We start from the raw sequence: 42947 nt of genomic DNA on the forward strand, positions 1-42947 counted from the left end.
AGTTTCCTATAGAAAACCCTATATTAAAATCCTTCAAATGTTCCTTTAACCAATATCTTTCCGTTTTCTTTCAATTTCTTACCTTTTGCAAACATTGTTACTATATTCAAATTTTCTTTATCAAGCAAGAGAATATCTGCATCTTTTCCACTTTCAATTCTACCTTTATGGCTAAGCTTCAACACCTGAGCCACATTAGATGTTACTACCTTTAGTGCCTTCTCTAAGGGTACTCCTTCTTTTAACACTGAATCCTTAAATTCTCTATATAAAGATGAAAGTGAACATATTCCAAGTCCTATCATTTCCCTTTTCTCATTAAACCTAGGCATACTTCCATTTCCATCAGAGGAGAATGTAATTTTATTCTCTGGTACTCCCGACTCTAGCATTCTCTTCAATCCACTACTTGCCTTAACTTCAGTATCTTCTAAGAAATTAGGATCTGATGCAGTGGTTAAATCTACATATCCACCTTTACTTGCATACTCAATTGCTTTTAAAAAGAGTTTCTCATTTCTATTTACATGTGTAGGTAATAGCTGTGTTGCTGGAATTTCTGAGCCTTCTACTAATCTAAATAAGTATTCCATCATTCTAGCTCCATCACCTAGATGCACATTTACTATTCCTGCTTTTCCTGAAAGCAATCCTCCTACTCTAGCTTCTGCTACCACATTTAAAAATTCTTCATATGTAGGTTGGGAGCTTCTATTATCTGAAAGTGCTATTTCTCCAACTCCTATTACCTTGTGTAAAAGCATAATATCACCTTTCACACTTTCAGTTAAGGTTCTAACAGGAATTTCATAAGAACCTGTATAACAATAGGTAGTTATTCCTTCTTCCTCTAATGCATAACATTTTGCAATTAATCCTCTCATATCTCTGCATATTCCATCGGTTCCTATACAACCTACTACTGTTGTAGTTCCAGATTTCACAAACTCACTTAATGGTATTTCTGGAGTTCTAGTTCTAAACCCACCTTCTCCTCCTGCACCCATTATATGAACATGAGAGTCTATAAATCCAGGGATAACTATCATATTTGTACCGTCAACCACATTAATATCTAAAAACTTATCTGGTATATCTATTTCATCATATATTCCTTCTATCTTATCATTTGTCAGCATAAGTATTTTTTTCCCTATATATTCAGGCGCATATATCTCTGCATTTTTTATAATAGTAATCATTCCACCACTTCCTAATTAAATATAATAAGACTGTGGGAACTTTATTAAAGGTTCTCCTACTCTCCTAGTATTCCTTTAATATTAGAATTGTAATACATTGAATTTTTATATGTACTTTTAATTACATTAGCATATTTTACACTCTCATCTTTATTTATGTCTTTATTTAATAGGGCCAATCTATAATTAACCTCTGCAGCATATTCGCCTTTCTCATTTTCTTTAAGATAGTCTTTATATGCACTAATAGCTTTATCAGCTTCCTTATTGCTTTCATAAGATGTAGCTATTAAATATGAAATATGTTCTCTAAGGTAGTTTCCTTCGCTTACTTCATAAGCTTTATTATACTCACTAATAGCATTTACATAATCTTTGTTCTTAAAAAAGCCATTAGCTTTATCATAAAAATATTTAATGCCCTCTTTATCTAATAAATCTTTGCTTTCTAAGTATAGTTTTCTTTGATTAGAATCTAGACTATCAATTTTTACATCACGAATAAATACAAGCATAGAATCATAATCTTTTTTATCTATGTATGGTTGTAATAAACTCCAATCTTTTGTAACTACTTCTTCTTTACTCTGGTTTTCTTTCTTTTCAGCAGTATCTTCTTTTGCTTCAATTACTGCATTGTTCTTTGGAGGTTCTTTTTTAGTAAATAGATTTTGAATTGGTGTTCTCAAAAACATTACCATAACTACTAATAAGCATATGGAACCTAAAACTGAAATTAGTTTTATAGGTAGGTGTTTTTTCGCTCCAGTAAATAGAGCGATTTCTTGTTCTATTTCCTTTATATATTTATTCTTTTTATCTTTTTCCTTTAGCCTCATTAAATAGAATTGTGCTTTTTCCCATTCTCCTAATTTAATGTAAGCTTTAGACCTAAGAACATTAACGTTAATAAAATTAAAATCAGTAGTGGCACATTCATCTAATAACTCAAGAGCCTCAACTATTTTAACATCATTATAAAGAGCAAGAGCTTTTCTATACATCTCTTCTTTACCTGAGTCCAACTCTAATCCGTGTAAATATTTTTTTGCAATCTCATCATTATTAAAATCCTTGCATATCCTCCAAGTTGCTTTAGCCCCTTGATAATCTCCCTGAATATATAATAAAAGCCCTTTCAAATTAATCAAAGATGAATTTGATAAGCCTAATGACATTCCTTTTTCACAAATATTTAGAGCTTTTTCCAATTCGCCATTTGAGTAATAATACATTGCCTTATTATGCAATTTATTTCCTTGGTTCTTCATATTGTATCCACCTTTTAATATAGTATAAAAAAATTATACCATAAATTCTGTTTGTAGCTATCTATTTATACCATCCTAACTAGCATTACTAAAAAAAGGGAAGTTCATTCAAGAACTTCCCCTAACTATTAAAACTTTCTATTCTAAGTATATTATCTACACTTTCTAATGCCTGTAGCTCTTTTATCTGTTCAAGTGCATTCATTAAATCACCTTCATTTGTATGATGTGTCACTATAACCAATGTTGCATTATCTTTTTCGCGGCCTCTTTGTATTATTGACTTCATACTTACGTCATGATTTCCAAATATTGTAGTTATTTCTCCTAACACACCTGGTTTATCAGTAACAGTGATTCTTAGATAATATCTACGATTTATTTTGGATATAGGCTTTATTTCCCTTTTCCATAAATTATTTTTAACTGCAGAATAATTTTCTAGGTTTCCTTCATTTCTAAGTATTGAAAGAATATCGCCTACCACAGCAGAACCAGTAGGTAAATCCCCTGCTCCTCTTCCATAAAGCATTAATTCTCCAACTGCATTTCCTTTCACAAATATAGCGTTAAAAGAATCATATACGTTGGCTAAAGGATGAGTCTTTGGAATCAATGTAGGATGAACTCTTAATTCTAATTCATTTCCCTCGTCCTTTGCTATAGCTAATAATTTAATAACAAAACCTAGTTCTCTTGCAAAATTAATATCTGTAGAATTAATCTTTGTTATACCTTCTCTATATACTTGGTCAAAATTTACTTTTGCTCCAAAAGCTAATGAAGATAATATTCCTAATTTATATGCAGCATCATATCCTTCAACATCCGAAGTTGGATCAGCTTCAGCATAACCTTTTTCTTGAGCTTCCTTTAGAGCTGTTTCAAAATCTAAATTATCTAGCTCCATTTTTGATAATATGTAATTTGTAGTACCATTTACAATTCCATATAATTGCTCTATTTTATTTGCTGCAAGACTTTCATTAACCCCTTGAATAATTGGAATACCACCTGCAACTGAAGCTTCATAATAGAACATCACTCCAAATCTATCTGCTGCTTCAAAAAGTTCATCCCCTTCTGTAGCTAATACCATTTTATTTGCAGTAACTACATGTTTCTTCTGTTTCATTGCTTCCAACATATATTCTTTTGCAGGATTCACTCCACCCATAAGTTCAACAATAATTTTTATTTCATCATTTTGAATTATATCTTCATAATTAGTAGTAAGAAGACTTTCTGGAATATCTACTCCTCTTGCTTTGTTTTTATCCCTAACTAATATTTTTGCTATTTCAACATCATAGCCTGAACGTTTTCTTATTTCTTCGCCATTCTCATTTATTATTTTCCATACTCCTCTACCAACGTTCCCTAAACCCAATAAGGCTATTTTAATTTTTTTCATTTAAAGCCCCCTCCTTATCATATTTAAATCCCCAATTATCTTGCTTCAATTTATCATATTCTTATTATATATTTATTAAGTTAAAAATTCTATAAAAATTTTATGTTTTTATTAACTATTAACTATTATTTCATTCAATTCCTTTATCATTCGTTAATTCAATTTAAAGTAAAAAAAAGAGAGGTGAATTTCACCTCTCAAAATGCATTTTGGTTTAGAGCGTTTTGTTATCTCTCTATATTCTATTGCTCCATTATTATCTTCTTAGCGTTAAGTATAGATGATGCACTCATTGAGAATTCATCTAATCCATATTCTACAAGTGTTGGTATAGCTGTTTCGTCTCCAGCCATTTCTCCACACATTCCAACCCATTTTCCATGCTTATGAGCTCCATCAATTGTCATCTTTATTAATCTTAATACTGCTGGATGCATTGGGTTATATAAATATGATACTTTTTCACTCATTCTATCAGCTGCTAAAGTATATTGAATCAAGTCGTTAGTTCCAATTGAGAAGAAGTCTACATGCTTAGCTAATTCATCTGCATACACAGCTGCTGCTGGTATTTCAACCATGATTCCCCATTGAATTTCTTCTGAGTACTCTTTTCCTTCTGCTCTTAATTCTGCTTTACATTCTTCAACTACTTCTTTAGCTTGATTAAATTCTTCAAGTCCAGAAATCATTGGGAACATTACAGCTAGCTTTCCGTGAATAGATGCTCTTAATAATGCTCTTAATTGAACCTTGAATAATTCTTTTCTATCTAAACAAAGTCTTATTGCTCTATATCCTAAGAATGGATTCATTTCTTGTGGTAATGGTAGATATGGTAGAGTTTTATCTCCTCCAATATCTAATGTTCTTATTACAACTTGCTTTCCTTCCATCTTTTGAAGAACATATCTGTATGAATCATATTGTTCATCTTCAGTTGGTGCACTATCTCTATCCATGTATAAGAACTCTGTTCTGAATAATCCAACACCGTCTCCACCATTAGCTAATACTTGGTTTACATCTTCTGGTTTACCGATATTTCCACATACTTCAACTCTCTTACCAGCCTTAGTAACGGTTTTAACATCTATTAATTTCTTTAATTCCTCTTGTTCTTTAATGAATGATTCTCTTTTTGCTTTATATTCATTAACAACTTCTTCTGATGGATTTATTATAACTTCACCTTTGATACCATCAACTATAACAAAATCTCCATTTTGTACTGTAGCTGTTATATTTCCTAATCCAACAACAGCAGGAATTTCTAATGTTCTCGCCATAATAGCTGAGTGAGAAGTTCTTCCACCAATGTTAGTTAAGAATGCAATAACCTTAGTTCTATCTAGTTGAGCTGTATCTGAAGGAGTTAAATCGTGAGCAATTACTATTGTATTTTCTTCAGTAATTGAGAATGCATCTCCGCCTTTACCAGCTAAGTTTAATATAATTCTCTTAGAAACGTCTTTAATGTCTGCTGCTCTTTCTCTCATATATTCATCATCCATAGATTCGAATATCATTACGAAAGTGTTTGTAACTCCCTCAACAGCTTTCATAGCGTTTATCTTAGTGTTTTCTATTTCCATTTCCATTTGACCAGTAAATTCTGGATCATCAAGAAGTGTGATATGAGCTTCAAAAACTTCTGCTTTTTCAGCACCCATCTCTTTAACTGCTTTTTCTTTTATTTTTTGTAATTGTCCTTTAGATGCTTCTAACGCATTATGTAGCTTTTGTTTTTCTTCAACTATATCATTCACCTTTTGGTCAGTTATTACTATCTCTTCATGTTCTTGAATAAATGCTTTTCCTATTGCGTAGCCTTTTGAAGCTGCAATTCCTTTTATCATTAATTGAATCCTCCTTATTTAAATAAGCCTAAACTTATAATTAGTTCTTAAACAAAATATTCAATATAATATAAAGCAAGAGTCATGCCAACTTGCTTATTTTAACTCAATCGGATATATTATATCACAAAAAATAAAAATATAGCAAATGAAAAGGTTTTTTTAAATGAATTTAATTTTAACATTTCCATACTATGTTAAAATGCCTAATCTTGTATTTACCTAATATTATTATATGCTGTATTTTCTATAATATTATTGATAAAATATATCAACTTATTTCTAAATCATTGATATATTCGGTATTTATGATACAATATAATTGTTGATACTTTTTATCAACCTTATTTTTTTTGATACTTTTTATCAAGGAGAGGATTTTATGTACACTAGAAACATAGCTATTCTAGATCCAAATGGACTTCATACAAGAGTTGCTGCAATGCTAGTAAATGAAGTAGATAAGTTACAATCGAAATATTCCGTTAATCTATATATTAAAAAACCTCAAAAGACTGACTGGTTAGCATTTTCTATGTTGGCCTTGCTTTCCCTTAGAGTTAGATGCAATGAAACTATAATAATTGGTTCTAAAAATGATGATGAAGCTTCAAAAAAAGCTATAGACATTTTATATTCATTTATAATGAGTAAGATCAATTTAGAATCTCAGTTAATGGAACAAATCGACGTTTTCATTGAGGAAAGTAAAATTGCTAATGAACAAATACTTGACTCCTTACCTATTGGGATTGTTGTCATTGATATAAATTCAAATATTACTTACATTAATGATTATGCTCTAAAGATATTTGGAATTGAACATTCTAGTGCCATTGGTAAACCTATTGAAGACTCAGTTGAAAATACTAAACTTCCTTCAGTTATTGCCTCTCCACAAAAGCAATTTGGACAAATTCAACATATAAATGGAAGAATAATAACTGTAAATAGAAGTCCAATTATAAGTAAATCTAAACTTATAGGAGCCTGTGGAGTTTTTCAAGATGTATCAGATATTGTTGGTATGAAGGAATTAAACGAAAAATTTCTTAAAATAATGGAAATTTCCCATGATCTAATCTGCTTCGTTGATGAAAATGGAATAATAACCTACATTAATCCTGCTTACATCAATCATTTAGGCAGTATATCCGAGAACATAGGAAAAAGTATATTTGAAGTTTCTCCAAAAGGGTTAAGAGTTAAGGCTTTTGAAAAAAAAGAGCGTATTGAAAATATAGTTAGAACAAAAAATGGTGTAGATATAATCTCAACTATAACTCCACTATTTATAGATGGTGACTTTAAAGGAATTCTTTCAACTTCAAAAGTTGTTTCTGAGATAAAGGAGCTCGCAAGTAAACTTGAAAGATCTCAAGAACAAGTGGAATATTATAGAGAAGAATTAAAGAAACACACTTTAAGTTCTAATGGTTTTTCACAAATTATTGGAATAAGTTCTTCCCTTAAGGAAGTTATTTATGTATCTAAAAAAGCTGCTGAAAGTACGTCAACAGTGCTAGTAAGAGGAGAAAGTGGAACTGGTAAAGAATTAATCGCAAATGCCATTCATCATAATTCTACCAGAAAAGATAAACCTTTTATTAAAGTTAATTGTGCTGCTATCCCAGAGAATCTTTTAGAAAGTGAACTTTTCGGTTATGAAAAAGGTGCATTTACTGGTGCAACAAAATCAAAGCCAGGAAAATTTTCAATCGCTGATGGAGGTACTATATTTTTAGATGAAATTGGTGATATGCCGTTATCAATGCAGGTAAAACTATTAAGAGTATTGCAGGAAAGAGAAATAGAGAGTTTAGGAGGTATAACTCCTCAAAAAATAGATGTTAGGGTTATTACTGCTACTAATAGAAACTTAGAAGAAATGATACAAAGTGGAACTTTTAGAGAAGATTTATACTATAGATTAAATGTTTTATCTGTACAACTTCCTCCTCTAAGGGATAGAAAAGAAGATATTCCTGCTTTAGTTGAGTATTTTATTCTGAAAATCAATGACAAACTCTCTAAAAATATAAAAGGAATTGATAAGACAGCTTTGTCAGAGCTAATAAATTACTCCTGGCCAGGTAATATTAGAGAACTAGAAAATATAATTGAAAGAGCAATAAATCTTTGTGAAGATGAATTTATTTCTTCAAAGGATTTACCTTATCATTTTAGGGTAACATCATCAAAAAAAGCTTCTATCCTTCCGCTAGATGATGAGATACTTCCTTTTGAAGAATATGAAAAAATAATTATTCAAAAGGCTATGGAGAAATACGGAAGCTATAATAAGGCTGGTAAAGCTTTAGGACTTACCCATAGAACTATATCACTGAAGTGTAAAAAATATGGAATAGAATAATATTTGACCTAAGAAGAAGCAATATTCTTTTATTAACTTTTTCTTAGGTCCTTATATTTTATATTTATTTTTCACTTAAGCTTATATCATCTACTATTCTTTCTGCAAGTTTTCTATACATATTACTCATATTTATAAATGAGCTTAATAGTAACATTTTACTTATATACTCATCTTCTTTTGGGTCAACATCCCCAGCTGATTTATCAACAGCACTTATAAAATTATTCACATCCTCGTTATATCTTTCTAAGTATTCTGTGTATAATTTTCTTAGAGGGAATTCTTCTCCTTCACTTAAGGATTTAACAATTGGATTCATAATTTTTTTAATATCATTTATTGATAGACTTCCTTTAAATTGATAAATTAATGATAAGAGAATTAAATGTTCCTTTGAATATTTTTTGTTTTTTATGGGCATTATTAATTTATCCTTAGCATAGTTGTTTATCATAGTTTTCGTTAAAACCTTCTCTTCTTCATTTCGAAGAGTTTCTATATATTTAGCTTCAAATAGTTGTATAACTTGATCCATATATAAATCTATTTCTGGTATTTCATCTAAGTTTATTGCATTTTCTAATGATAGCTTATCTATTAAGCTTTTAATATTTTCAACTTTCATGTACTCACCTTCTATCGTATAGTTATAATTACTATGTATTAAACTATATATATCATAAATTAAATTTGAAATCTACAATTTATGTAAAATAAAAACTAAAAAAAGTAAATTTTTTATAATTTCCACTTGACACATGACCACAATGCTATCATAATGTAATTAATACATCACGTAGTTTTAAAAACTACTTATCAGAACAAGGAGGCTTCACAATGGAAAAGTACTTTAGAGAACCAATCAACGGATTTACTCATCTTTTTGGTGCCGTGGCATCACTTATAGGATTAATATTCATGCTTATAAAAGTTTCTATTAATGGTGCTTCGGCTTTATCTATTACAGCAATCGCTATTTTTGGTGCTAGCATGATTCTATTATACTCAGCTTCAGCAACATATCATATGGTAAAAGCTTCTGACAAGGTTATTAGTTTTTTAAGGAAATTAGATCACTCTATGATATTTGTACTTATTGCAGGTTCTTATACTCCTTTTTGTCTTATAGCTTTAAATGGAGTTCAAGGTTGGGTGCTTTTTTCAATAATAATGTCTATAGCAGTTATTGGAATAATATTTAAAATGATTTGGTTTAATTGTCCTAGATGGTTATCCACTCTAATTTATATTCTTATGGGCTGGATAGCAGTCTTTGCAATAGTTCCACTTTATTCTGCTATCTCATTAAATGGTGTTCTATTACTTGTCTTAGGCGGTGTTCTCTATACCGTTGGAGGTTTAATATATGCAATAAAACCTAAGATACTTACATTTAAATACTTAGGTTTTCATGAAATATTCCACATATTCATTTTATTAGGTACATTAGCTCACTTCTTTTGTATTTTTAAATATGTAATTTAATATACTTATTTATAAAGGAGATTCTTATAATTATTAAGATTCTCCTAAATTTATGTCTTTTTTCTTATTAAACATTAGTAGCGCTTGAAATAATATTACCCATACTATTAAAGTTGATATGCAAGTATACTTAAATAGAATTATAGAAACTAAATATTGCAACACAATAATAAAAATTCCTACTCTTCTATTTCTATTAATTAGTTCAATCTTTGTTAACATCATTTTAGGATTAACTATAGGTGCTTGATTCCATATGCAAAATATTGATACTCCTCCAAGTAGAACCACTGAAGTAAAATTCAATCTAATATTATTTTCCAAATAAATTATACTTCCTATAGTGACCAGAGTAGATATAAAGCATTTTACTTGATTATCTTCATGGTATCCGCCTATAAAAGGCTTACTTAAAGACATTAACCCAATCGCTAATAACCCCTGTACCGGGTAACCAATAGTACAAAATACAATTATAGTTCCAATAAACTTTGCAACTTCAAATATAATAACTCGCAAAGCATACTCAACTTCCTGCTCTTGCTCCTCATTATATTCATTTGATTTTGCAATTATTTTAGAGAATGCTTTTATAAATCTTCTCAATATTCTCCCTCCAAAAACTTATTCAACATCTTTTGTAAGGTATTTTAATTGAAAATTCTGTCCAACTCTTAGTACTTCTTAGAGCTAATTCTCCTCCTGCTTTATTAATAACATCTCTGACAATACTTAAGCCATATCCTCGCTCTCCATCTATATCACTCTTCGTACTAAATCCAGCTTTAAATATCTTTTCCCTATTTTCTTTAGGAATTTCAGGACCATTATTTTCTATGTTTACTATAATTCCATCGTAACTATTATAGCTGTTATACTTTATCGTTGCATTTTGTATATTTACAAGAACATCAATAGCATTGTTTACAATGTTTGATAATAACTTTAAAAGTTCACTGTCTGATATAGTTAAATTATCATATTCTGCATTATCAAAGGCAACTATATTTATACCTTTTGAAAGTGCATTATTTAATATCGATGTGACCATAGGGTTAGCTTGTACATTAAGATTTATTACTGAAGATGTATTTTGATATCTTTCTACTATTCCTTTTAATAATTCTCCCATTCTATCATATCTTCCAAGCTGATATAATCCATATAGACTGCTTATTTCACTGCCATAATCGTGCTTAATCTTTTTAAGTTCTATAATTTTATCATTTAACTCTGTATTTAGAAGTTCAACTTCCCTTGTATTACTATTGATTTTAGCAAAATAAATTAAGGAAAAAATAAATGCAATTAACGATATAAAATATAATAGAAACTTAAAAGTGATTCCCATACTTTCTACTGTCCACTCAATGCGAAGAGTATCAATAAAAATAAAAGCATAGTCTATAAGTAAAATAACTATTATGGAAATCTTATAAGCTTTTAATGAGATTACAACTTCAAATAAATTCTTTCTATATTTATAAATAAATATATAAGAAATAAATGCTGGTATATATATAAATATAATTGTTTCAATATCCTGTGGTATTCCAAGATTTAATTTTGTAAAGAAGTGTTGATAAAAGGTAATTAAAAAATATGATAACGTTGTGATTATGGCATAGGCTAACCCAAATCCCCAAAATGCATCACTTACCTTTTTTCTATAGAATATGACTATTAACGCTAAAACTAAAGTTACCATAATAAAATTTGCTAGCGGAATATTCATTGGAACATATGTAAATATATTAATGATTGCAAATATTAAAGCTACAAGCAAACAGGATTTATTTCTTGTATTCTTATTTTCTTTTTCAGCAATATTATTAGATATCCACACAAAAAGAATTGATTGGCAGAAACTATTAAATATATCAAAAACTTTATACAACATTTTGAATTCCCCCAGTATATTGTTAGGGGCTGAAAAGCCCCCTTTTTTTTATCTTTTGTCTTTCATTGATTCAGGCATTTCTTCTACTGCCATACTACTCATTGATGCTGGTCCAAATACTACGATAAGAGCTGCTACTGCAAGGCAAGCTTTTCCAATACCTTTTAGAAATTTTTCCATACAAATCACCTCTTATAAATTTATGTAACTTTATCCACTCTTATTATACAATATTTTTCAAAAAAATCTAAATATTTTCTTCGATATATAAATTTTGACTTTTTCCTCCAAAAAAAAATAGAATCAACTAGAAAAATGTCATATTTTATCTCCTAATTGATTCTATTTTTTTAATTTTTATTATAACTCTCCACTCTATAGATCATCTACCAAAGTTCCTGCTTTTGCATATGCCGTTGACTTCGCTTCAAAAAAGTCTGTTTTTACTTTATTTGCGTCCGCATAGAAATCTACCCATTCGGCTGGATTTTCATTATATCCATCATATAATGGTTTAAATCCTAATGCTGTAACTCTTAAATTTCCTAGATATTTTATATAATCTTCTATTAAACTCTTATTTAACCCAGAAATATTGTCTCCAATTACATAATGGCCCCAAGCTATTTCATTTTCGACTCCTGCTCTTACCATGTCTCTTAGTTCTTCGACCATCTCATCATTAAATAATTGAGGCTCCTCCTTCTGAAGTTCTCTAATTATGCTTCTAAATAGCCATAAATGAGTGTTTTCATCTCTATTTATATATCTTATTTCTTGAGCTGATCCTGGCATTTTACCATTTCTCTCTAAGTTATAAAAGAACATAAATCCAGAGTAAAAATATACTCCCTCCAAAACATAGTTAGCCATTATTGTCTTTAAAAAATTATAATGTGTTGGATTTTCAACAAAATTATTGTATAAATCCCCTATAAATTTATTTCTTTCTAATAATATTTTATCATCTTTCCATTGATATAATATTTCATTTCTTTTCTCTGGAGAGCAGATAGAATCTAGCATATATGAATAACTTTGTGAATGCACAGCCTCTTGAAATGCCTGTATAGTTAAGCATAGATTAACTTCAGATGCTGTAATATAATTATTTATATTTCCTAAATTTGCTGTTTGTATTGAATCCAGAAATATTAAAAATGAAAGAATTTTATCATAAGCAGTTCTTTCTTCAGGTTTTAATTTTTGATAGTCCTTAAGATCTTGTGCAAGATTAATTTCCTCTGGAATCCAAAAATTATTCATCGCCTGTCTGTACCAATCTGATGCCCAATTATATTTCATATTATTAAAATCATTTAAATTAGTTGTATTACCATTTATCATTTTCTTTTTTGATACTTCTGTATCGCCATTTTCATTAAACAACGGCTTTTTTGTTATTAACTTATTCATAATTTCCTCCTAAGCTGAACAGCTTTCACAATCTTCAACTGTTAATGATTTAGAACGTACATAATAAATACTTTTAACTCCGCTTTTGCAGGCTTCTATATAAAGATTCATAATTTGCCTCATAGTATAATTAGTGGTTATATATAAATTAAAAGACTGTCCTTGATCTATATGTCTTTGTCTTACTCCATTCATTTTAACACTCCATGCCTGATCTATATTATATGCAGAAATATAGTACCAATAATTATCCATAGATAAATTAGGGGCTGTTTTAGGGGTTATGCTTCCTTTCTTCTCCTCAAGCCAGAATCTAGACATTACTGGATCTACACCTTCAGATGTACCAGCAATAGTTGCTGTTGAACCATTTGGTGCAACAGATATCAAATATCCATTTCTCATTCCATTATGCTTAACTTCTTCTTTAAGTTCATTCCATCTTTGTGAAGTATACTCTCTTAGCTTAAAATAATCTCCATTATCCCAATCCGAACCTTCAAAATATGGATAAGAACCTTTCTCTTTTGATATTTTCACACTTGCTTTGATTGCATAATAATTGATATTTTCATATACCTTATCTGCAAAATCTCCATGATCATCTGATGTCCACCCTATTTTATTATTTGCAAGCATATGATGATATCCTGAGGTTCCAAGACCTATTGCTCTGTATCTTTTATTTGTTACTTCTGCAAAAGGAACTGAATAATAATTTAAATCAATAACATTGTCCATGGCTCTTATTTGAGTTTCGACAACATACTCAAGTTCTTTTTCATTTAATACATCAATGTTTCCTAAAACTAATGAGGATAAGTTGCATACTACAAAATCTCCTGATTTAGTTTTTTCAACAATTATTTTATCTCCATTTTCATCGACAATTTCCTCTTGAAGTATTTCCATTGCACTCATGTTTTGCATTATTTCTGTGCATAAGTTAGATGAATATATGATTCCTTTGTGCTTATTAGGATTCATTTCATTTACTGTATCTCTGAAAAATGCGAAAGGAGTTCCTGTTTCAGCTGCACTTTTAATAATAAGCCTAATAATATCCTTAACACTCATTACCCTTTTCTCTATTCTCTCATCTTCTACACATTCATAATATCTTTTTTCCCATTCTTCACCATAGAAATCTTCTAGTGAATAACCTTTTGCACTTCTTATCTCATGGGGACACATCATATACCAGTTAGCATCTATATCCTCTTCTGCAAGCTTCCAAAATAGATTTGGATAGCATAACCCTGGGAATACATCATGAGCCTTCTTTCTATCATCTCCATTATTAGTCTTTATCTGTAAGAATTCTGGAATATCTTTATGCCATGCATCTAACCAAACTGCAACACTTCCATTTCTAACTCCAAGCTGATCTACAGCAATAGCTGTGTCATTAAATAGTTTTACCCAAGGTATAACACCACCAGAGGCTCCTTTAAAACCTCTAATTGGTGATCCTAAGGATCTTATCTTCCCAATGTATATCCCCATTCCGCCACCAAATTTTGAGACTTTTGCAAAGTTATCTAATGATTTATATATTCCCTTTAAAGAATCATCCACGGTATCTATAAAGCATGAACTTAATTGATAAAACGGTTTTCTTGCATTAGACATAGTAGGTGTCGCCATAGTTGCCTTCAATGAACTTAAAACATCATAAATTCTTTTAGCCCAATACAATCTATTTTCCTTCTTTTCTGGAATTGCTAAATGCATAGCTATTCCCATAAACATCTGTTGTGGTAATTCTAAGGTTTTTCTATTGAAATCTTGTATTAGGTATCTTTTGGCAAGTAAGCTTATCCCTCCATATGTAAATATAAGGTCTCTTTCTGGCTTCAATTCTTTCTCTAAGATTTCAATTTCCTCTTTTGTATAATTCTCTAAGATATACTTTCCATATAATCCTTCATTAGTAAGCAACTCTATAAATTCATATAGGTTTTTATATGGATCTTCTGTTTCTCCTAATGATCTGTTTTCTTTGATTTCATCGTACAACATATATGTAAACAACCTTGCAGCACCTTTTTCCCATTTTGGCTCTTCTGCTGAGGTTAATTCTAAAAGCACTTGCATAGTTGCTTTAATCCTTTGTTTATCATCCATTTTAGGAGTAATTATCCTCCCTAATGCTTTTGACAGTCTTTCCTCATTATAAACTTCTTTTTCACCACTTATGGCTTCTAATGCTATTTTTGTTAAGTTTAATAAATCCTCCATGATATCCCCTCCACTAGATATTGTATACCAATGTTTCCGCCCTTAGTATTTCATACAATATATTGTCTATATAATTATAGTTGCTTAATTTTAAATTGTAAATTTTGATAACATATATTTAAGTCAAATAAACCACATTATCTCTTATTATCTTTTGTTTTCCATATAATTTCTTATCAATATTGTTTCTCCCTTAAAACACAATCTTTATTAATATACATTCTCCAAGGAGTCCTGTCAATTGAAACTTCTCTTAAAAATATAAGGATGGACTAGTTAAACTAGTCCATCCTTATATAAATTTATTTTTTCAACATAACATAGACTTTAAACATATCACCTTCAACTTCTAGCCTTAAATCTCCATTATGTATTTCTAGAATATTCTTAACTATAGCCAAGCCTAGACCCGAACCTTCAATATCTGATGTTCTAGAAGAGTCTGCTCTTACAAACCTCTCCATCATCCTCTCAGGTTTAAAGTTCATTTCATAGGAAGATATATTTTTAAAACTAATGGTTACCCAACTTCCATCATCAAAGATATCAATATATATTCTTGTATCTTCCAAAGAGTACTTTAGGGCATTGGTAATTATATTATCAAAAACTCTTACCATTTTATCTGGGTCCACATCCATAACAATACTTTCATTATAAGTTACAACTTTTGTAGTAAGTCCTCTTTCTTTTAACTTCTCTTGATATTCTCCTAATATCATGTGTATTAGTTGAACAATATCAACTTTAGCCTTATTTAACTTAATCTTACCAGAAGATAATTTAGACATTTCAAACAAATCATCTATTAATATTTTTAATCGTTGAGACTTCGCACCAAGTATCTTTAAATATTCATCTTTCTCTTCTTTTGTTATATCTTCTCGACCTAGTATGTTTACATAATTAATAATTGACGTTAATGGGGTTTTTAAATCGTGAGAAACATTTGAAATTAATTCTGTTTTCAATCTCTCATTTTTCACTCTCTCTTCAGCTACTTGTCTATATCCCTCCTGCATATGCTTTATACCTTGTACAATCTCATGAATTTCACTTTTACTTTTATATTTTAATTCAGCATCCATATTGCCCTTATCATACTCTCTTACCATATCTAACAATTCATATATAAATACATAATTTCTTAAAATACTAAATATTAAATATGTTGATAATATTAAAATACAAACTAAATTAACAAGAGATAATGTTGTGTTTATAATTTGCATATCCAGATTTAAGTGTAATAGACTTCCAAGATAAATCATTATTCTTTGAATATCTTTCCCCCAAAAGGGCATCACAATAAATTTAATTACGATTAATCCACTTATCAAAATTAAAACTTTATTATTTAGATTTTTTATTACCCTTTTTGGCACTTCCTTTAAATAGTAAGCACATTCTCCAAGTTTACTATTTCTTATTTCATTGATTACTTGAATATAACCCTTTGTCTTAAATAAGAACTCATACTTAATTAATATTACTATTATTAAGGATAAATTTAAAATGAAGGCCAAGAAGAGAATTCTATTTTTAACAATAGAGTTATCATAAGCAGAGCCTCTAACAAAATAGTATTCATTTATGCCTCTCATATTTTTCTTTTTTTCTGGTGTTACTGAAAAGTTTTGACTTTTTGTTATTTCATTAAAATCTTTATCATTATCAATTTTATAATAAACTATTCCTTCCTTATCAGCTAACTCTTCAAATAGTTCATCTGCATCAGCACCTCCAACTATTTGATCTGAAACCCATCCTCTGTTAGTTATATAATAAGGAATCCCTTTATCATCTTTTAAGTCTTTATCTATATATATATATCCTATATAGTAACTATCATCAATTGTGTCCTGATTATATTTTCTCGCATCTACTAGCGCTTGATTTCCTTGATTTAAAATATTATATTGCCCTTGTATATTTGATATAAGCTGCAAACTATCATTCACTAATCTTCTTTCTTTATATTTTTCACTATTTATTATAGTATCATAGGTAAATATTCCTCTTGAGGCCTCCATAATAAAAGTAGTTATTATATTAAAGGTAAGTATTATCATAGTGGAGCAAATAACAACATCAATAATTGAAAACTTACACTTCCACTTATAATATTTATTTTTCAATCTTATACCCAATACCCCACACCACCTTCAAGTATTCAGGTTCCTTTGGATTTATTTCTATTTTTTCTCTAATTCTTCTTACATGAACTGTAACAGTATTTTCACTATTATAGAAAGGCTCGTCCCATACTCTTTCATAAATTTCTTGGATTGAGAAAATTCTACCTGGGTTAGAAACCAAAAGTAACAGTATTTTATATTCTGTTGCAGTTACTTTTATTTCTTTTCCCCTTACAGATATAGTTTTCCTTTCCTTATCTATTACTAAGTCTCTTATTGATACAATTTCCCCTTGCACTTCTCTCTCTCTATTTTTCGCCATTATAGGGTTATCATATCTCCTCAATTGAGATTTAACTCTAGCTACTAGTTCTAAATGATTAAATGGCTTAGTAACATAGTCATCAGCTCCTAAATTGAGTCCTAAGACCTTATCTGAATCTTCTCCTTTTGCTGATAACATTATAATAGGGACATTACTTGTCTCTCTAATCTTCATGCATGTTCTAATTCCATCTAATTTAGGCATCATTATATCTAATATAATCAGATGTGGTTTCTCATTTTCAAAAATCTCCAGGGCATCTTCTCCGTCTTTTGCCTTTAAAACTTTAAAATTTTCTCCCCTTAGATATATCTCAATTGCTTCTCTTATTTCTCTTTCATCGTCAGCAACTAATATTTTATAAATTTCCATAATTCTCACCCCATCTTCCATTTTAATAAATATGTCATAAGAAGTTTATATAAATTTATTAAAATTTTCTTAAAATTTTACATTTATTTATAAATTTATTATATCAGATAATTGTGTTTTACTTTAATTATTGTTGTTAAATTCCATTATTGATTTATAATATATATGAAATCTATTACTTAAGAGGAGAAAGTCATGGAATTTATTAGAGACAAAAAAAACTTATGCTTAGATATTTTATTGATTTTTATAGGATGCTTAATTGCATCTCTAGGTGTCAATATTTTCTTAGCTAATGCTAAACTTTTAAGTGGAGGTGCAACTGGTTTAGCCCTAATAATACAATACTTTACTGGTTTTAAGGCTGGTTATTCTGTTTTCCTTCTAAATCTGCCACTATTTGTGATTAGTTACTTTAAATTAAGCAAACAATTTACTCTTTATTCTGCTATAGGAATGATTTCTTTAACTATTTCTCTATTGTTAACTGAAAGAATTCATTTACATATTAATATTGATGATTTACTCGTTTATTGTATATATGGTGGAGCATTATGTGGAATAGGATATAGTATAGTTTTTCTTAGAAATGGTTCAACTGGAGGAACTGACATAATTACAATGCTCATTAGAAAGAAATATTCAAACTTTGATATTGGAACTGTTGGTTTTTCTATCAATGTTTTAATAGTTATTCTAGGCGCTATATTTTTCGGATTACCAAGAGCTTTATACACTCTTATATCTATATATCTGCAAAATATTATCTTAGATAAAGTATTAAAAGGATTCGGAACCAAAAAACTTTTAATGATTCTTACTGAAAAAGAAGAGGATGTCATTAAATTTATTATGACTAACCTGCATAGAGGCGTTACATCTTTAAATGCTGAAGGCGAATATACTCATCACAAAAAGAAAATGATATATTGCATAGTTACTCTTCCCCAATTGGTATATTTAAAATCACAAATTACTTCCATTGATCCTAAGTCATTTATAACCATAATTGATGTTTCTGAAGTAAGAGGAAGAGGCTTTAAAAATTTATAAAAATATATGTAAGAAAAGACCACATTTATGGAGGCTTATTAAGTTCATAAAGTGGTCTTTATTTTTTATTTACTATTTAATGTACTTAGATATTCCTTTTGTCCAATCTCGTATAAGTTATTTCCGTTAGCATCTATAACAACTACTAGTGGCATATCCTTAACTGTTAGCTTTCTAATAGCCTCTGCTCCCAAATCCTCATATGCGATTAATTCTGATGTCTTAATACATTTAGCAGTAAGCGCAGCTGCACCGCCAATTGCCCCAAAATAAATAGCTTTATTCTTTATCATAGACTGGATAACATCTGCATCCCTTGCCCCCTTACCAATCATTCCTCTCAAACCTAGGTCTAAAAGCTTAGGAGCATACGAATCCATTCTATAGCTTGTAGTTGGTCCTGCAGACCCTATCACTTGTCCTGGCTTAGGTGGAGTTGGTCCTACATAGTATATAACTTGGTCCCTTAATTCAATTGGTAGCTCCTTACCCTCTTCTATGAGTTCAACTAATCTCTTATGTGCAGCATCTCTAGCTGTATATATATCTCCTGATAATAAAACAATATCCCCTGCATTAAGAGTCATAGCTTTTTCCTCAGTTAATGGTGCATTAATCTTAATTTCCATACATATCACTCCTATAATATAACTTCTGCGTGTCTTGTAGCGTGACAGCTTATATTAACAGCAACTGGCAATCCTGCAATATGAGTTGGAAACACCTCGATATTTACTCCTAACGCAGTTGTCTTACCTCCAAATCCCTGTGGACCTATACCTAATTCATTTATTTTCTTAAGCATTTCCTCTTCTAATTCTCTATAGAATTCATCTTCATTTCTTTGTTCAATACTCCTAAGTAATGCCCTTTTAGAAATTTCTGCAGCTTTTTCAAATGTTCCTCCTATTCCAACACCTACTATTATAGGAGGACATGGATTGGGTCCAGCAAGTCTTACTGTTTCAATAATAAAATCCTTAACCCCTTGAACACCATCAGAAGGTTTTAGCATTTTGATTCTACTCATATTCTCTGACCCAAAACCTTTTGGAGCAATAATTATTTTAATTTTATCCCCTGGAACTATTTCTAAATGTATTACTGCTGGAGTATTATCTCCTGTATTCACTCTATTTATAGGGTCTTTTACAACTGACTTTCTTAAATATCCCTCTTCATAGCCTTTTCTTACTCCTTCATTTATGGCATCATAAAAGTTTCCACCAATTACATGCACGTCTTGTCCAAGTTCAACAAATATTACAGCCATACCAGTATCTTGGCACATAGGCATGTTTTCTTTTTCCGCTATATCTGAATTAAGTATTATCTTTTCTAGCATTTCTTTTGCAATTGGAAAAGTTTCTTCTTCTTTTGACTTATTTAATCTATTTCTTATATCTTTACTAAGATAATGATTAGAATCTATACATATTTTCTTAACAGCGTTAACTATTTCTATTACATCTATTTCTCTCATTCCTATACCTCCTGATAAAATTCCCTTAAAATAAAATACATTATGGAATATTCCCATTCTTTCTTAATTATAATTTAATAAGCAATTTCTTGAAAGGATTAATTATGAATAATAATCATAATAAAATAATTTCGGCCTTTGGCTACATATTCATATTATTATTTTTAGCTTTTTTGTTTTATAAATATTATGCAGCAATATTTATTAATGGAGAAAATAATAGGTCTAATCCACCAAATAATTCTATAAATGTTTCTCCTATCACTGGAGAAGTAGTTCAAAATGTGACTACTAATGCCCCATTATTACAAGTAACTTATGAATTTAATGATATCTCAAAGCTTTATAAAATTACGTCTGCTGATATAGTAATAGAAGAATTTCCTTCTGACTCTGGCTCTTTAATTTATAAAGGTATATTTTACAATAAAAATATATCGTTAAATGAATCTATTAGTACTATTTCCTCTATTTCTACGAGTTCTTTACCAACAATTAAGTTTTTAGACCCGCTTGAACTAGATAAAAATCTCTTTTCCAATAAAATTGACACAATTTTTATTTCTTATACGCCAGAATTAAATACTAGTTTTATTTATAAAAATGGTGAGTATTTTCATTATTCTACAAATGTTCAAGACGTTAATAGATTTTCAAATACTCCTATTACCTTTAAAAATGTTCTTGTAGAATTTGGGGAAAAATCCGAAGACACTCACGATGGAATGTTATTTTCTGGCGGAAAACTTCAGAAGCTAAAGATATCTGGAACAAAAATCACCATGATAAATAGCTCTAAAGAACTACCATTTTCCTTGTTAAGAGGTAATACCATTTGGGTTAAATGTCCAAATTCCTCTAAAATAATAACTGCAGATTCACATATTGAAAGTTAAAAAGACCTATTTCAACATAGGTCTTTATATTTCCCAGGAAATTTGTATTTCTATTGTTTATAATATTCATTAATTCCATCTTTTAAAGCATCTGAAATCTTCTCTTGATATTTTTCATCTTTTAACAGTTCTTCTTCTTTTGAATTCGATAAAAATCCACACTCTACTAAAACATTAGGTCCAGGATAATTATCTCTTAAAATTCTATATTGCTCTTTAGCATCCTTTGGAACTCTATTATTATTTTTATCAAGAGTATTTTTTAGTGATTCTTGTAGTATAAGTGCTAATTTTTTACTTTCCTCATTTGAAGCATGCCATACTTGTGCACCGCTAACTCCACTCTTTGGAAACATGTTTTGATGAATACTTATGAATATGTCACAATTTGTTTCTTTCTTCATTGCACATCTTTTCTTTAAATCTTCTACTTTCTTCTTACCTTTTGTTTCTTCACTATATAACCCCTTATCATCTTCTCTAGTTAAGAAAACTTTATATCCCTCTTTCTCTAATCTCTCTTTAAGCTTAATACTTATATTCAAATTGATATTCTTTTCACTTGTTCCGTTTTTTGATTTTGCTCCTCCGTCAATTCCCCCATGTCCTGGGTCAATTAAAATCACAGTTTCATTTTTCTTCTTAGCATCCACTTTTTCTAGGTTAATATTAGTAAAAAATATGCTTATGATTATTAAGAATGTAGATATTATTCTTTTCATCTTTTAACCTCCAAACTATAATTTAAGCTTATTTTTCTCTTTTTTAATTAACTATATTCTCTGAAAAATATAGAAAAAAAGAGAGTCTTTCGACTCTCTTCGTATGTTGAAAATATTATCTCTTTGAGAATTGTGGAGCTCTTCTTGCTTTCTTAAGACCGTATTTCTTTCTTTCCTTCATTCTTGGGTCTCTTGTTAAGAAGCCAGCTTTCTTTAATTCTGGTTTAAGTGCTTCATCAGCTTTTAATAAAGCTCTTGATATACCGTGTCTTATAGCTCCTGCTTGACCTGTAAGTCCACCACCATGTACATTTACTAAAACGTCAAATCTTTCTTTAGTTCCAGTTAAAACTAGTGGTTGGTTAACTACAACTCTTAAAGTTTCTAAACCAAAATAGTTTTCTATTTCTCTCTTATTTATTATAACTTTACCTTCACCAGGTACAAGTCTAACTCTTGCAACAGATTTCTTTCTTCTTCCAGTTCCTAAATATTGAACTTTTGCCATTTTTTATTCCTCCTCCCGAGCCTGTATTAGTACTTTAATTCTAGTACTTCTGGTTTTTGAGCTGCATTATCATGTTCTGCACCTCTGTAAACCTTAAGTTTCTTTAACATTTGTCTTCCTAATACTCCCTTTGGAAGCATTCTTCTTACTGCTTCTTCGAAAGCAAATTCAGGTTTTTTATCTAAAACTTCTCTGTAAGGAGTTTCTTTTAATCCACCTGGATATAAACTGTGCTTTCTCATAAACTTTTGATCTAATTTCTTTCCTGTTAAAACTACCTTTTCTGCATTGATAATTATAACAAAATCTCCACAATCAACATTTGGTGTGAATGTTGGCTTGTTTTTTCCTCTTAATATAGTAGCAACTTGGCTAGCAACTCTTCCTAGTGGCTTTCCAGCTGCATCAACTACATACCATTTTCTTTCAACCTCTTGTGGTTTAGCGATGTATGATTTCATCATTTTCCCTCCCTGAACACTTTTTAAGTTTCTATTTCCATCTTTATGTCAAGATCCGGGGCTTCTGGATCTTATCCACAAACTATCTTAACAACAAATATCATTATAATACACGCTTACGGGCGTGTCAACAAATTTACAACTTTTATTTGAAATTTTTAATAAAAAACTTTTTCAAGTGATAGTCCCATTGCTGGCATACACTTTCCTGCTTTATTTCTATCACCTTCATCGATTATGTCCTTTATATATTCTGGTTTTATTTTTTCTTCTCCAACTTGAAGAAGGGTTCCTACTATTATTCTAACCATATTATATAAAAAACCATCACCAGAAACATATATTTTTATTTCATCATAGTTTTTTTCTATTTTAATATCCCAGATAGTCCGTACAGTCGTCTTTACAGAACTTCCTGATGTTTTAAATGCTTTAAAATCATGGGTACCTACAAAAAACTTACATGCTTTCTGCATCTTTTCAACATTTAATTTCTCTTTAACTATGCAAGAATAATTTCTTCCTATTGCCTTAGGTGTTCTTCTATTTATAATTGTATAACAATAAGTTTTCCCTTTAGCTTGATATCTTGGGTGAAAATCTTCTAGGACTTCCTCAGATTCTAAAATAACTATATCCTCAGGCAGCTTTTGGTTTATAGCTTCCCTAAATTTTTCGCTTGGGATTTTACTATTTGTTTTAAAAGATGCAACAAATCCCTTAGCATGAACCCCTGAATCAGTTCTGCTACACCCAATTAACTCCACTTCTTCATTAACAAGCTTTTTAATAGCCTCTTCTATTGTTCCACATACAGTTCTTCCGCTTTTTTGTTTTTGCCATCCATAGAAGTCTGTACCATCATACTCAATTAAAAGCTTTATATTTCTCATATAATGTCACCTAAAACTTGAATCTTACATAAAAACTAAAGGCTATTAATATAGCTATTATAAAGAATGCTACAGCATCTCTACTTTCATATTTTAATTGCTTCATTCTTGTTCTTCCATTCCCACCTCTATAGCATCTAGCTTCCATTGCATTTGCAAGTTCATCAGCTCTTCTAAATGAGCTAATAAATAATGGTACCAATAATGGAATTAAACTTTTAGCCTTTGCAAATATATTTCCTCCATCAAAATCAGCACCCCTTGCCTTTTGTGCTTTCATTATTTTGTCTGTCTCATCTATAAGAGTAGGAATAAATCTTAACGCAATTGTCATCATCATAGCTATTTCATGAGAGCTAATCCCCACTACCTTTAATGGTTTCAATAATCTCTCTAATGCGTCTGTTAACTCAATAGGTGATGTAGTTAATGTTAGTATAGATGTACCTATAATTAGGGATATGAGCCTTAAGGTCATAAATACTGCCACTTGTATTCCCTCTTCATATATATTCAAGAACTTCCATCCCCATATTAAAGTGTCTGATGTACCTTTTATCATAAATACATTAAGAAGCGCCGTAATAACTATTAATGTTATAACTGGTCTAAGCCCTTTAAAATAAAAACTTGGTGATATCTTTGAATTAACAATAGCTGCTGCAATAAATGCAACTATTAGAATATATCCTACAAATTTATTTATTATAAATAATGATGCAATAAATAATACAGATATTAATATTTTAGTTCTAGGATCAAGTTTATGTATGAATGAGTCCCCTGGTACATATTGTCCTATAGTTATATCTTTAATCATATTCTACTCGCTCCTTTCACTAATCTCTTTTTAATATCTTTAATAAGGCTTCTTTTGCTTGACTAATTGTAAATATATCATCTCCAAGTTCAAAACCCTTACTCTTTAATTCTTTAACTAAATATGTAACTTGTGGTACAGCTAATCCTACATTCTCTAATGTATCAATTTCCTTAAAAACATTCTTAGGAGATCCATCAAGAATTATTTCTCCACCATTCATTACAATTACTCTTTCAGCAACTTTTGCGACGTCTTCCATGCTATGTGAAACAAGAATAATCGTCATACCATATTCATCATGTAACTTTACTATTTGCTCTAATATTTCATCTCTACCCTTTGGATCTAAACCTGCTGTAGGTTCGTCAAGAATTAGCACCTTAGGTTCCATTGCTACAACCCCTGCTATAGCAACTCTTCTTTTCTGCCCTCCACTTAGTTCAAATGGCGACTTTTCCTTATATATTTCATAGTCTAGACCAACCATTTCCATAGCTCTTCTAACCCTGTGAGATATTTCTTCCTCACTTAGTCCCAAATTACTTGGACCAAAAGCAATATCTTTCGCAATTGTTTCCTCAAACAATTGATACTCTGGATATTGAAACACTAACCCTACCTTTTTTCTTATATCTGTAAGCTTTGCACCTTTTTCAGTTATATTTTTATCATCTATAACTATTTCACCAGAAGTTGCTTGTAACAATCCATTTAAATGCTGAATTAATGTAGATTTACCTGACCCCGTATGTCCAATTAATGCTACAAATTCTCCTTGATTTATTTCTAATGAAACATTATTTAATGCAATTTTCTCAAAAGGACTTTTAGGCATATATATATGAGTTAAATTACTTACTTTAATTGACATAATGCATTCACCATCTCATCCACATTTAATATTTCTGTACCTATTTCTATCCCTGATTTTTGTAATTCAAATGCTAATTCAGTCACTTGTGGTACATCCAAGCCAATCTCTTTCATTTCTTTTACTTTTGAAAATACCTCTCTAGGTTTTCCTTGTAATACAATATTTCCTTGTTCCATTACAACTACTCTATCACCTTCAACTGCTTCATCCATGTAATGAGTAATTAAAATAATAGTTATTCCTAGATTTTTATTTATCTCTTTTATGGTTCTAATTACTTCTTTTCTTCCTGAAGGGTCTAACATAGCTGTTGGCTCATCAAGTATAATACATTCTGGTTGCATAGCAAGTATACCTGCTATTGCAATTCTTTGTTTTTGGCCACCTGATAATAGATGTGGTGCATGCCTTCTATATTCATACATACCAACCTTATTAAGGCTTTCATCTACTCTTCTTCTAATCTCACTTGGTTCAACTCCAAGATTTTCTGGTCCAAATGCAACATCCTCTTCTACAATAGTAGCTACCATTTGATTATCAGGATTTTGGAATACCATTCCTGCTGTTTTTCTTACATCCCATATATTTTGTTCATTTTTAGTATCCAGACCATTTACATATACAGTTCCGTCTGAAGGTATTAGCAACGCGTTTATGTGCTTTGCTATAGTTGATTTTCCTGAACCATTATGTCCTAAAACTACTAAAAATTCACCTTTTTTAACCTCTAAATCTACACCTTTTAAGGCATAATACTCTTCTCCATTTTCATGAGAGAGATATTTAAAACTAAGATTTTCGCATTTTACAATATTTTTTTCCATCATGACTCTCCCTTTCTTTAATAACTATTATAAAAGATACAGTTAAATAATTCTATAGCTTTACCAATTCCTTATATATTTTATAACAGTTACTAGATTAATCTTTTGTATAGTAAAATGGGGACTAAGTTATCACTTAATCCCCTTTATATTATACTAATTCAAGTATAACTAATTCAGCACCGTCTCCTCTTCTTGGACCAACTTTGAACATTCTAGTGTATCCACCTTTACGTTCAGCGTATTTAGGAGCGATTTCTTCAAATAATTTCTTAACTACATCTTCTTCAGTTACGAAAGATAAAACTTGTCTTCTAGCGTGAAGATCTCCTCTTTTTGCTAGAGTAATCATATTTTCAGCAAGGCTTCTTGCTTCTTTCGCTCTAGTGTCAGTAGTTTCAATTTTGCCATGCTTTAAGAAGCTTGTAACAAGGTTTCTTAACATAGCTCTTCTTTGGTCTGTTGGACGACCTAATTTACGATAACCTGGCATGACTATACCTCCTTACTCATCGCTTAGTCTTAATCCTAAGCCTAGTTCCTTAAGTTTTCTTTCAACCTCTTCAAGTGATTTTTTACCTAAGTTTCTTACTTTCATCATATCATCCATGGATCTTTGTGCAAGTTCTTGAACAGTGTTTATACCTGCTCTCTTTAAACAGTTATATGATCTAACAGAAAGGTCTAGTTCCTCGATAGTCATCTCAAGAACCTTTTCCTTCTTATCTTCTTCTTTTTCAATCATTATTTCCATATCACTAGTATTATCAGTTAATGACATGAAAAGTTTGAAGTGTTCTATCAGTATTTTAGCTGATAGACTTATAGCTTCATCAATTTTAATTGTACCATTAGTCCAAATTTCTAATGTTAACTTATCATAATCTGTAATTTGACCTACTCTTGTATTTTCAACAGTAAAGTTTACTCTTTTAACAGGAGTATAAATTGAATCTACAGCAATAGCACTTAGTGGTAATGAGTCAGATTTGTTTTTGTTTTGTGTAACATATCCTCTACCTCTATTAACAGTAAGTTCCATATAAAGTCTGCCTTCATCATCTAAAGTAGCAATATGTAAATCCTTATTTACTACCTCAACATCTCCGTCAGTTTTAATGTCTCCTGCTGTTACTACTCCTGGACCTTTGGCATCTATATATATAACCTTTGGACCTTCTCCACTCATTCTTAGTGCAAGACCTTTAATGTTAAGAATTAATTCAGTAACATCTTCTTTAACACCAGTAACTGTAGAGAATTCGTGTAGTACTCCATCAATCTTCACAGATGTAGTTGCAACTCCTGGTAAAGATGATAAAAGAATTCTTCTAAGTGCATTACCTAGTGTAATTCCATATCCTCTTTCTAATGGTTCAACTACGAACTTACCATAAGTTCCATCTTCACTTTGTTCAATACATTCAATAATTGGCTTTTCTATTTCTAACATGCGCAAAACCCTCCTTCAATTAAATATGGCAACCTTATTATGAGGGCAACTGATTCAACATTTGCAATGGAGAAATATCCTCCAGTTGCAAATAGCATATTATTACTTACTGTATAACTCAACGATAAGAGTTTCATTAACATTGATGTCAATGTCTTCTCTTGCTGGTACAGCAACTACTTTACCTTCAAAGTTTTCAGTATTAGCAGCTAACCACTTTGGTAAAGTCTTTGGATTTTCTGCAAAAACTTTGAATTTTTCTGTTGCTCTGCTTTTTTCTGATACAGAAATAACATCATTTACGCTTACTCTGTAAGAAGCAATATCTACCTTCTTACCATTTACTAAGAAATGTCCATGAGTAACTAATTGTCTAGCTTCAGCTCTTGAAGAACCGTAACCTAGTCTGAAAGCTACGTTATCTAGTCTCATTTCTAGTAACATAAGTAGGTTTTCACCTGTTATTCCTCTCATTCTTTCAGCTTTTTCGTAGTACTTTCTGAATTGTTTTTCAAGTACTCCGTAAATTCTCTTAGCTTTTTGCTTTTCTCTTAATTGTGTTCCATAGTTAGAAAGTTTCTTTCTGCTAGCTCCATGTTGTCCTGGCGCATAACTTCTTCTAACGAAAGCACATTTATCTGTATAGCATCTATCCCCTTTAAGGAATAGTTTTGCACCTTCTCTTCTACATAATCTACATGCAGATCCAGTATATCTTGCCATTAATTACACCTCCTATGACGTTTGTACTACACTCTTCTTCTTTTTGGTGGTCTACAACCGTTGTGTGGTATTGGAGTAACATCCTTAATTAGAGTTACTTCTAAACCAGCAGCTTGTAAACTTCTTATAGCAGCTTCTCTACCTGATCCAGGTCCTTTAACGTAAACCTCAACACTCTTTAATCCGTGTTCCATAGCAGATTTAGCTGCAGTTTCAGCCGCCATTTGAGCTGCAAATGGAGTACTCTTTCTTGAGCCTCTAAATCCTAACGCTCCAGCTGATGACCATGATAAAGCATTACCTGCTGCATCAGTTAAAGTTACTATAGAATTGTTGAAAGTTGACTTAATGTGAGCTGCTCCGTGTTCAACATTCTTTCTTTCTTTTCTTCTTCTTGTTTTCTTAACTTTTGCTGCTACCATTGTCTTCCCTCCTTACTATTTTTTCTTGTTAGCAATAGTTTTCTTTGGACCTTTTCTAGTTCTTGCATTAGTTTTAGTTTTTTGTCCTCTTACAGGAAGACCTTTTCTATGTCTAATTCCTCTGTAGCAACCAATTTCAACTAGTCTTTTGATGTTAAGAGCGATTTCTCTTCTTAAATCTCCCTCAACAACTCTATCCTTTATGATATTTCTTATAGCATTTACTTCGTCTTCATTTAAGTCTTTTACTCTTGTGTCTGGGTTTATTCCAGTTTCTGCTAATATCTTTTGAGAAGTGGATAAACCTATTCCGTATATATAAGTTAGACCTATCTCAACTCTTTTTTCTCTTGGTAGGTCAACACCAGCTATTCTAGCCATTAAAACTTACACCTCCTGGTAATTAAATTCCCTTTTCATGTGGTAAATATATAAATAAAATTTCAGGTCATTGGTATTTTAACCTCTGTCAGCCGCTCCTAAAATTCATTTATGCTAATTAATTGACTATATAATGATATTTTAGAATGGAAAAAAAGTCAATAATAAATACCTTCCATTCCACTATTTTTTTAATAAACTTATTTATATTAGCCTTGTTTTTGCTTGTGCTTTGGGTTTTCGCAAATAACCATTACTCTACCTTTTCTTTTTATAATTTTGCACTTTTCGCAAATAGGCTTAACTGATGGTCTGACTTTCATCGCTAACCCTCCTTATTATTTATGAGCAGGAAAATCAATGCTTTTCCGCTAACATTTAAGTTGTTTAATTTTATTTTGCTCTCCAAGTAATTCTGCCTCTTGTAAGATCATATTGAGATAATTCAACTGTAACCTTATCTCCTGGAAGAATTCTTATGAAGTTCATTCTTAACTTTCCTGAAATGTGAGCAAGGATTTTATGCCCACTTTCCAATTCTACTTGGAACATAGCATTAGGTAATGATTCTAGAACTACCCCTTGCATTTCAATTACATCATCTTTTGACATAAGGTAATCAAACCTCCTTATCAATGCCTTGAAGCTTTATAAATCTTTTAATCTTTAAATCTAAACTCTTATCTTTAGATATAATTTCTTTCTCTAACGTTTTATCGAGTATATCTGTAAGATTTAAGTGTTTTAGTTTCTTCTTTTTAGGCATTTCACTTAATTTTGTACTTCCATTAGCAAGGGAAACATAGTTATCATCTAAAACTCTAACTACTATATAAGGTTTATCCTTATCTCTACCTGCTTTGGAAAATACTAATCTGCCAACTAAGTCGTTATTCTGCAAACTTGTTTCACCTCAATGATTACCTTAGTAATAAATCTACAAGCCATTTTGTGGCAAGTGTGAATCTATAACTAAGCAACACTTAACTATTTAATTAGTGTTAGTATCTCGGGACCATTAGGTAAAATAGCAACAGTATTTTCATAATGAGCTGAATACTTCCCATCAGCTGTCACTACAGTCCAATCATCGTTTAAGGTTTTAACTCTCCAAGTTCCAACGTTGACCATTGGTTCTATTGCTAATACCATTCCTGATGATAATTTTGGACCTCTTCCAGGTCTTCCGAAATTAGGAACATCAGGATCCTCATGAACACTTTTTCCTATTCCATGTCCTACATAATCTCTTACTACTGAAAACCCTGCATCTTCTACATACTTTTGAATTTCGTATGAGATGTCTGTTAATCTATTATCTACAATTGCCTTTTCAATTCCCTTGAAAAAACTTTTTTCGGTAACTTCAATTAGTCTTTCAGCAGTTTCAGATACGTTTCCTACTGGAAAAGTTCTTGCTGCATCACTGTGGAATCCATCTAAGAGAACACCGCAATCAATGCTTACGATATCTCCTTCTATTAACTTTGTGCTTCCTGGTATTCCATGAACTACTTGCTCATTAACAGATATACAGAGTGAAGCTGGAAAACCATATAATCCTTTAAAGGAAGGTTTTGCTCCATGCTTAGTTATAAATTCTTCTGCAATTTTATCTAATTCCTCAGTAGTAATACCAGGTTTTATTTTAGTTTCAATTAAATTTAATGTCTCTGCCAATAAGTGTCCTGCATTTCTCATTAGGTTGATTTCATTATCATTTTTTAAAATAATCATTCTTACTCACTTCCTAATATATCACAGATGCTTTCAAAGACCTCATTAATTGCTTGTGTACCATCTACAACCTCAAGTAATCCCTCTTTCTTATAGAATTCTATAAGTGGTTGAGTTTGGTTTTCATAAACAGTTAATCTTTCTTGAACAGTTTCTTCACTATCATCTTTTCTTTGGATAACATCCGAACCACAAACATCACATTTACCTTTTTCTAAAGGTGGATTGAACTTTATGTGGTAACTTGCTCCACAAGATGGACAAACTCTTCTTCCTGTCATTCTTTCTAAAATAAATTCTCCTGGAACTTGAATTAGTAGTGCTGTATCTAATACTTCATTTCTATCTTGTAAGAAGTCATGAAGTGATTCAGCTTGAAATACTGTCCTTGGGAATCCATCTAACAGATAACCATTTTGGCAATCTTCTTCTTGCAATCTATCTTTAACCATATTAATAGTTACTTCATCTGGAACTAATTGACCTTTGTCAATATATTTCTTCGCTTCAACACCCAATGGAGTGTTTTCAGAAATGTTTTTTCTGAAAATATCTCCAGTTGAAATGTGTGGTATGGAGTATCTATTACTAATTGACTTTGCCTGTGTCCCTTTTCCTGCACCAGGAGGACCAAATAATACAATTTTCACCGGCATCATCTCCATCCTGTTTTGCTCTATTTTAAAAATCCTTGGTAATGTCTTACTACCAACTGTGATTCTAAGGTTCTCATTACATCTAACGCTACACCAACTAAAATTAATATTGAAGTAGGTCCGAACGCAATCCCTTTAAATTGTGTATTATTTTCAATTACTATAGGTACTATTACTAAAAATGCCGCAAATAATCCACCAAATAAAGATACCCTAGTTAGCATTCTTTCTAGATACTTTTCTGTAGGTTTTCCTGGTCTTATACCTGGAACAAATCCAGCTGACTTATTCATATTTTCAGCCATTTCATCTGGCTTAAATGTTACTTGAGTATAGAACCAAGTAAAGAATATGGTAAGTAAAGCATAAACTACTGCATACATCCAAGTCTTACTATTAAATACACTATATGAACTACTCATTATCCACTTTGCCCACTCCTTATTAGGGAATAATTGTGCAACAGTTTGTGGGAATTGCATTACTGACATAGCAAATATTATTGCTATAACAGCTGATCCTATTAAACTTAATGGTATATGAGTTGATTGTCCTTTGTACATTTTGTTACCCACTGCTTTACCTGCATATTGAACTGTAACTCTTCTTTCAGCTAGTGATAGATAAATTACACCTGCCAATAATGCTAAAATAAATATTACAAGTAATATTACTTGAACCGGGTCAACTTGTTCTGTTTGTTGTAATCTTCCTAATGATGCTACTGTGCTTGGTACTCTTGATACAATGTTTATGAAAATTATAAGAGATATTCCGTTTCCGATACCCTTAACTGTTATCTGATCACCTAACCACATACAGAATACTGATCCAACTGTAAGTGTTAATATAATCTGATATATAAGAGCATAACTAGAATCTTTAATACCACCTTGCTGATTCATAAGTGCCAAAGTACCATATGCTGTAATAAGTCCAAAACCTATTGATGCATATCTAGTTATTTTTTGAATTTTTTTACGACCTTCTTCTCCCTCTTTAGATAATTGTTCTAATGGGGGAATTGCTATAGTAAGTAGTTGCATTATGATTGATGAATTGATATATGGAACAACTCCAAGTGCCAAGATACTAAATCTACTTAACGCACCACCAGACATCAAATCATAAAAGCTCCACAAACTATTTCCGTTTTGAGTCAAGTTCTTTAGATAGTCTGTATCAATTCCAGGTACAGGAATATGACTTCCTAACCTGTAAATTGCTACAATAAATACTGTCCATAATAATCTTTTTCTCAAATCCGGAACCTTCCAGGCATTACGTAGGGTTGATAGCATAATTAAATCACCTCAACTTTTCCTCCAGCTGCTTCTATCTTCTCTATTGCAGTCTTAGAGAATTTACATCCTTTTACAGTTAGGTTCTTTTCTAATTGTCCATTTCCTAATATTTTAACTCCGTCTCTTAATTTGCTTATTACTCTTGTTTCAAGTAATAATTCTGGAGTTACTTCAGTTCCATTCTCAAATATATTTAATCTATCAACGTTTATTGAAACATATTCTTTAGCAAATATATTGGTGAACCCTCTCTTAGGAAGTCTTCTGTATAGTGGCATTTGGCCCCCTTCAAATCCAGGTCTTACTCCACCACCAGATCTAGCGTTTTGTCCTTTTTCACCTTTACCAGCGTTTCTTCCTAATCCTGATCCAGTACCTCTACCGATTCTCTTAGGTGCTTTCTTGCTTCCTTCAGCTGGCTTTAACTCATGAAGTTTCATGCTACTTACACCTCCTTATTTTTAAACTTCTTCAACTTTTAATAAGTAGTCTACTTTGTTTATCATACCTCTGATTTGAGGTGTACTTTCATGCTCTACAGTTTTACCGATTTTTTTTAGTCCAAGGGCATTTGCAGTAGCAATATGGTCTTTCTTTCTACCTATTAAGCTCTTAACTAGTGTAACTTTTACCTTAGCCATCGCACAATCCCTCCTAACCTAGAATCTCTTCAACAGATTTTCCTCTTAATTTAGCAATATCTTCTGCTGTTCTTAAGCTTGCTAATCCGTTGATTGTAGCGTTAACCATGTTTCTTGGATTGTTAGAACCTAATGATTTAGCTCTAACATCTTTTAATCCTGCTAATTCAAGTACAGCTCTTGCTGGACCTCCAGCAATAACTCCTGTACCTTCTGTAGCTGGCATTATTAATACTTTACCAGTACCGAATTTTCCGTATATTTCATGTGGAACTGTTGTTCCAACCATAGCAACGCTAACTAAATTTTTCTTTGCGTCTTCTATTCCTTTTCTGATTGCTTCAGGGATTTCTACTGACTTACCCATTCCTACGCCTACGTGTCCGTTTTCGTCACCGACAACTACTAGTGCGCTGAATCTGAAGTTTCTACCACCCTTAACAACCTTAGTTACTCTGTTTATGAAAACAACCTTTTCTTTAAGGTCTAGTGTGCTAGGATCGATTCTCATTTATTTCCCTCCTTGTTTTTTAGAATTTAAGGCCTGCTTCTCTTGCACCTTCAGCTAATTCTTGAACTCTTCCGTGGTATATGTATCCACCTCTGTCAAATACCACTTCAGTTATTCCTTTTTCAATAGCCTTTTTAGCAACTGAAGTACCAACTATTCTAGCTGCTTCTTTGTTGCTTCCAGTTCCATTGAATTCCTTATCTAAACTTGAAGCAGCAACAAGAGTTACAGCATTAACATCATCTATAATTTGAGCATATATATTCTTATCACTTCTGAAAACACATAATCTTGGTCTTTCAGGAGTTCCAGATATTTTCTTACGGACTCTTAGGTGACGTTTAGTTTTAGCTTGTTTTCTGTCTACCTTCTTGAACATAAGGGTTCACTCCTTCCTATTATTTCTTACCAGTTTTACCTTCCTTACGTCTGATAACTTCATTAGAGTACTTAATACCTTTACCTTTATATGGTTCTGGTTCTCTCCATGATCTTATATCAGCTGCAACTGCACCAACTTTTTCTTTGTCTATTCCTTCAACTATTACTTTAGTTGTTCCATCTAACTTAAAGTCTACACCTTCAACAGCTTCAACTTCTACTGGATGAGAATATCCAAGATTCATTACTAACTTTTTACCTTGTAATTGTGCTCTATAACCAACACCTATTAATTCTAGAGTTTTTGAGAAACCTTGAGTTACTCCAATAACCATGTTATTAATAAGGGCTCTTGTCAAACCGTGAAGAGCTCTGTGATTTTTTTGATCACTTGGTCTAGTTACAACAACTTCGTTGTTTTCAACTGCTATTTTTATGTCCTTGTGCATAGCTTTTACTAGCTCACCTTTAGGACCTTTTACTGTAACAACGTTGTCTGGTGTTACAGTAATAGTTGCTCCTGCAGGAATAGCTATTGGTAATCTACCTACTCTTGACATAATCGCACCTCCTGTATTCCATTTTAAGAACAATTCTCTATAAAAACTTAATTCTAGTCAATCTCAATTTTAGAAATTACCATACGTAGCAGATAACTTCTCCACCTAATCCTTGGCTTCTAGCTTCTCTATCTACTACTATTCCTTTTGAAGTTGATATTACTGCAACTCCTAATCCGTTAAGTACTTTTGGTACTTCATCTTTTTTACAGTAAACTCTTAATCCTGGTTTAGATATTCTCTTAAGTCCAGTGATTACTCTTTCTTTGTTAGCACCATATTTAAGAGTGATTCTTAACATAGGAACTACACCATCGTTATACTCTTCAATTTGTTTAATATAACCTTCTTGTAATAATATATTAGTTAAAGCCTTCTTTACATTAGAAGAAGGAACCTCTACTGTTTCATGTCTTACAGAGTTTGCATTTCTAATACGAGTTAGCAAATCTGCAATTGGATCTGTCATAACCATTGAATTGTGCCTCCTTTCGCTACATTAGATTATTACCAGCTTGCCTTTTTGCATCCAGGAATTTGACCCTTGTAAGCAAGTTCTCTAAAACAAATTCTGCAGATACCAAACTTTCTTAGCACCGCATGTGGTCTTCCACATATTCTGCATCTAGTATATGCTCTTGTTTTATACTTAGGTTCTTTATTCCACTTTTCTATTATTGCTTTACGTGCCATGATATCCCCTCCTTATTATTGAGCGAATGGCATACCAAGAAATCTTAATAATTCTCTTGCTTCTTCGTCAGTGTTAGCTGTTGTTACGAAGATTATATCCATTCCTCTCACTTTATCGATTTTATCATACTCAATTTCTGGGAATATTAACTGTTCTTTAACTCCTAGAGCATAGTTTCCTCTACCATCAAATGCATTAGCTGAAACACCTCTGAAGTCTCTTACTCTTGGAAGAGCTATTGACATTAATTTGTCAGCAAACTCATACATTTTTGCTCTTCTTAATGTAACCTTACATCCTAAAGGCATGTTTTCTCTTATTTTAAAGTTTGCAACTGATTTCTTTGCTCTTGTTAAGATTGGCTTTTGTCCTGATATTAATGTTAAATCACTAACAGCTGACTCTAAAACCTTTTGGTTTTCTTTAGCCTCTCCAACTCCCATATTTATAACTATTTTTTCAAGCTTTGGTACTTCCATTATATTTTTATAACCGAACTTTTCAATCATCGCTTGAACTACTTCTTTTTCATATTTTTCTTGTAGTCTAGGTATCATTAAAAGAACCTCCTTTCAGATTAGAATGTCTCTCCACACTTCTTACATACTCTTACTTTAGTACCATCATCAAGAAGTTTATTGGATATTCTTGTTGCACTCTTACATTTTGTGCAGTATAGCATAACTTTTGAGCTATATAATGGAGCTTCTTTTTGTACTATACCGCCGTTCATATTTTCTCTATTTGGTTTTTGGTGTTTACTTACTATGTTAACTCCTTTTACGATAACTTTTCCGCTCTTAGGAATTACTTTTAAGACTTCTCCAGTCTTACCCATATCAGTTCCTGATACAACTATAACTGTATCGTTCTTTCTTACATGTACCTTCACCTTAGCCACCTCCTACTCTCTTATAGAACTTCAGGTGCTAATGATAATATTTTGTTAAATTCTTTATCTCTTAGCTCCCTTGCAACTGGTCCGAAGATACGAGTTCCTCTTGGTTGCTTATCGTCTTTTATTATAACTGCTGCATTTTCATCGAATTTTATATATGATCCGTCGCCTCTTCTTAAACCTCTTTTAGATCTAACTATAACTGCTTTTACAACGTCACCTTTTTTAACAACTCCGCCAGGTGTTGCACTTTTTACTGAAGCAACGATTATATCTCCAATGTTTCCATACTTTCTTTTGGATCCACCTAATACTCTAATACACATTATTTCTTTAGCACCAGAATTGTCTCCAACTTTTAGTAAGGTTTGTTGTTGTATCATGTAATTAACCTCCTTTCGTCTTAAAAAAGATTACTTCGCCTTTTCTACTATTTCAACTAGTCTCCAATTCTTATCCTTAGATAATGGTCTAGTTTCCATAATTAATACTCTATCATTTATTTTAGCTTCATTATTTTCATCATGAGCCTTAAATTTTGTAGTTCTGTTTACTGTCTTTCCATAAAGTGGGTGTCTAACCTTTGTTTCAACAGCTACAACAATTGTTTTATCCATTTTATCAGAAACAACTCTGCCGATTCTCTTCTTTCTTAATCCTCTTTCCACTGAGCTTACCTCCTTTCAGCCTTGCGAAATTATTGCTCAATTGCCTTAAGTTCTTCTTCTCTGATGATTGTTTTAATTTGGGCGATTGATTTTTTAACTTCTCTTATCCTCATTGGGTTTTCTAATTGTCCTGTAGCTAATTGGAATCTTAAGTTGAATAATTCAGCCTTAAGGTCATTTAACTTATCTTTTAAATCTTGAGGATTGCTTGATCTTAACTCTATTAACTCTTTAGCCTTCATTATTCTTCACCACCCATTTCCTCAAAATCTCTTCTTGTAACGAACTTTGTCTTTATAGGAAGTTTGTGCTGAGCAAGTCTCATTGCTTCTCTAGCTACTTCTTCTTGAACTCCTGAAAGTTCGAACAATACTCTGCCTGGTTTAACTACTGCTACCCAATATTCTGGTGATCCTTTACCGGAACCCATTCTTGTTTCAGCAGGTTTTTCAGTTACCGGCTTATCTGGGAAAATCTTTATCCAAAGTTTTCCACCTCTTCTAATGTATCTATTAATTGCTATTCTGGCAGACTCAATTTGGTTGCTTGTAATCCATCCGCAAGCTGTTGCTTGAATACCAAAATCTCCGTATGCAAGGAAATTACCTCTAGTAGCTTTACCTTTCATTCTACCACGTTGTACCTTACGATGTTTTACTCTTTTAGGCATTAACATGACGTATTCCTCCTTTCTTATTACGCGTTAACTTCTTCCTTCACTTCAAGTACTTTTTTAGTTGGAAGAACTTCTCCATTATATACCCATACTTTTACGCCGATCTTTCCATATGTTGTATCTGCTTCAGCAAATCCATAATTAATATCAGCTCTTAATGTTTGTAGTGGGATTGTTCCTTCATGATATTGTTCAGTTCTAGCGATTTCTGCTCCACCTAGTCTACCTGAACATGCAGTCTTAACACCTTTAACTCCTGATTTCATAGCTCTTTGAATTGTTTGTTTCATAGCTCTTCTGAAAGATATTCTCTTTTCTAATTGAGCTGCTATGTTTTCAGCCATTAATTGAGCGTCTGCTTCTGCATTTTTAACTTCAACAATGTTTATTAAAACATTTTTTTCTTTTATGAATGCTTCTAATTTCTTCTTTAAAGCCTCAATTCCTGATCCGCCTCTGCCGATTACGACACCTGGCTTAGCAGTGAAAATGTTCAATTTTACTCTGTTAGTATATCTCTCAATTTCGATTTTTGAGATACCAGCTGAGAATAATTCCTTTTTAACGAATTCTCTGATTTGATTATCTTCAACAAGATTATCTGCAAAATCTTTTTTGTTTGCGTACCATTTTGCATCCCAACCTTTGATAACACCAACTCTAAGTCCGTGAGGATGTACTTTTTGACCCACTGTATTTCCCTCCTTCTACTAAGCTCTTTCTTTAACTACTACAGTTATATGGCTTGTTTTTTTGTTTATTCTGAATGCTCTACCTTGAGCATGTGGTCTAAATCTCTTTAATGTTGGTCCTTGACCTACATGAGCCTCTGCAACATATAATTTATTTACATCTAATTCCATGTTGTTTTCAGCATTAGCAACTGCTGATTTAAGTACTTTATTAACAACAACTGCTGCTTCCTTTGGAGTATATTGTAATATTGCGAAAGCTTCATTAACATTTTTTCCACTTATTAAATTAAGAACTATTCCTACTTTCATAGGTGACATTCTTACATACTTAGCTATTGCTTTAGCATTTTTAGCTTCCATTGATGTGATCCTCCTTTCCAGGCAACTACTTTCTCTTTGATGACTTTTCAGTGTCAACGTGTCCTTTATAAGTTCTAGTTAAAGCGAATTCTCCTAATTTATGACCTACCATATCTTCACTAACATATACTGGAACATGCTTTCTTCCATCATGAACAGCGATAGTGTGACCGATCATTTGTGGGAATATAGTTGAGCTTCTTGACCAAGTCTTAACAACTTTCTTCTCACCATTAGTATTCATTTCTTCTATCTTCTTTAAAAGACCTGCATGAATAAAAGGTCCTTTTTTAATTGATCTACTCACTTGAAATCCTCCCTTCATAAACCTTTATGCTTCCAAGCAATGAAGAGAATTAAATATTCTCTTCAAATTACTTGCTGTTTCTTCTCTTGATGATAAATCTATCTGAGTACTTCTTGTGTTTTCTAGTTTTGTATCCAAGTGCTGGTTTACCCCATGGAGTAACTGGACTTGGTCTACCTACTGGAGATCTACCTTCACCACCACCGTGTGGATGGTCATTAGGATTCATTACAGATCCTCTTACAGTTGGTCTCCAACCCATGTGTCTCTTTCTACCTGCTTTACCAAGGTTAACAATGTCATTTGTTAAGTTAGAAACAGTTCCTATAGTAGCTCTGCATTCTATTCTAACATATCTCATTTCACCTGAAGGTAATCTTAATGTAGCATAGTTTCCTTCTTTAGCCATTAATTGTGCTGAAGAACCAGCAGCTCTTACTAATTGAGCACCTTTACCAATTTGTAGTTCAACATTATGAACAATTGTACCTACTGGAATGTTCTTCAAAGGAAGTGTATTACCAGGCTTAATATCAGCTTCTGGTCCAGATACTATAACATCACCAACTTTTAAACCAACTGGAGTGATTATGTATCTCTTATCTCCATCCGCATATACTACTAATGATATATAAGCTGATCTATTTGGATCATACTCAATTGTAGCAACTTTTGCTGGAACACCATCTTTATTTCTTTTGAAATCTATAATTCTATATTTTCTTTTAGCACCACCACCGTGATGTCTTACAGTTATTTTTCCTTGTGCATTTCTACCACCAGTCTTACTTAAAGAAACAAGAAGTGATTTTTCAGGAACATTTGTAGTGATTTCTTCAAATGTTGGCATTGTCATTTCTCTTCTTGATGGGGTAGTAGGATTAAACTTTTTAACTGCCATCTAAATTTCCCTCCTTACTCTAGCTTCTCTGGCATACAGCCAATAATACGCTTTATTATTGCATCATTCCTTCAAAGAATTCAATTCCTTTACTGTCAGCTGCAAGTTTTACTATAGCTTTCTTGAAGTCAGCTCTTTTACCAATGTGAACGCCAACTCTCTTTGTTTTTCCTTCAACGTTCATAGTTTTAACATCTTCAACTTTAACGCCGAAAACTTCTTCAATAGCTCTCTTTATTTGAACTTTGTTTGCTGTTGGATGAACTATGAAGGTGTATTTTCTATCTGCCATTTCTGCCATACTCTTTTCAGTAATGATTGGCTTTCTTATTATATCATGGCTAGTTAATTTCATTATGCGTACACCTCCTCAATTTTAGATACAGCATCCTTAGTGATAACTAATTTTTCAAACTTTAATATATCATAAACGTTTATGTTATTAACTGGAATAACTGACACGCCTTGAATATTTCTAGCTGATTTATATACATTTTCATTAGATTCTGCTGTAACTATTAGAGTTTTCTTTGCATCTAATGCATTTAATAAGTTAACCATAGTTTTAGTCTTTGGAGCTTCAAAAGCTAAATCTTCTAAAACTAATAATTGGTTATCAACAACTTTACTTGATAGAGCTGATTTTATAGCAACTCTTCTCATTGTTTTTGGAACTGAAACTCTGTAGTCTCTTGGCTTTGGTGCAAAAACTATACCACCATGTATCCATTGTGGTGCTCTTATAGAACCTTGTCTTGCTCTACCAGTTCCTTTTTGTCTCCAAGGCTTAATTCCGCCTCCTCTTACTTCAGCTCTTGTTTTAGCTGATTGAGTTCCTTGTCTTTTATTCGCTAATAATGCAACAACAACTTGGTGCATTGCATATTGATTAACTTCAACTCCGAACACATTTTCATTTAGTTGAAAATCTCCAACTTTTTGACCTTCTTTATTAAATAATCCTACTGTAGGCATCCTGTTTCCTCCTTTCTACCGAAATTAAGCTTTAACAGCGTTTCTTATAACAACTGTTCCTTTATTTGGACCAGGGATACCACCCTTTATTAATAGCAAGTTCTTTTCAGGCATTATCTTAACTACTTCTAAATTTAATACTGTTGTATTAACAGCTCCCATATGTCCTGGCATTCTCTTGTTTTTGAAAGTTCTTGATGGATCTGAAGATGCTCCCATAGAACCAACTGCTCTGTGGAACTTAGAACCGTGGGACATTGGTCCTCTACTTGCATTCCATCTCTTAATAGTACCTTGGAATCCCTTACCTTTAGAAACTCCTGATACATCTACTTTTTCTCCAACTTCGAATATGTCAACCTTAATTTCTTGGCCAACTTCATATTCACTAGCGTTTTCTAATTTGAACTCTTTTAAAGTTCTCTTAAGAGCAACGTTAGCTTTTGCGAAGTGTCCTTTTCTTGGCTTATTAACTAACTTTTCTCTTATATCTCCAAATCCAACTTGTAGTGCTTCATATCCATCTTTTTCTGTAGTCTTTTTTTGAACAACTACACATGGACCTGCTTCTACAACTGTAACTGGAACTACTTTTCCATTAGCATCGAAAATTTGAGTCATTCCTATCTTCTTTCCGATAATTGCTTTTTTCATTTACTACACCTCCTAAACATATTAGCGGATTACTTCATGGTAATCATAACAGTTTCTTAATTAAACTACGCATTTTTTGTCCTACATAGCTTGATATTATAATTTGATTTCAATATCAACACCTGCTGGAAGATTTAATCTCATTAATGCATCAACAGTTTTTGGTGATGGATTAACTATATCAATCAATCTTTTGTGAGTTCTTATTTCGAACTGTTCTCTAGAATCTTTGTACTTGTGAACAGCTCTTAATATTGTAACTACGTCTTTTTCAGTAGGTAGTGGAATTGGTCCTGCCACCTTTGCTCCTGTTGACTTTGCAGTTTCAACTATCTTCTCAGCTGATTGATCTAATATTGTGTGATCAAATGCTTTTAGTCTGATTCTGATTTTTTGTTTTGACATTTTGTTCCCTCCTTTTCATGTACGCTTTACTTCTAACGCACACCAGTAATGTAAACTGCTCCGGGTGTATCCACCTTTCAAACACAAAAGACATCACTGTCGTTGAATTCTAGATCCAAACGTGCTCAACAAGAATTACCCGGAAGTCCGGCAACCTCTCGCATCATCGCTGTATGCTATGCAACTTCTTTATTATACTATATAAGATTTCACTAAGCAATAATTTTTTTAGTGTATTTTTCATTTTTTTTAACTATTTCTACATTCTCTACAATTATATTATATCTTACCCTAAAATGTAAATAAAAAAGAAGTAACAAGGTAACCCTTGCTACTTCTTAAATATATCTTAGTTGAAACTATTTAACTATAGTAGTAACAACTCCAGAACCTACAGTTCTTCCA

The 42947-nt window shown here is 31.7% G+C and carries 57 protein-coding genes; 4 read left to right on the plus strand and 53 right to left on the minus strand.

What is annotated here, in order from left to right; translation table 11 throughout:
- Positions 1-23: 23 nt before the first annotated feature.
- The 4 genes from iadA to ptsP all read right to left on the minus strand — a co-directional run bounded on the left by iadA (position 24) and on the right by ptsP (position 5746).
- A complete protein-coding gene (gene iadA, locus PTZ02_RS16990) occupies positions 24-1202 on the minus strand; it encodes a beta-aspartyl-peptidase (protein WP_274228975.1) in 1179 nt (392 codons plus the stop codon).
- Positions 1203-1258: 56 nt separating this feature from the next.
- The gene (locus PTZ02_RS16995) at positions 1259-2473 is read right to left on the minus strand and encodes a hypothetical protein (protein ID WP_274228976.1); all 1215 of its coding nucleotides are present in this window, start codon (positions 2471-2473) and stop codon (positions 1259-1261) included.
- A 121-nt stretch (positions 2474-2594) separates the two neighbouring features.
- A complete protein-coding gene (locus PTZ02_RS17000) occupies positions 2595-3887 on the minus strand; it encodes a homoserine dehydrogenase (protein WP_274228977.1) in 1293 nt (430 codons plus the stop codon).
- A 242-nt stretch (positions 3888-4129) separates the two neighbouring features.
- Positions 4130-5746, minus strand: coding sequence for a phosphoenolpyruvate--protein phosphotransferase (gene ptsP, locus PTZ02_RS17005; RefSeq protein WP_274228978.1), 1617 nt, complete (start codon positions 5744-5746; stop codon positions 4130-4132).
- A gap of 382 nt (positions 5747-6128) precedes the next feature.
- On the opposite strand from ptsP, the gene PTZ02_RS17010 reads away from it, so the two are divergent.
- Positions 6129-8120, plus strand: a complete 1992-nt coding sequence (locus tag PTZ02_RS17010; RefSeq protein ID WP_274228979.1) for a sigma 54-interacting transcriptional regulator — start codon at positions 6129-6131, stop codon at positions 8118-8120.
- Positions 8121-8184: 64 nt separating this feature from the next.
- On the opposite strand, the gene PTZ02_RS17015 is transcribed toward PTZ02_RS17010, so the two are convergent.
- Positions 8185-8748: a DUF1836 domain-containing protein gene (locus PTZ02_RS17015; protein ID WP_274228980.1), complete on the minus strand. Its 564-nt coding sequence runs from the start codon at positions 8746-8748 to the stop codon at positions 8185-8187.
- Positions 8749-8960: 212 nt separating this feature from the next.
- Here PTZ02_RS17015 and trhA point away from each other — a divergent pair, with 212 nt between their 5' ends.
- Complete coding sequence (trhA, locus tag PTZ02_RS17020; RefSeq protein ID WP_274228981.1) at positions 8961-9608, plus strand: PAQR family membrane homeostasis protein TrhA; 648 nt, start codon at positions 8961-8963, stop codon at positions 9606-9608.
- 33 nt (positions 9609-9641) lie between these two features.
- Here the strand turns inward: trhA and PTZ02_RS17025 are convergent, their stop codons facing one another.
- The 7 genes from PTZ02_RS17025 to PTZ02_RS17055 form a co-directional block, all read right to left on the minus strand.
- Positions 9642-10214 carry an accessory gene regulator B family protein gene (locus tag PTZ02_RS17025; protein ID WP_274228982.1) on the minus strand — a complete coding sequence of 191 codons (573 nt, stop codon included), beginning with the start codon at positions 10212-10214 and terminating at the stop codon, positions 9642-9644.
- Positions 10215-10236: 22 nt separating this feature from the next.
- Positions 10237-11508, minus strand: a complete 1272-nt coding sequence (locus PTZ02_RS17030) for a sensor histidine kinase (protein ID WP_274228983.1) — start codon at positions 11506-11508, stop codon at positions 10237-10239.
- A 48-nt stretch (positions 11509-11556) separates the two neighbouring features.
- Entirely contained in the window at positions 11557-11688 is a 132-nt protein-coding gene (locus PTZ02_RS17035; protein WP_274228984.1) for a hypothetical protein, read from the minus strand.
- Positions 11689-11883: 195 nt separating this feature from the next.
- The gene (locus tag PTZ02_RS17040) at positions 11884-12924 is read right to left on the minus strand and encodes a ribonucleotide-diphosphate reductase subunit beta (protein ID WP_274228985.1); all 1041 of its coding nucleotides are present in this window, start codon (positions 12922-12924) and stop codon (positions 11884-11886) included.
- Between the two features lie 9 nt (positions 12925-12933).
- Positions 12934-15165, minus strand: a complete 2232-nt coding sequence (locus PTZ02_RS17045; RefSeq protein ID WP_274228986.1) for a ribonucleoside-diphosphate reductase subunit alpha — start codon at positions 15163-15165, stop codon at positions 12934-12936.
- Between the two features lie 302 nt (positions 15166-15467).
- Positions 15468-17315 carry a sensor histidine kinase gene (locus PTZ02_RS17050; RefSeq protein WP_274228987.1) on the minus strand — a complete coding sequence of 616 codons (1848 nt, stop codon included), beginning with the start codon at positions 17313-17315 and terminating at the stop codon, positions 15468-15470.
- Positions 17293-17994: a response regulator transcription factor gene (locus tag PTZ02_RS17055; RefSeq protein WP_274229010.1), complete on the minus strand. Its 702-nt coding sequence runs from the start codon at positions 17992-17994 to the stop codon at positions 17293-17295. The genes PTZ02_RS17050 and PTZ02_RS17055 overlap by 23 nt, the downstream gene beginning before the upstream one ends.
- Positions 17995-18195: 201 nt before the next feature.
- Between PTZ02_RS17055 and PTZ02_RS17060 the strand changes: the two genes are divergently transcribed.
- Positions 18196-19053, plus strand: a complete 858-nt coding sequence (locus PTZ02_RS17060; protein WP_274228988.1) for a YitT family protein — start codon at positions 18196-18198, stop codon at positions 19051-19053.
- 65 nt (positions 19054-19118) lie between these two features.
- On the opposite strand, the gene PTZ02_RS17065 is transcribed toward PTZ02_RS17060, so the two are convergent.
- Both PTZ02_RS17065 and PTZ02_RS17070 read right to left on the minus strand, forming a co-directional pair.
- Complete coding sequence (locus PTZ02_RS17065) at positions 19119-19682, minus strand: Fe-S-containing hydro-lyase (RefSeq protein ID WP_274228989.1); 564 nt, start codon at positions 19680-19682, stop codon at positions 19119-19121.
- Positions 19683-19693: 11 nt separating this feature from the next.
- Positions 19694-20536 (minus strand): fumarate hydratase, encoded by an 843-nt coding sequence (locus PTZ02_RS17070; RefSeq protein ID WP_274228990.1) that lies wholly within the window; start codon positions 20534-20536, stop codon positions 19694-19696.
- A 104-nt stretch (positions 20537-20640) separates the two neighbouring features.
- Between PTZ02_RS17070 and PTZ02_RS17075 the strand changes: the two genes are divergently transcribed.
- Complete coding sequence (locus PTZ02_RS17075; protein WP_274228991.1) at positions 20641-21432, plus strand: hypothetical protein; 792 nt, start codon at positions 20641-20643, stop codon at positions 21430-21432.
- A gap of 50 nt (positions 21433-21482) precedes the next feature.
- Here PTZ02_RS17075 and cwlD read toward each other — a convergent pair whose 3' ends face one another.
- The 39 genes from cwlD to rpsJ all read right to left on the minus strand — a co-directional run bounded on the left by cwlD (position 21483) and on the right by rpsJ (position 42542).
- Positions 21483-22154: an N-acetylmuramoyl-L-alanine amidase CwlD gene (gene cwlD / locus PTZ02_RS17080; protein ID WP_274228992.1), complete on the minus strand. Its 672-nt coding sequence runs from the start codon at positions 22152-22154 to the stop codon at positions 21483-21485.
- A gap of 115 nt (positions 22155-22269) precedes the next feature.
- Complete coding sequence (gene rpsI, locus PTZ02_RS17085) at positions 22270-22662, minus strand: 30S ribosomal protein S9 (RefSeq protein ID WP_274228993.1); 393 nt, start codon at positions 22660-22662, stop codon at positions 22270-22272.
- A 26-nt stretch (positions 22663-22688) separates the two neighbouring features.
- On the minus strand, positions 22689-23123 hold the full coding sequence (rplM, locus tag PTZ02_RS17090) for a 50S ribosomal protein L13 (protein WP_202769343.1): 435 nt from the start codon (positions 23121-23123) through the stop codon (positions 22689-22691).
- A 158-nt stretch (positions 23124-23281) separates the two neighbouring features.
- Complete coding sequence (gene truA, locus PTZ02_RS17095) at positions 23282-24016, minus strand: tRNA pseudouridine(38-40) synthase TruA (protein ID WP_274228994.1); 735 nt, start codon at positions 24014-24016, stop codon at positions 23282-23284.
- A gap of 10 nt (positions 24017-24026) precedes the next feature.
- Positions 24027-24836, minus strand: a complete 810-nt coding sequence (locus PTZ02_RS17100; RefSeq protein WP_274228995.1) for an energy-coupling factor transporter transmembrane component T family protein — start codon at positions 24834-24836, stop codon at positions 24027-24029.
- Positions 24837-24855: 19 nt separating this feature from the next.
- Complete coding sequence (locus PTZ02_RS17105) at positions 24856-25710, minus strand: energy-coupling factor transporter ATPase (RefSeq protein ID WP_274228996.1); 855 nt, start codon at positions 25708-25710, stop codon at positions 24856-24858.
- Positions 25695-26540 carry an energy-coupling factor transporter ATPase gene (locus PTZ02_RS17110; protein ID WP_274228997.1) on the minus strand — a complete coding sequence of 282 codons (846 nt, stop codon included), beginning with the start codon at positions 26538-26540 and terminating at the stop codon, positions 25695-25697. Before PTZ02_RS17110 ends, PTZ02_RS17105 begins: the two co-directional genes overlap by 16 nt.
- A 151-nt stretch (positions 26541-26691) precedes the next feature.
- Positions 26692-27033 carry a 50S ribosomal protein L17 gene (gene rplQ / locus PTZ02_RS17115; RefSeq protein ID WP_202769348.1) on the minus strand — a complete coding sequence of 114 codons (342 nt, stop codon included), beginning with the start codon at positions 27031-27033 and terminating at the stop codon, positions 26692-26694.
- A gap of 12 nt (positions 27034-27045) precedes the next feature.
- Positions 27046-27993, minus strand: coding sequence for a DNA-directed RNA polymerase subunit alpha (locus PTZ02_RS17120; RefSeq protein WP_202769349.1), 948 nt, complete (start codon positions 27991-27993; stop codon positions 27046-27048).
- Between the two features lie 102 nt (positions 27994-28095).
- Positions 28096-28716 carry a 30S ribosomal protein S4 gene (gene rpsD, locus PTZ02_RS17125; protein WP_274228998.1) on the minus strand — a complete coding sequence of 207 codons (621 nt, stop codon included), beginning with the start codon at positions 28714-28716 and terminating at the stop codon, positions 28096-28098.
- A 26-nt stretch (positions 28717-28742) separates the two neighbouring features.
- Positions 28743-29138 carry a 30S ribosomal protein S11 gene (rpsK, locus tag PTZ02_RS17130; protein WP_202769351.1) on the minus strand — a complete coding sequence of 132 codons (396 nt, stop codon included), beginning with the start codon at positions 29136-29138 and terminating at the stop codon, positions 28743-28745.
- 15 nt (positions 29139-29153) lie between these two features.
- On the minus strand, positions 29154-29519 hold the full coding sequence (gene rpsM, locus PTZ02_RS17135) for a 30S ribosomal protein S13 (RefSeq protein ID WP_202769352.1): 366 nt from the start codon (positions 29517-29519) through the stop codon (positions 29154-29156).
- 209 nt (positions 29520-29728) lie between these two features.
- Entirely contained in the window at positions 29729-29842 is a 114-nt protein-coding gene (gene rpmJ, locus PTZ02_RS17140) for a 50S ribosomal protein L36 (protein WP_025434559.1), read from the minus strand.
- A gap of 70 nt (positions 29843-29912) precedes the next feature.
- Positions 29913-30131 (minus strand): translation initiation factor IF-1, encoded by a 219-nt coding sequence (gene infA / locus PTZ02_RS17145; RefSeq protein ID WP_202769353.1) that lies wholly within the window; start codon positions 30129-30131, stop codon positions 29913-29915.
- Positions 30132-30138: 7 nt separating this feature from the next.
- A complete protein-coding gene (locus PTZ02_RS17150) occupies positions 30139-30420 on the minus strand; it encodes a hypothetical protein (protein WP_274228999.1) in 282 nt (93 codons plus the stop codon).
- A gap of 86 nt (positions 30421-30506) precedes the next feature.
- A complete protein-coding gene (gene map, locus PTZ02_RS17155; protein ID WP_274229000.1) occupies positions 30507-31256 on the minus strand; it encodes a type I methionyl aminopeptidase in 750 nt (249 codons plus the stop codon).
- Between the two features lie 2 nt (positions 31257-31258).
- On the minus strand, positions 31259-31906 hold the full coding sequence (locus tag PTZ02_RS17160; RefSeq protein ID WP_274229001.1) for an adenylate kinase: 648 nt from the start codon (positions 31904-31906) through the stop codon (positions 31259-31261).
- 26 nt (positions 31907-31932) lie between these two features.
- On the minus strand, positions 31933-33213 hold the full coding sequence (gene secY, locus PTZ02_RS17165; RefSeq protein WP_274229002.1) for a preprotein translocase subunit SecY: 1281 nt from the start codon (positions 33211-33213) through the stop codon (positions 31933-31935).
- A 2-nt stretch (positions 33214-33215) separates the two neighbouring features.
- On the minus strand, positions 33216-33656 hold the full coding sequence (gene rplO, locus PTZ02_RS17170; RefSeq protein ID WP_274229003.1) for a 50S ribosomal protein L15: 441 nt from the start codon (positions 33654-33656) through the stop codon (positions 33216-33218).
- Between the two features lie 21 nt (positions 33657-33677).
- Positions 33678-33857 carry a 50S ribosomal protein L30 gene (gene rpmD / locus PTZ02_RS17175; RefSeq protein ID WP_274229004.1) on the minus strand — a complete coding sequence of 60 codons (180 nt, stop codon included), beginning with the start codon at positions 33855-33857 and terminating at the stop codon, positions 33678-33680.
- Positions 33858-33870: 13 nt separating this feature from the next.
- The gene (gene rpsE / locus PTZ02_RS17180) at positions 33871-34368 is read right to left on the minus strand and encodes a 30S ribosomal protein S5 (protein ID WP_238884308.1); all 498 of its coding nucleotides are present in this window, start codon (positions 34366-34368) and stop codon (positions 33871-33873) included.
- 19 nt (positions 34369-34387) lie between these two features.
- Complete coding sequence (rplR, locus tag PTZ02_RS17185) at positions 34388-34747, minus strand: 50S ribosomal protein L18 (protein WP_274229005.1); 360 nt, start codon at positions 34745-34747, stop codon at positions 34388-34390.
- A 19-nt stretch (positions 34748-34766) separates the two neighbouring features.
- Positions 34767-35309 carry a 50S ribosomal protein L6 gene (rplF, locus tag PTZ02_RS17190; protein WP_274229006.1) on the minus strand — a complete coding sequence of 181 codons (543 nt, stop codon included), beginning with the start codon at positions 35307-35309 and terminating at the stop codon, positions 34767-34769.
- Positions 35310-35385: 76 nt separating this feature from the next.
- On the minus strand, positions 35386-35784 hold the full coding sequence (gene rpsH, locus PTZ02_RS17195; protein ID WP_202769363.1) for a 30S ribosomal protein S8: 399 nt from the start codon (positions 35782-35784) through the stop codon (positions 35386-35388).
- A gap of 32 nt (positions 35785-35816) precedes the next feature.
- Positions 35817-36002: a type Z 30S ribosomal protein S14 gene (locus PTZ02_RS17200; RefSeq protein WP_202769364.1), complete on the minus strand. Its 186-nt coding sequence runs from the start codon at positions 36000-36002 to the stop codon at positions 35817-35819.
- A 15-nt stretch (positions 36003-36017) separates the two neighbouring features.
- Positions 36018-36560, minus strand: coding sequence for a 50S ribosomal protein L5 (gene rplE, locus PTZ02_RS17205; RefSeq protein WP_202769365.1), 543 nt, complete (start codon positions 36558-36560; stop codon positions 36018-36020).
- A gap of 20 nt (positions 36561-36580) precedes the next feature.
- Positions 36581-36895, minus strand: a complete 315-nt coding sequence (rplX, locus tag PTZ02_RS17210; protein WP_238884307.1) for a 50S ribosomal protein L24 — start codon at positions 36893-36895, stop codon at positions 36581-36583.
- A 20-nt stretch (positions 36896-36915) separates the two neighbouring features.
- Positions 36916-37284 carry a 50S ribosomal protein L14 gene (rplN, locus tag PTZ02_RS17215; RefSeq protein WP_202769367.1) on the minus strand — a complete coding sequence of 123 codons (369 nt, stop codon included), beginning with the start codon at positions 37282-37284 and terminating at the stop codon, positions 36916-36918.
- A gap of 30 nt (positions 37285-37314) precedes the next feature.
- Positions 37315-37569, minus strand: a complete 255-nt coding sequence (gene rpsQ, locus PTZ02_RS17220; protein ID WP_202769368.1) for a 30S ribosomal protein S17 — start codon at positions 37567-37569, stop codon at positions 37315-37317.
- 29 nt (positions 37570-37598) lie between these two features.
- Positions 37599-37811: a 50S ribosomal protein L29 gene (rpmC, locus tag PTZ02_RS17225; RefSeq protein ID WP_202769369.1), complete on the minus strand. Its 213-nt coding sequence runs from the start codon at positions 37809-37811 to the stop codon at positions 37599-37601.
- Positions 37811-38245, minus strand: coding sequence for a 50S ribosomal protein L16 (rplP, locus tag PTZ02_RS17230; protein WP_202769370.1), 435 nt, complete (start codon positions 38243-38245; stop codon positions 37811-37813). Before rplP ends, rpmC begins: the two co-directional genes overlap by 1 nt.
- A 20-nt stretch (positions 38246-38265) precedes the next feature.
- Positions 38266-38937, minus strand: coding sequence for a 30S ribosomal protein S3 (gene rpsC / locus PTZ02_RS17235; protein WP_274229007.1), 672 nt, complete (start codon positions 38935-38937; stop codon positions 38266-38268).
- A gap of 18 nt (positions 38938-38955) precedes the next feature.
- Entirely contained in the window at positions 38956-39300 is a 345-nt protein-coding gene (gene rplV / locus PTZ02_RS17240; RefSeq protein ID WP_202769372.1) for a 50S ribosomal protein L22, read from the minus strand.
- Positions 39301-39325: 25 nt separating this feature from the next.
- Positions 39326-39607, minus strand: a complete 282-nt coding sequence (rpsS, locus tag PTZ02_RS17245; protein ID WP_202769373.1) for a 30S ribosomal protein S19 — start codon at positions 39605-39607, stop codon at positions 39326-39328.
- A 67-nt stretch (positions 39608-39674) separates the two neighbouring features.
- A complete protein-coding gene (rplB, locus tag PTZ02_RS17250) occupies positions 39675-40508 on the minus strand; it encodes a 50S ribosomal protein L2 (protein ID WP_274229008.1) in 834 nt (277 codons plus the stop codon).
- Positions 40509-40563: 55 nt separating this feature from the next.
- Positions 40564-40863, minus strand: coding sequence for a 50S ribosomal protein L23 (gene rplW, locus PTZ02_RS17255; RefSeq protein ID WP_202769375.1), 300 nt, complete (start codon positions 40861-40863; stop codon positions 40564-40566).
- Entirely contained in the window at positions 40863-41483 is a 621-nt protein-coding gene (gene rplD / locus PTZ02_RS17260; RefSeq protein ID WP_274229009.1) for a 50S ribosomal protein L4, read from the minus strand. Before rplD ends, rplW begins: the two co-directional genes overlap by 1 nt.
- A gap of 24 nt (positions 41484-41507) precedes the next feature.
- The gene (gene rplC / locus PTZ02_RS17265) at positions 41508-42137 is read right to left on the minus strand and encodes a 50S ribosomal protein L3 (protein ID WP_238884306.1); all 630 of its coding nucleotides are present in this window, start codon (positions 42135-42137) and stop codon (positions 41508-41510) included.
- 96 nt (positions 42138-42233) lie between these two features.
- Positions 42234-42542: a 30S ribosomal protein S10 gene (rpsJ, locus tag PTZ02_RS17270; RefSeq protein ID WP_022211980.1), complete on the minus strand. Its 309-nt coding sequence runs from the start codon at positions 42540-42542 to the stop codon at positions 42234-42236.
- Positions 42543-42947: the final 405 nt, after the last annotated feature.

This window comes from Clostridium sp. 'White wine YQ', from assembly GCF_028728205.1.
In the GTDB taxonomy this organism is placed as follows: domain Bacteria; phylum Bacillota; class Clostridia; order Clostridiales; family Clostridiaceae; genus Clostridium_T.

Bases quoted from the DNA above. Each gene is read 5' to 3' on its own strand.
- iadA (WP_274228975.1), bottom strand. From the start codon at position 1,202: ATGATTACTATTATAAAAAATGCAGAGATATATGCGCCTGAATATATA.
- PTZ02_RS16995 (WP_274228976.1), bottom strand. From the start codon at position 2,473: ATGAAGAACCAAGGAAATAAATTGCATAATAAGGCAATGTATTATTAC.
- PTZ02_RS17000 (WP_274228977.1), bottom strand. From the start codon at position 3,887: ATGAAAAAAATTAAAATAGCCTTATTGGGTTTAGGGAACGTTGGTAGA.
- ptsP (WP_274228978.1), bottom strand. From the start codon at position 5,746: ATGATAAAAGGAATTGCAGCTTCAAAAGGCTACGCAATAGGAAAAGCA.
- PTZ02_RS17010 (WP_274228979.1), top strand. From the start codon at position 6,129: ATGTACACTAGAAACATAGCTATTCTAGATCCAAATGGACTTCATACA.
- PTZ02_RS17015 (WP_274228980.1), bottom strand. From the start codon at position 8,748: ATGAAAGTTGAAAATATTAAAAGCTTAATAGATAAGCTATCATTAGAA.
- trhA (WP_274228981.1), top strand. From the start codon at position 8,961: ATGGAAAAGTACTTTAGAGAACCAATCAACGGATTTACTCATCTTTTT.
- PTZ02_RS17030 (WP_274228983.1), bottom strand. From the start codon at position 11,508: ATGTTGTATAAAGTTTTTGATATATTTAATAGTTTCTGCCAATCAATT.
- PTZ02_RS17035 (WP_274228984.1), bottom strand. From the start codon at position 11,688: ATGGAAAAATTTCTAAAAGGTATTGGAAAAGCTTGCCTTGCAGTAGCA.
- PTZ02_RS17040 (WP_274228985.1), bottom strand. From the start codon at position 12,924: ATGAATAAGTTAATAACAAAAAAGCCGTTGTTTAATGAAAATGGCGAT.
- PTZ02_RS17045 (WP_274228986.1), bottom strand. From the start codon at position 15,165: ATGGAGGATTTATTAAACTTAACAAAAATAGCATTAGAAGCCATAAGT.
- PTZ02_RS17060 (WP_274228988.1), top strand. From the start codon at position 18,196: ATGGAATTTATTAGAGACAAAAAAAACTTATGCTTAGATATTTTATTG.
- PTZ02_RS17065 (WP_274228989.1), bottom strand. From the start codon at position 19,682: ATGGAAATTAAGATTAATGCACCATTAACTGAGGAAAAAGCTATGACT.
- PTZ02_RS17070 (WP_274228990.1), bottom strand. From the start codon at position 20,536: ATGAGAGAAATAGATGTAATAGAAATAGTTAACGCTGTTAAGAAAATA.
- PTZ02_RS17075 (WP_274228991.1), top strand. From the start codon at position 20,641: ATGAATAATAATCATAATAAAATAATTTCGGCCTTTGGCTACATATTC.
- cwlD (WP_274228992.1), bottom strand. From the start codon at position 22,154: ATGAAAAGAATAATATCTACATTCTTAATAATCATAAGCATATTTTTT.
- rpsI (WP_274228993.1), bottom strand. From the start codon at position 22,662: ATGGCAAAAGTTCAATATTTAGGAACTGGAAGAAGAAAGAAATCTGTT.
- rplM (WP_202769343.1), bottom strand. From the start codon at position 23,123: ATGAAATCATACATCGCTAAACCACAAGAGGTTGAAAGAAAATGGTAT.
- truA (WP_274228994.1), bottom strand. From the start codon at position 24,016: ATGAGAAATATAAAGCTTTTAATTGAGTATGATGGTACAGACTTCTAT.
- PTZ02_RS17100 (WP_274228995.1), bottom strand. From the start codon at position 24,836: ATGATTAAAGATATAACTATAGGACAATATGTACCAGGGGACTCATTC.
- PTZ02_RS17105 (WP_274228996.1), bottom strand. From the start codon at position 25,710: ATGTCAATTAAAGTAAGTAATTTAACTCATATATATATGCCTAAAAGT.
- PTZ02_RS17110 (WP_274228997.1), bottom strand. From the start codon at position 26,540: ATGGAAAAAAATATTGTAAAATGCGAAAATCTTAGTTTTAAATATCTC.
- rplQ (WP_202769348.1), bottom strand. From the start codon at position 27,033: ATGCCAGGTTATCGTAAATTAGGTCGTCCAACAGACCAAAGAAGAGCT.
- PTZ02_RS17120 (WP_202769349.1), bottom strand. From the start codon at position 27,993: ATGTTAGAAATAGAAAAGCCAATTATTGAATGTATTGAACAAAGTGAA.
- rpsD (WP_274228998.1), bottom strand. From the start codon at position 28,716: ATGGCAAGATATACTGGATCTGCATGTAGATTATGTAGAAGAGAAGGT.
- rpsK (WP_202769351.1), bottom strand. From the start codon at position 29,138: ATGGTAGCAGCAAAAGTTAAGAAAACAAGAAGAAGAAAAGAAAGAAAG.
- rpsM (WP_202769352.1), bottom strand. From the start codon at position 29,519: ATGGCTAGAATAGCTGGTGTTGACCTACCAAGAGAAAAAAGAGTTGAG.
- rpmJ (WP_025434559.1), bottom strand. From the start codon at position 29,842: ATGAAAGTCAGACCATCAGTTAAGCCTATTTGCGAAAAGTGCAAAATT.
- infA (WP_202769353.1), bottom strand. From the start codon at position 30,131: ATGTCAAAAGATGATGTAATTGAAATGCAAGGGGTAGTTCTAGAATCA.
- map (WP_274229000.1), bottom strand. From the start codon at position 31,256: ATGATTATTTTAAAAAATGATAATGAAATCAACCTAATGAGAAATGCA.
- secY (WP_274229002.1), bottom strand. From the start codon at position 33,213: ATGCTATCAACCCTACGTAATGCCTGGAAGGTTCCGGATTTGAGAAAA.
- rplO (WP_274229003.1), bottom strand. From the start codon at position 33,656: ATGAAACTTCATGAGTTAAAGCCAGCTGAAGGAAGCAAGAAAGCACCT.
- rpmD (WP_274229004.1), bottom strand. From the start codon at position 33,857: ATGGCTAAGGTAAAAGTTACACTAGTTAAGAGCTTAATAGGTAGAAAG.
- rpsE (WP_238884308.1), bottom strand. From the start codon at position 34,368: ATGAGAATCGATCCTAGCACACTAGACCTTAAAGAAAAGGTTGTTTTC.
- rplR (WP_274229005.1), bottom strand. From the start codon at position 34,747: ATGTTCAAGAAGGTAGACAGAAAACAAGCTAAAACTAAACGTCACCTA.
- rplF (WP_274229006.1), bottom strand. From the start codon at position 35,309: ATGTCAAGAGTAGGTAGATTACCAATAGCTATTCCTGCAGGAGCAACT.
- rpsH (WP_202769363.1), bottom strand. From the start codon at position 35,784: ATGGTTATGACAGATCCAATTGCAGATTTGCTAACTCGTATTAGAAAT.
- PTZ02_RS17200 (WP_202769364.1), bottom strand. From the start codon at position 36,002: ATGGCACGTAAAGCAATAATAGAAAAGTGGAATAAAGAACCTAAGTAT.
- rplE (WP_202769365.1), bottom strand. From the start codon at position 36,560: ATGATACCTAGACTACAAGAAAAATATGAAAAAGAAGTAGTTCAAGCG.
- rplN (WP_202769367.1), bottom strand. From the start codon at position 37,284: ATGATACAACAACAAACCTTACTAAAAGTTGGAGACAATTCTGGTGCT.
- rpmC (WP_202769369.1), bottom strand. From the start codon at position 37,811: ATGAAGGCTAAAGAGTTAATAGAGTTAAGATCAAGCAATCCTCAAGAT.
- rplP (WP_202769370.1), bottom strand. From the start codon at position 38,245: ATGTTAATGCCTAAAAGAGTAAAACATCGTAAGGTACAACGTGGTAGA.
- rplV (WP_202769372.1), bottom strand. From the start codon at position 39,300: ATGGAAGCTAAAAATGCTAAAGCAATAGCTAAGTATGTAAGAATGTCA.
- rplB (WP_274229008.1), bottom strand. From the start codon at position 40,508: ATGGCAGTTAAAAAGTTTAATCCTACTACCCCATCAAGAAGAGAAATG.
- rplW (WP_202769375.1), bottom strand. From the start codon at position 40,863: ATGAAATTAACTAGCCATGATATAATAAGAAAGCCAATCATTACTGAA.
- rplD (WP_274229009.1), bottom strand. From the start codon at position 41,483: ATGCCTACAGTAGGATTATTTAATAAAGAAGGTCAAAAAGTTGGAGAT.
- rplC (WP_238884306.1), bottom strand. From the start codon at position 42,137: ATGAAAAAAGCAATTATCGGAAAGAAGATAGGAATGACTCAAATTTTC.
- rpsJ (WP_022211980.1), bottom strand. From the start codon at position 42,542: ATGTCAAAACAAAAAATCAGAATCAGACTAAAAGCATTTGATCACACA.